We start from the raw sequence: 55,605 nt of genomic DNA, 5'->3' as shown, positions 1-55,605 counted from the left end.
GTGGCCTGGAGCGGGCCGGGGCCCGCGGAGCTGAACAGCAGGGCGAAGGCGCTCAGGTAGGCCAGCGGGGCGAAGAAGGTGAAGAAGAGCAGGACGCGGTGGCGGAGCAGGTCGCGGGCGGCGGCCAGCACGAGCGGGCCGAGGACGGCGGGGGCAGGGTGGCGGGCGGCGGTCACGGGGCGACCTCCCGAGCGCCGGAGCGGGCGGTGGTCATGGGGCGATCTCCCGAGCGCCGGAGCGGGCGGTGGTCATGGCGCAGCCTCCCCAGTGCGGGCAGTCGGCGGTCATGGGATTGCCTCCCGGCCGCCCAGGTGGCGGAGCACGTCGGCGAGGGTGGCCGGGGTCGCCGTGGGGTCCAGCAGGCGGCGTTCGGCGTCCAGGGCCGCCATCAGGTCCGCCGGGCGGTCCACGGTGAGCAGGCGGCCGTGCCCGAGCAGCGCGACCCGGTCGGCGCGGGCGGCCTCGGCCGGGTCGTCGGTGGTGAACAGCACGGTCTGCGGCAGGGTCGCCAGCACCGGCCACAGCTCGCCGGGACCGGCGTCCAGCACCAGCGCGGCGGGTTCGGCGACCAGGGCGCAGGCCAGGCCGAGGCGGCGTCGGCGCTCGGGGCTGAGCCGGTCCTCGCGGTGGTCGACGAAGGCCGCCAGGCCGACCGCGGCCAGCAGCTCCGGCGGCGGATTACGGCGGTGCAGGGCGGCGAAGGCGGCGAGCTGTTCCCGGCAGGTCAGGCGGTCGAACAGGGCCGGTTCGGCTGCGGCCAAGGCGATTCCACCGTCCACGTGGACCATGCCCCGGTCGGGGCGGCGGAGTCCGGCCAGCAGCTCGGCCAGCGGATCACCCGCGCCGTGGACCGCGAACCGTTCCCCTGGGTTGACCTGCCAGGAGACGCCGAGCAGGACCTGGCCCACGGCAAGGTCCTCGATCACGATCTCGGCGGCCACCCCGGAGAAGCTAGCCGAACGTGGCGTCCGCCGGGGCGGGATGCGACATTGACCCCGTGCGGTTCGGCGTGCTCGGGTCGGTGGAGGCATGGCGGGACGGGACGGCGCTGCCGCCCGGTCCGCCCCGCCGCCGCGCGCTGCTCGGCCTGCTGCTGGTCGACGCCGGGCGGGTGGTGCCGGTGGATCGGCTGGTCAAGGCGCTGTGGGACTCATCGCCGCCGGCCTCGGCGCGCAACGCGGTGCACGGGCTGATCGCCGCGCTGCGCAAGGTGCTGGCCGAGGAGTCCGGCGTCGAGCTGCTCACCCGGCCGCCCGGGTACCAGTTGGTGGTGGATCCACAGCTGGTGGACCTGCACCGGTTCCGCGCGCTGGTCGCCGAGGCCGGGCGGGCGGGCCAGACCGACGAGCAGGCCGCCGCGCTGCTGCACCACGCGCTGGCGCTCTGGCGCGGCGCGCCACTGGCCGACCTGCGCTTCGACTGGGTGCGGCAGGAGCTCGCGCCGCGGCTGGAGCGGGAGCTGCTGGACACCCTGGAGCGCCGGATCGAGCTGGACCTGCGGCTGGGCGCGCACCACGAGCTGGTCGGCGAGCTGACCTCGCTGACCAAGGATCATCCGACCAGGCCCCGGTTCTGGTACCAGCTGATGCTCGCGCTGTACCGGGCCGGACGGCAGGCGGAGGCGCTGGAGACCTACCGGCTCGCGCACGGGTTGTTCCGCACCGGCCTGGACGCCGAGCTGCGCGCGCTGCACCAGTCCATCCTCAGCGGCGCGCCCTCCAGCCAGGACCGGGCCATCGACACACCCCGCCCGGCCGGGGTCTGCCAGCTGCCGCCGGGCGCCAACGGTTTTGTCGGCCGCGCCGAGCTGCTGGACCGGCTGGACGCGCTGCTCGTGCCGGGCCCGGCCGCGGTGGTGGCGGCGCTGGCCGGTCCGCCTGGGGTGGGCAAGACGACGGTGGCGGTGCAATGGGCGCACGGCGCGCGCGGACGGTTCCCGGACGGGCAGCTCTACGTGAACCTGCGCGGCTACGCCACCAGCCCGCCGATGCCGCCGACCGAGGCGCTGGCCCGGCTGCTGCGCGCGCTGGGCGTGCGCCCCGACCACGTGCCCGCGGCGCTGGACGAGCAGATCGCGTTGTACCGCAAGGCGTTGTCCGGCAAGCGGGTGCTGGTGGTGCTGGACAACACCGCGGGCGCGGCGGAGGTCCGGCCGCTGCTGCCGGACACCCCCGGCAGCGCGGCGCTGGTCACCAGCAGGGACAGCCTGCGCGCACTGGGCGCGCCGACGCTGACGGTGGACGTGCTGCCCTCGGCGGAGGCGGTGGCCCTGCTCGGCGACGTGCTCGGCGCGGACCTGGTGCACCGCGAACCGGGCGCGGCGCTGGAGCTGGCCGCGCTGTGCGCCCGGCTGCCGCTGGCGCTGCGCATCGCCGGGGCCAACTTCGCCGGACGCCCGCACCGCGACCTGGCCCGCTACGTCACCGACCTGCGCGCGGGCAACCGCCTGGACGCGCTGTCGGTGGACGGCGACAGCGAGGCCGCCGTGCACGCCGCCTTCGACCTCTCCTACCAGACCCTGGACCCGTTGGCGCAGCGGCTGTTCCGCCTGCTCGGCCTGCTGCCCGGCCCGGACTTCGGCCTGCACCTGGCCGCCGCCGTGGCCAAGCACTCGCTGGCGGAGACCGCCCTGTTGCTGGACCAGCTCACCGCGGCGAACCTGGTGCAGCCCGGCACCCCCGGCCGGTTCCAGTGCCACGACCTGCTGCGCGAGTACGCCCTGGACCGCGCCGAGCACAGCGAAGCGCCCGCGGAGCTGCACGCGGCCCGGTGCCGGGTCTACGAGTTCCTCATCCACGCCGCCACCGAGGATCAGTCCATTGTGGACAGTGAACGGCCGACCATGGTGGCGGCCGCGACCAGTGCGGCCGAACGCGGCCTGCCGGAGTACGCCTGGCGGATCGCGGACGCGCTGCGCGGCTACTTCGGCGCCCGCGGCTGCGGCGGCGAGGCGGTGGCCACCGCCGAGGCCGGGCTGGCCGCGGCCACCGCGGCGCACGACCGCCAGGCGCAGGCCGGCATGCACGCGCTGCTCGGCCAGTTCCAGACCAGGCTGGGCGGCTTCCGCGCCGCCGCCGAGCACCAGCGGAAAGCCCTGGAGCTGTACCGGTCCCTGCGCGATCCGCGCGGTCAGGCGGCCGCGCTGGACGGCCTCGGCCTGGCCCACCACCGCCTCGGCCAGGCCCAGACCGCGGCCGAACAACTGGCCAGGTCCCTTGTCCTGTACCGGGAAGCCGGCGACCAGGCAGGCGAGGCCAGCGCACTGAACAACCTGGGTGCGGTGCACCAGCAGCTGGGCCGCTTCGCTGAGGCGATCCAACTGCACGAGCAGGCCGTGGCCCTGGGCAACGCCGACGCCCGCCTGTTCCTCGGCGTGGCACTGTCTTCGGTAGGCCGCCCCGCGGAAGCGCTGGCCCAGCAGAACCTCGCGCTGACCGGCTACCGCGAACGCCAGAACCGGGTCGGCGAGGCCGCCACCCTGAGCTGCGTCGCCGCGGTGCACCGCGACCGCGACGAGCTCACCGAGGCCGAACACCTGGCCGCCTCGGCGGTGGCGCTGGCCAGGGAGCTGGGCGACCGCCGGATCGAGGCCAACGGCCTGAACATCCTGGCCTCGCTGCACCGCAAGCGCGGCAACACCTCGGTGGCCACCGGCTACTACCAGCTCGCGATCCGGATCGCCGAGGAGATGGGCTTCCGCGCCGGCCGGGTGCACGCGATGTCCAACCTGGCCACCATCGCCCGCGAGGACGGCAGACCCACCGAAGCACTGGCCATGGCCGAGGAAGCCCTCACCGAGGCCCGTGCCGGACAACTCCGCTTCATGGAGTCCCCCATCCTCACCGAACTAGCCCACACCAAGCTCGCCCAAGGCGACACAAGCGCCGCGACCGGACTGGCCGCCGCGAGTGTCGAACTGGCCAGGGAAACCGGCCAGCGCCTGTTCCTCGGCCAGGCCCTCACCGTGCACGGCTTGGCCGTGCCGGACCCCCACACTGCCCGCGCCAGCTGGCAAGAGGCCATTGAGGTGCTGCGCTCCTGCGAGGCGGCCGCCGAGGCCAGACGGGTCGCGGCAATGCTCGCGGGCTAGGCCGTGCGCCCGCGGGCAGGCACCACACGGAGACCGGATGGTCGCTTGTTCCCGGCCGCACCTGCTAGCAGAGTGAACACGTCCGAACGCAGAGCGTCACCGCGGTCCGGCGCGGTCACCCACCGAACCCAAAGGATCTCATGCGCTTCTCCTTGCCCGCCAAGGCCATCGGCTGCACCTTCGCGCTAGCCGCGATCCTCACCCCAGCCGCCCAGGCCGCCCCCGCCGCAGGCCCGGACATCAAGATCGGCCTGTCCACCAACCCCATCCTGGGCGTCGTGATCCCCGCCATCGAGTACACGGTCAAGGCCACCAACTTGGGCCCCGGCACCGCCTCTGGCGTAGTGGTCAAGGCCCAACTCCCCGCGGGCCTCACCGCCAGCCAGGCCGACCCCGGCTGCACCATCGCAGGCCAGACAGTCACCTGCGGCGGCGGCAGCCTGGCCGCCGGAGCATCGGACGAGGTGACCTTCAGAGTCCCCCTGAGCCTGCTCACCATCGGCGTGGCAAAAAAGGTCACAGTGACACTCACATCGTCGAGCCCCACGGACCCCAACCCCGCCAACAACACCGCCTCGAAGAGCTGCACCGTGGTAACCCCACTCTTGGTGCTGTGCAGCTAGAGAACCGTTGGCACAACTAGAGAACTAGCGACAACTTCTTGCGAAAGAGGCGTGGCGCGCCAGCGACACGCCGGGCTCTTGACACCGCGGTGGGTTTGATTTTTCGCGTCGCCTTGTCGTGTGCCCGACGCATCCGAAGCTTGCTTCGCGTGCGGCGGGTGCACGACGAGGCGACTGAAGAGCGAAAAATCCTGCGTGCGGAGCACGCCAATGTGACAGGTGCGGGCTGGGCCGATCCCGCCGCCATAGTTGACCGGCCCAGCCCGCAGTCTGTGGCTGCTACGGGCGTCTATGCCCTCTGGGCCGGCGCCGCAGCAGGTACAGGAAAGAAACTAGTCAACAGATTCATGTCTTGTTAGGGCTCTTCGTAGGTTGACATCGGGGGACCGAGCGCGCTCAGTCCCCCGGCGCCCGCTACCCCGCTGTCACGGTGAAAACGTGCAGCAACCCGCCCTGCGCCGAGTTCGGCAGGGTGACGCTGACCAGCTGTTTCCCTGCTGCCAGCGGGATCGGCGCTGTCGCGAACAAGTGCACGGTCAACTGTTGCGGCCCGTCGTTCTTGTTGCGGTAGGGCATGGTGGCCGCGATCCGGTTGCCGAACTCGATCGCGGAGGCGTTGACCGCCCAGTCGTTGAACGCGATATCGGCCCGCTCGACGCTGCCGTCGGCGTAGTTCAGCGACAGCGTGCCGGTCGACTTCCCATTGGTAGCACTACCCAACAAAGCCAGCTTGGTAGCGCCGGCCGGCGCGTTGACCTTCACCGTCTGCCCGGCCATGGTCGCGTTGTCGGCCTCTCCCTTGGGGATGTCCGGCCACTGGTGCGCCAGACCGTCCACAGTGACCGTCCCACCAGGACGAACCCCCGCCCCGGCCAGCGCGTTCCGCGAGTAGCTCCACCCGCCCCCGTCGTAGTTGGCCGAGGCCGGATCATCATCCGGCGACACACCCGCGTTGTTGTAGGCGGCCCGCAAACTGTTCGGCTCAGCCACCAGCACCTGCAACGCCCCCGGCGACATGTTCGCGCCACCAGGCCCGGTGAAGGTGACCGGAATCCGTTGCGCCCCTTCAGGTGTCCCCGCCGCAACGGCCACCGTCACGGTCGCCCCGGCCTTCCCACCGGGCGGCACGGTCAGCTCCCCACTGGCCGGCGTGACACTCAGCCCGGCCGGGGCCTGCGTGGCCCAGCGAACCTTGGTCCCCTTGCCGGAGAAGTCCTGCGCTCCGATCACCGCGGCCGCCGACCCACCGGCGGGCAGCACCAGCCGCCCAGGCTCCACCGAGCCACGCGCCCCGGTCTCCCCTTCGCGGAAGGACGGCGGCGCGTTCTCCGGTTTCCTGCCCCAGCTGGTGTTCGGCGTGTTCTGCAAGGCGAACTCCACCGTGCCGCCACGCTCCACAAAGGACTCCGGCAGCCAGGTGTTGTGCACCGCCCGCCCGTTCACCTTGACCCCGCTCACGTACTGGTTCTTCGCCGCCGCGCCGGGAGCCTTGATGGTCCAGGTGCTGCCACCCGGCCGCTGCACCGTGATCTCCGGGAACAACGGGCTGTTCAGCACCAGCTCGGCCCGGCCGGGGATCACCGGGTACATGCCCATCGCCGCCCACACGTACCAGGACGACATCTGGCCGAGGTCGTCGTTGCCCATCAGCCCGTTCGGACCAGGCCCGAACAGGTCGTTGACCGCGCGCCGGGTGACCTCCTGGGTCTTGTGCGGGGCGCCGGCGAAGTTGTACAGCCAGGGTGCGTGCATGATCGGCTCGTTGCCCAGGAACGCGTACGGCTCGTTGGGCCCGGCGTTGAGCTTGGTGAAGAAGTGGTCCAGCCGCTTCACCGCGTTCTCGTTGCCGCCCATCGCGGTGAACAGGCCCTGCGCGTTGTGCGGCACCATCCAGGTGTACTGGGCCGCGTTGCCCTCCACCCAGTTGTTGGAGTCGCCGGGGTTGAACGGTTCGGTGTAGGAGCCGTCCCGGTTGCGGGCCTGGATGTAGCCGGTGGCCGGGTTGAACAGGTTCTGCCAGTACTGCGACCGCTTGCTGAAGGTGCTCCAGGTCGCCCCGTCGCCGAGCCGCCGGGCGAGGTCCGCGATGGCGAAGTCGGCGCTGGTGTACTCCAGGGTGGTGGCGGGCGGTCCCCAGGCGTTCGGCGCGCCCAGCGGCACGTAGCCGATCTTCAGGTAGTCCTCCAGCCCCGGCCGCTCCTCATAGCCCTGGGTCTTCTGGGTGGCTCCGCGCAGCATCAGCAGCAGCGCCTTGCGCGCGTCGAAGTCCTTGGCGCCAAAGGCGTACGAGCTGGCCACCATGATGTGGTACGGGTCGCCGACCATCACCCCGGTGTAGCTGTTGGCCACCGTCCACCGGTCCCAGGACCCGCCCTGCTCGGCGAAGGCGATCATCGACCGGGAGATGTCGGAGGCCTCCGCGGGCGCGATCACCGAGAGCAGCTGGATCTCCGAGCGGTAGATGTCCCAGCCGGAGAGGTTGGTGTAGATCGCGTGCCCGGGTTCGGCGGAGTGCAGGCGTCCGTCGAAGCCGATGTAGCGGCCGTCGGCGTCGGAGAACACGTTGGGCTGCACCAGGGAGTGGTAGAGCGCGGTGTAGAAGGTGGTGCGCTGGGCGTCGGTGCCGCCGCTGACCCGGATGGTGTTCAGCCGTTCGTTCCAGGCCGCGCGGGTCTCCGCGGCGATGTTCTCGAAGGACTTGCCGGTGTTCTCCGCCAGCAGGTTGTTCCTGGCCCCGTCCATCGAGACGAAGGACAGGCCCACCCGCAGCTGCACGGTGTCGCCGTCGAAGGGGTCGAAGGTGACGAACCCGCCGCTGCCCGGCCCGGAGACCACGGTGTCCTGCGGCGACATCGCCTGAGGCGCGGAGCGCTTGCCCTTGTTCGCGGTGGCCTTAGGCGCGTCCACCGCGGCCAGGTCCACCTTGGGCTGCGAGCCGCCGCGCTCGCGGGTCTGGCCGGTGTTGACCGAGCCGTTCTTCCAGGTCCCGACCGAGGCGAACGGCCGGTCGAACTGGACGTGGTAGTAGACCCGGTACTTGTTCTGCTGCTGCCCGCAGAACCGGCCGCTGCTGGCCCAGCCGCTCACCGAGTCCTTGCCGATGATCGTCTCGGCGTCGTCGGCCCCGGCGATGGAGCCGGCGGAGTTGACCAGGATGGTCGAGGGGCGGCCCTCGGGGAAGGTGACCCGGCCAAGGCCGGTGCGCTGGGTGGCGGTCAGCTCGACCTTGGGGCCGGCGTCCAGCTGCACCGAGTACGCACCGGGGCTGGCCTTCTCCAGGTCGTGGGAGAAGGTCGAGACGTAGCGGCCGGGGTCGGTGGCCGGTGAGGTGGTGACCTCCCCGGCGAAGGGCATGATCGGGATGTCCTGGTAGGTGGAGCAGCCCGCGCCGGAGAGGTGGGTCAGGCTGAAGCCCTTGATCCGGTTGTCGTCGTAGTAGTAGCCGCCGTGCTGGTGGGTGACCGTGTCCGGACTCCACTGCATCATGCCGAAGGGCGCCACCGCGCCGGGGAAGTTGTTGCCCGCGCCGCCCCCGGTGCCGTGGTCGGGGCCGCCGGGTTTGGTGCCGACGAACGGGTTCACCCACTGCGCGAGGTCCTCGGCTGCGCGCTTGGCCGGTGCGGCGGCGGCCGGTAGGCCCGCCACCGTCACCAGCACGCCGAGCAGGGCCGCGCAGGCCGTGCGCAGGCGCACTCTTCGAGCGGTCATCTTGTCGATCGCCTCCCGAGGGTCCGGCCACGTCGCCAGGCCCACCTGACAACCTTGTCGGATGGCTCGGCCCTGATCGACACCCTGGTGATGGTGTGAGATCGACGTCAAGCGCCGATGGGTGGTCAATCCTTGTCCTCACGGTGAACGGAACCGATTGAGATCCCATTCGGCGTAACGAGTCGCCCCGGAACCGTTGACAACCCCCAGCGCGACCCTGTCCAATCCGGCGTCAAATGACAACGTTGTCCGAAGGAGCCCGCCGAGTGCGCCGCGCCACCATGAGCGATGTGGCGCGGTTGGCCGGCGTGAGCATCAAGACGGTGTCCCGGGTCGTCAACGACGAGCCGGGAGTGCATCCGGCGACCGCTGAGCGCGTGCTCGCCGCGATCGATCAACTCGGTTTCCGGCGCAACCTGTCCGCGCGCAACCTGCGCCGCGGCTCGTCCACCGGCACCCTCGGGCTGATCTTGGAAGACGTCGCCAACCCGTTCTACTCCCAGCTCACCAGGGCGGTGGAGGAGGTCGCGCGGGCGCACGGCCGCCAGGTGCTGACCGGCTCCTCCGACGAGGACCCCGGCCGGGAGCGCGAGCTGGCGCTGGAGTTCTGCGCCCGCCGGGTGGACGGCCTGCTGGTGGTGCCGGCCGGCATGCAGCACGGCTACCTGGTGCCGGAGATGCGCGCGGGCATGCCGGTGGTCTTCCTGGACCGGCCGGCGGGCGATGTCGTGGCGGACACGGTGCTGGTGGACAACATCGGCGGCTCCGCAGAGGCCGTGCGGCACCTGGCCGAGCAGGGCCACCGCCGGATCGCCTTCCTCGGCGACGCACCGGACATCTTCACCGCGGCCGAGCGGCTGCGCGGGTTCCGCGAGGGCTGCGCCAGGGCCGGGTTGCAGTACCCGGAGGACCTGGTGGTGATGGGCCCGCACGACGAGCACAGCGTGGCCGGCGCGCTGCGCAGGCTGCTGGACGGCCGCAACCCGGCCACCGCGATCGTCTCCGGCAACAACCGGATCACCGTGCTGCTGCTGCGCAACTTCGCCCAGCGCCCGCAGCGCCCGGCGCTGGTGGGCTTCGACGACTTCGAGCTGGCCGACCTGCTCTCCCCGCCGGTCTCGGTGGTGGCGCACGACGTCGCGCTGCTCGGGCGGGCCGCGGCGGAACTGCTGTTCGCCCGGCTCGACGGTGACAACTCACCTCCCCGCCGGGTGGTTCTCCCGGCGCGGCTAGTCGCACGTGGATCAGGAGAGGTCAGGCGCCAACTGTGAAGCCCGTCCTGCTGGATGCCAACCAGCCCGAACGGTTCTACCGCGGCGGCGCGGCCATCGCCGAGCTGCGCGGGGCCGGCAACGCCGAGGAGTGGGGGCCGGAGGACTGGGTCGGCTCCACCACCACGCTGTTCGGCCAGCACACCGCGGGGCTGTCCGCGCTGCCCGGCGGCGAGCTGCTGCGGACCGCGGTCGAGGCCGCGCCCGAGGCTTGGCTGGGCGCGGCGCACGTGGCCGAGTACGGCGCGAACCCGGCGCTGCTGGTGAAGCTGCTCGACGCCGGGCAGCGGCTGCCGGTGCACTGCCACCCCTCCGACGCCTTCGCCGCCAGCCACCTGGACTGCCGCTTCGGCAAGACCGAGGCCTGGGTGGTTGTCGGCACCAGCGGGGCGAACCCGGTGGTGTACGTGGGTTTCCGGGAGGACGTGCCCGCGGAGGTGGTGGCCGCCTGGGTCGCGGGCCAGGAGACCTCGACCATGCTGGGCGCGCTGAACGAGGTGCCGGTCAAGCCGGGTGACACCGTGTTCGTGCCGGCCGGGCTGCCGCACGCGATCGGCGCGGGCGTGTTCATCGTGGAGCTGCAACAGCCCACCGACTTCTCGGTCCTGATGGAGTGGACCGGTTTCGCCGAGGAGGGCGACGCCTCGGTGCACCTGGGCCTCGGTTTCGAGGCCGCCCTCGGCTGTGTGGACCGCTCCGGCTGGGGGCCCGGCCGCCTGGAGCCGCTGATCCGGCACACCGCGGACCGGCGCGGCCCCGCGGTGGACCTGCTCGGCGAGCAGTCGCTGACGTTCTTCCGCGCGGACCGGGTGCACACCGAGTCGCCGGTGGAGCTCGACCCCGGTTTCGCCGTGCTGGTCGCGCTGGACGGCAGCGGGCGGCTGTCCACCAGCGACGGCGGTTCGCTGGAGCTGGTCAGGGGCAACACCGTGCTGGTCCCGCACGCCGCCGGATCGTCCCGAGTGGACGGTGACCTGGTGCTGGTGCGCTGCCGTCCGCCGATCGTTGGAGGTACTCAGTCATGACCGCGCTGCTGGAAGCGCGCGACCTGGTCAAGCACTACGGCTCGGTGGAGGCGCTGCGCGGCGCGTCCTTCGAGCTGCGGGAAGGCGAGGTCGTCTCACTCATCGGCGACAACGGCGCAGGCAAGTCGACCCTGGTCAAGTGCCTCTCCGGCGCGGAACAGCCGGACTCCGGGCAGATCCTGCTGGACGGCAAGGAGGTCCAGCTGGACCGGCCGACCGCGGCGCGGGAGCTGGGCATCGAGACCGTCTACCAGGACCTGGCGGTCGCGCCGGACCTGGACCCGGCGGCCAACCTGTTCCTGGGCCGGGAGCTGCGCCGCAAGGGACTGCTCGGCGCGCTCGGCATGCTGGACAAGAAGGAGATGCGCCGCCAGGCGGCCACCCACTTCACCCAGCTCGGGGTGTCCCTGCAGAGCCTGGACGTGCCGATCGGCTCGCTCTCCGGCGGACAGCGGCAGAGCGTCGCGGTGGCCCGCTCGGTGGCCTGGGCCAGCAAGCTGGTGTTCATGGACGAGCCCACCGCCGCGCTCGGCGTGGTGCAGCGGGAACGCGTGCTCGACGTGATCCGCCGGGTCAGGGACAACGGCATCGCGGTGGTGCTGATCAGCCACAACATGCCAGAGGTGCTCAAGGTCTCGGACCGGATCGAGGTGCTGCGGCTGGGTCGCCGGGTGGCCCGGTTCACCGCGGCGCAGACCACGCTGGAGGAACTGGTCGGCGCGATGACCGGCGCGCTGACCCAGGAGGACGCGGCATGAGCGACGGCCAGTTCATCAACACCGAGACCCGTCCGCTGGTCAAGCGGCTGGCCAGTGCGAACACGCTGTGGATCGCGCTGGTGCTGCTCGCGCTGCTGGTGGTCTTCAGCGCGCTGCGGCCGGACAGCTTCCTCACCCTGTTCAACTTCCAGCAGCTGTTCATCGAGGCCTCGGTGCTGCTGGTGCTCGCGGTGGGCATGACCTACGTGATCATCACCGCCGGGATCGACCTGTCCGTCGGCTCGGTGCTGGTCTTCGCCGGGGTGGTCGGCGCGCAGGTGATGGAGGCGATGAGCCCCGGTGGCGACGCCACCAACGCGGGCACCGAGGTCATCCTGGTCGGTTTCCTGGTCACCATCGCCGGCGGCGCGGCCTGGGGCCTGCTCAACGGGCTGCTGATCGCCAAGGCCAAGATCCCGCCGCTGATCGTCACCCTCGGCTCCTTCGGCGCGGCGCTGGGCGCGGCCCAGCTGCTCACCGATGGGGTGGACGTGCGCACCGTGCCCGCTCAGCTGCGCGACTGGCTGGGCTTCGGCGCGACCTGGATCGTGCCGAACATCGTGATCGTCGCGGTGCTGGTCACCGCGGTCGGCGCCTGGCTGCTGGCCACCACCCGGTTCGGCCGGTACACCCTGGCGATCGGCTCCAGCCCGGAGGCGGCCCGCCGCTCCGGGATCAAGGTGGACCGGCACCTGGTGCTGATCTACACCTACGTGGGCGCGCTGGCGGGGCTCGCGGGCTTCATGTCGCTGGCCTACTACGGCACGACCACCATCAGCGGGCACACCACGGAGAACCTCAACGCGATCGCGGCGGTGGTGCTGGGCGGCACCAGCCTGTTCGGCGGGGTCGGTTCGGTGATCGGCACGGTGATCGGGGTGTTCATCCCGACCGTGCTGAAGAAGGGCTTCCTGATCATCGACGTCCCGCAGTTCTGGCAGCCGGTGGCGATCGGCGCGGTGCTCGTCGCGGCGGTCTGGTTCGACCAGGTCCGCCGACGGGCGCGAAACAGCAGATGACGAGAGTCTCGGAGCACAACGAAGTGTGAAGGTGGACAAGATGAACGCACCACGGACCGCGCTGAAGATGGGTGCCGCGCTGGCTGCCGTGCTCGCGCTCGCGGCCTGCGGCGGAGGCAAGATCGGGGAGACCCCCGGCGGCCAGCAGCAGGCCAACAACAAGAAGCTCGCGCTGCTGCCCGGGGTGAAGGGCGAGCCGTTCTACATCTCGATGGAGTGCGGCGCCAAGGAGGAGGCGGGCAAGCTCGGCTACGAGCTGAGTGTGCAGGCGCCGGAGAAGTTCGAGGCCGCGCTGCAGGTGCCGATCGTGAACAGCGTGCTGGCCGCCAAGCCCTCCGGCGTGCTCATCGCGCCGACCGACGACACCGCGCTGGGCACCCCGATGAAGCAGCTGACCAGCGCCGGGATCAAGGTCGTCGAGGTGGACACCAAGCTGAAGGACCGCTCCATCGCGGCCTCGGCGATCTCCTCCAACAACAAGCAGGGCGGCCAGCTCGCCGCGCAGACCCTGGCCAAGCTGGTCGGCGAGAAGGGCTCGGTGCTGGTGATCAACACCAAGGCCGGCACCTCCACCACGGACGCCCGCGCCGCCGGCTTCGAGGAGGAGATCAAGAAGTACCCGAACATCAAGTACGTCGGCCAGAAGTACAGCGACAACGAGCCCTCGCAGGCGGCCAACATCGTCTCCGCCCAGCTGGCCGCCACCCCGGACCTGGCCGGGGTCTTCGCCACCAACCTCAACTCCGGCGAGGGCGCCGCGGCAGGCCTGCGCAACGCGAACAAGCGCGGCGAGGTCAAGCTGGTCGGCTTCGACGCCAGCCCGAAGCAGGTCGACGGCCTGCGCAACGGCGACGTGCAGGCCCTGATCGCCCAGGACCCGGCAGGCATCGGCCGCCAGGGCGTCCAGCAGGTGGTCAACGCGATCGAGGGCAAGTCCACGACCGAGGAGATCGAGACCAACCTGGTCGCCCTGACCAAGGACGACATGGACGGCAAGCAGCAGTACTTCTACCGGACCAGCTGCTGAGTGCGGGACGGCTCGCGAGAAGGCGGGGCGCGCTGTCACATTGGCGTGCTCCGCACGCGGGAACCGCGGTACGCCTTCCCGCCGAGCCGGCACTGGTTGGCTCGCTAGACCGAGACCGGCGATGACCGCGCTGACCGCAGCCGCAGGGCGACAAGACCGGACGCGACGATCGGGCCAGCCCCCCAGGCGACCGGGGCGACCATGCCCATCAGGTCGGTCGAGTTGAGATAGAGCCCGATTGCGGCGGCTGGACTCAGGGTGCCGATGACCGCGAACGTCCCGGCGATCCAGTGCGCCAGCTTTCCCGTGCGGAAGACGGGAACCAGGAACAGGCAGGCGAGACTGAAGAAGACTCCCCAGCCAAGGTTCTCGAACGCGAACATGAGCGAGGGCCAAGCGTAGGGCTGGAACCATTCGAGTCCGTCGCCACGGCCAAGACCCGGACTCTGGCGAACCAGGGTCAGCGCCACGAACCGGTTGATGGCCACCGGCAGGACCAGCATCGCGAGGAAGACCAGCGACGTCAGCGTGAAGATCCGTTTGGCGGGCGGCGTGGCGAGGTGGATACCACACCACAGCGGCACCATGACGAGCACGGTGAGCAGGAGCAGCACGTGGAACACGGTCGCGTAGGGCTCCGGCGGCGGGAACGGAATGCCGGCCAGCATCATCCCGGTCAGGACCACGAGGTAGACGGCTCCGAGCAGGGCGACGCCGATGCCCGCCCACTGTCCAACGAACCCGGTCGCCGTTCTGCTTGACATACCACTCCCCAGTGAGCGCCACACGCCATCATGGCAAATAAGAGTTGCGTTAATGGCGAACAACGTACGCCCGGCTAGAGTGGTGCGTCAACTCGCGACGGGAGGCAACGGCGATGGCCAAGGCAGACAGATCGCCTATGCCGCGAGGTGTTGAACTGGCCTGGAGCAGGTCACACGGCAACAAACCGGGTCCCCGCCCTGGTCTCAGCCTCAAGCAGATCATCAACGCCGCGATCGAGATCGCGGACGAGGCCGGGCTCGCGGCCGTCTCCCTTGCCCGCGTCGCCGTCAACCTCGGTTGTGCCACTACATCCCTGTACCGGCACATCCGGTCGAAGGATGACCTGGTCGTACTGATGTGCGACGCCGCAGCCGCCCCACCACCGGATCTACCGGCACCGGACCCTCAGCAATGGCAGAAGTCACTGTGCGACCTCGCCTGGCAGATGTTCGACCTCTACCGCGCCCACCCCTGGTCGCTGGAAGCCCCACCAAGCGGTCCGCCGACCACGCCGAACCAGCTCCTGTGGGGCGAACACATGCTGCGTGCGATGTCGCACACCACCCTGACCTACCCCGAGCAGCTTCGCGCCATCACGCTGGTCGCCGGATACGCCCGTGAACAAGCCCGTCTGGCCACGGATCCGGTCATCACCAACGACGTAGCACCCCCGACCGGGCCGCAAAGCTACTTCCAGCTCCTCAGCACGGTGATGACCCCGGACCGGTACCCGATGTTCTGCCGGATCTTCGCCGACGACAACATCACCGCGTCCATCAGCTACACCCACGAAGACTTCCAGTTCGGCCTGGACCGGATCATGGCCGGACTGACAGAACTCCACGAACGGCGAACAACAGAACGGTGAGCCTCTCAGTGGCGCTTGAGTCGCCCCGTCCTGTGCCCGCCGGACGCGTGCGAGCCCGGGTGGGGGCGCTCAGCCCCGTTCGGGCTCGCGCTCATCCAGGCGTTGTCTCAAAGTCTCGGCGTCCAGTTTGGGGATCGGGAAGGTGCCGGTCGGGTAGTACGGCAGGGCGTCGACATCCTCCCGCTCGCGCAGTTCCTCCACTGAAACCTGGCCGGGACCGGTGCGGTCGGCCGGCCAGAGGCGCAGCACCACTACGGCCAGTGCCAGGCCCACCGGCAAGGCCAGCAGCACCCACCACACAGCGCTCATCGTCGTCTTGCTCCCGCTCCGGTCTGCTCTGGACTTCGAACCTTCAACATACCTCGGTCCAGGCCGGTGCCGGAGCCGCTATCCACAGGGTCTGACCTGCGTAATCGGCTGATCGCGCAGGGTCAGCGGACGCCGCGGTACAGGGTCGGGCAGTAGCGGCGCAGGGCCAGCTCGACCGGGGGCAGCACCTGGACCGAGTCGCCGAGCTGGATGCGGTAGCCGTTCTCGATGCCGTAGGCGCCCCAGAGGTGTTCCATCTCCGGGTGGCGCTGACGGAAGGCGGAGTCGCCCGGGTACAGGTCGAGGGTCAGCTTGCGGCGCTCGCCGCGGGTCAGCTCGACCGCGCCCAGCTCGGCCCAGCGCAGGCTGAACGGCGAGCCGTGGTCCTCGTCCCAGCGCAGGCCGTGCGGGGAGACGCGCAGCCGCCGCTCGCGGGAGATCACCCGCCAGCACATGACCGCGATCAGGGACAGGCCGAGGAACCCGGCGCCGAGCGCGCCGGTGGTCACCCGGAGCACGCCGCCCTCGCCGATCACGCCGAAGATCGCCAGCAGCATGGTGAGCAGGCCGGCCACCCCGGCGATCACCGCGCCGGCGAAGACCTTGCGCCGGGAGCCGGAGCTGAGGTCGAGCAGCACGCCGGTGGACGCGGTGGGCACGCGCGGGCCGAGCGGGTTGCCGGAGGGGATGTGCACGGGCGCGCGGCCACCGAAGTTCGTTGTGGGATAAGGAGATCGGGGCCGTGCCTTGGGAAGTCTGACCGTCACGTTGTCCGCCTGCGATACCCGCTGTTGCCCACTCACCCTTCCAGCATAGGCCCGTCCGAGGGGTGCTCGCGCGTGATGCTCGTGGCTTTCCGCCCCGACTTTCGTCGGTCGTCCAGCGTTGTGTCCACAGAGGACAATCGCCGGAAACTGCCGCAGAATCACCACATGCGAACCTGGTACCGGCCGATGGCCGCCCGCGACGCGCACGAGCCACACCGCGCGGCCACGCCGCTGGAGCTGTTGTTCGACCTGTGTTTTGTGGTCGCGGTGGCCGCCGCCGCGGCTGGTCTGCACCACGGCCTGAGCGAGAACCACATCGGCTCCGCCGTGCTCGCCTACGCCCTGGTGTTCTTCGCGATCTGGTGGGCCTGGATCAACTTCACCTGGTTCGCCTCCAGCTACGACCCTGAGCGCCCGGTCGCCCCTGGCAAGCAGGGCTCCGCAGACGTGCCCTACCGGCTGACCACCCTGGTGCAGATCGCCGGTGGCCTGATCATGGCCGCCGGGGTGCCGCAGGCCTTCGAGCAGAACTTCACCGTGATCACCATCGGCTACCTGGTGATGCGGGTGGCGATGGTGGTCCAGTGGCTGCGCGCGGCCAGGTCCGACCCGCCGCGCCGGGCCTGCGCGCACCGGTTCGCGCTGGGCATCGCACTGGTGCAGCTGGGCTGGATCGGCAGGTTGTTCCTGCCCGAGTCCCTGTTCCTGCCAGGCTTCCTGCTGCTCGCGGCGCTGGAGCTGCTGGTCCCGGTCTGGGCCGAGCGGCGCGGCCCGACCAGCTGGCACCCGCACCACGTGGCCGAGCGCTACGGCCTGTTTACGCTGATCATGCTGGGCGAGTCGGTGCTGGCCGCGACCACCGCGATCCGGGCGGGCCTGGCCGCCCAGGAGCACATCCCGATCCTGATCTCGGTGGCCATCGCCGGCCTGGTGATCCTGTTCTCGCTGTGGTGGCTCTACTTCGACCAGCCCGCCCCAGCTGGTCTGGACCGCCTCGGCAAGGCCCTGAGCTGGGGCTACGGCCACTACCTGATCTTCGCCTCAGCCGCGGCGGTCGGCGCCGGCCTGTCCGTGGCGGTGGACTACGACCTGCACCGCGCGCACCTGCCCACGGTGGCCGCCGGCCTGGCCACCACGGTGCCGGTGGCGGTGTTCCTGCTCAGCGTCTGGCTGCTGCACATCGGTCCGCGCAGCCAGGGCGTGGCCGCGGTCGGGTACCCGGTGACGGCGGCGCTGGTGCTGGGGTCGACATTCTCCGGTGCGCCGATCCACGTGACCGCGGTGCTGGTGGCGGGGCTGGTCGGGGTGACGGTGGTCAGCCGCGCACGAACCGCGCGTCGCGACCACGCAGGTCAGCCCGTGGACCGGCCGCCCGCAGGATGACCTCCAGTGCGCGGTCCGGGTCGGACTGGTAGGGCTCGGTGAACCAGGCCAGGTTCGCCTCCACCACGGCCGGCCGACGCCGCGGGTCCGCCGGTGGGCCGGTCAGGCCGATGTCCAGCACCACGGCGCTGGGCAGGGTGTCGGCGTGCTCGGCCAGCAGCGCCTTGGCGAAGTCCAGCACGCGCGGGGTCTCCGGGTCCCCGGCCAGCGGGGCGGGGTCCAGGTTGCCCCAGGTCAGGTAGCGGGAGCCGGTGTGGATCTCGCCGTCGAGCAGGTAGAGGCGGTACTCGGCGGCGAAGGCGGTGACCTCGCTGAGCAGCAGCGGGGTCTCCGGCGGCAACCCGGCGGCGGCCGCGGTCAGGTCGGCCTGGTCGCGGTATACGCGGGGTGGCAGGTGCTTGGCGCTCGGCGGTTTCACGAAGGCCGGGGCGGTGAGGCTGGTCGCGCCCAGGGTGGTGGCGGTGATCCGGCGGGCGGTGAGCTGCTCGGGCAAGCTGGGCAGCCAGCTGTCCGGGGGTTCGAGCAGGGCCAGGTCCAGGGCGAGGGAGTCGGCGACGCCGGGGCCGCCGTAGTAGTGGCAGTGGCCGGGGACGGCCTGGTCCGGGGTGGTCACCGGCAGGCCTCTGGCCTCGGCGGCGGTGACCAGGGGCTGGCTGGTGGCGCGCACGCGGGGTGGCATCACCAGCGCGCGCCTGCTCACCCGCGCAGTCCGGCGAGCAGCTCGTCCGCGGCGGTGTAGGGATCGAGCTCGGCCGCGGCGACCCGCTTGCCCAGGTCGGTCAGCGCGGTGCCGCCGCGGACGTCGCCCAGCCTGCTGCGCAGCTCGGCCAGGGCGATGGCCTCGATCTCGGCCTCGGCGCGGCGCCGGCGGCGGTGGTCGAGCTCGCCGTGCTCGGTCATCCAGGTGCGGTGCGCGAGCACGGCCTCGGCCACCTCGGCCACGCCCTCGGCGCGGCTGGCCACCGTCTTGACGATCGGCTGGCGCCACATCGCGCCGCGGATCTCCTTGCGGCCCAACGAGATCATGTACTTCAGGTCGCGGACGGTGGCCTCCGCGCCGTCGCGGTCGGCCTTGTTCACCACGAACACGTCGGCGACCTCCAGGATGCCCGCCTTGGCCGCCTGGATGCCGTCGCCCATGCCGGGGGCCAGCAGCACCACCGTGGTGTCGGCCAGCGCGACCACCTCGACCTCGGACTGGCCGACGCCGACGGTCTCGATCAGCACCACGTCGCAGCCCGCCGCGTCCAGCACCCGCAGCGCCTGCGGGGTCGCCCAGGACAGGCCGCCCAGGTGGCCGCGGGTGGCCATGGAGCGGATGAACACGCCGGGGTCGGTGGCGTGCTCCTGCATCCGGATCCGGTCGCCGAGCAGCGCGCCGCCGGAGAACGGCGAGGAGGGGTCGACGGCGAGCACGCCGACCCGCTTGCCCGCCTTGCGGAAGGCGGTGACCAGCGCGGAGGTGGAGGTCGACTTGCCGACGCCGGGCGAGCCGGTGAGGCCGATGACCTGCGCCCGGCCGGTGTGCGGGGCCAGCGCCGCGGCCACCTCACGCAGCTGCGGGCTGGCGTCCTCGACCAGGGAGATCAGCCGCGCCACCGCGCGCGGCTGACCGTCCCGTGCTCGTGCGACGAGGTCGGCGACGTCCACCATCAGGCAGACGGTACCCGGATCACCAGTGCGTCGCCCTGACCGCCGCCGCCGCACAGCGCGGCCGCGCCGACGCCGCCACCACGCCGCTGGAGCTCCAGCGCCAGGTGCAGCACCACGCGGGCGCCGGACATGCCGATCGGGTGGCCGAGTGCGATCGCGCCGCCGTTGACGTTGACCTTGGCGTCTGCGGCGGCCTCGTCCAGGCCGAGCTGGCGGGCGGAGACCACGCCGACCGCTGCGAAGGCCTCGTTGATCTCGATCAGGTCCAGCGCCGAGGGGTCGATGCCCTCCTTGGCGCAGGCCGCCTTGATCGCGTTCGAGGGCTGTTCGTGCAGGCTGGCGTCGGGACCGGCGACCACGCCGTGCGCGCCGATCTCGGCCAGCCAGGTCAGGCCCAGCTCTTGCGCCTTGGCCTTGCTCATCACCACGACCGCGGCCGCGCCGTCGGAGATCTGCGAGGCCGAGCCCGCGGTGATGGTGCCGTCGGAGGCGAACGCGGGGCGCAGCTTGCCGAGGGTGTCCACGGTGGTGTCCGCGCGCACGCCCTCGTCCGTGCTGAACAGCACCGGGTCGCCCTTGCGCTGCGGGATGGCCACCGGCGCGATCTCCTGCTCGAAGATCCCGTTGGTCGCGGCCGCGGCGGCGCGCTGGTGCGAGCGGGCGGCGAAGGCGTCCTGCTCGGCGCGGGTCAGGCCGTAGCGGGCGTTGTACTTCTCCGTGGAGGCGCCCATGGCGACCTGGTCGAAGGCGCAGAACAGGCCGTCGTGCGCCATGTGGTCGGTCAGCGTCACATCGCCGTACTTGAAGCCGGAGCGGGACTTCGGCAGCAGGTGCGGGGCCTGGGTCATCGACTCCTGGCCACCGGCCACCACGATGTCGAACTCACCGGCGCGGATCAGCTGGTCGGCCAGCGCGATCGCGTCCAGGCCGGAGAGGCAGACCTTGTTGATGGTCAGTGAGGGCACGCTCATCGGGATGCCCGCGGCCACCGCGGCCTGCCGCGCGGGCATCTGCCCCGCGCCCGCGGTGAGCACCTGGCCCATGATCACGTACTGCACGGCCTCCGGCGCGACCCCGGCCCGCTCCAGCGCGGCCTTGATGGCCACGCCGCCGAGCTGGGCGCCGGAGAAGTCCTTGAGCGAGCCGAGCAGCCGTCCCATGGGGGTACGGGCTCCGGCGACGATGACCGAACCAGACACGGCTGCCTCCAGCGACACTGCGGGTGGGAATTGGTCTGTTGGGATTTTCTTGGACCATACCGGGGGTATGCGGTAACCGGCCTTGTGAGGACGCACACAGAAAGTGCCCGTTTCCCGGTCGCTCCGTTACTAGTGTGCCTCTATGCAGGAAGAACTCCAGAGCTTCGTCACCGCCATCGACCACGTCGGCATCGCGGTGCCCGACCTGGACGAGGCCATCGCCTTCCACCGGGAGACCTTCGGCCTGGAGGTCGCGCACGAGGAGACCAATGACGAGCAGGGGGTGCGCGAGGCCATGCTGCGCGCGCCTGGCGACGTCTCCGGCGCGACCCAGATCCAGCTGCTCGCGCCGTCCCGGCCGGACTCGACCATCGCCAAGTTCATCGGCCGCAGCGGCCCCGGCCTGCAGCAGCTGGCCTACCGGGTGAGCGATATCGACGCGGCCTGCGCGGCGATCAAGGCCAAGGGCCTGCGGGTGCTGTTCGAGGAACCCAAGCGGGGCACCTCGAACAGCAGGGTCAACTTCATCCACCCCAAGGACGCCGGCGGCGTGCTGGTCGAGCTGGTGCAACCGGCCGAGCACGGCCACTGACCTGGGCGTGGCGTTCCCGGCAGGCACCGGGAACGCCACGATCACTCAGGAGGACTTCGGCACCAGGATCAGGTACCGCTCGGCGTTCCGCTCCACCGCGGCCTTGCTGTAGACCAGCGGGAAGTACTCGCCCTTCCGCCAGGTCTCGGCCAGGTCCTTGTAGTGCGGGTCAGCCGGGTTGCCGGACTGGCCAGGCGCGTTGACCGCCTTCGAGCCGTCCCAGTTGCCCACGTCGATGACGACTCGCAGCGAGGCGCCGCCGATGTGCCGGAAGTCGGCCGACTCGTACTCGGAGTTGTTCACCGTGTCCGAGGCCCCGCCGCGCGGGAACGGGCCGACGTTGAGCCGCTTGCGGGTGGCCTCGTCGACCAGCGGCGAGACCGGGTTCTCGAACTTGGTGTGCTGCAGCTTGCCCCACTGCCAGGCCGCCTGGTCCGCGCCGAGCAGCCGCTCGACCTCGGCCCGTGCGCTGACCAGCGTGTCGATCAGCAGCTTGTCCCGCTTGGCCTTGCCGTCCGCGCCGAAGTAGTTCTCCGGGTGCTCCAGCGCGTCGATCAGCACCTGGGTGTCCGGCCGCTGGATGAAGTCCACGCCCGGCAGCACCGCCTGGATGAACTTCGGGCCGAGGTGCTTGGTGAACCACGGCTCGTACAGCGCGGCCGCGGCCGACTCCGGACCGGCCACGTGGTTCCAGCCGGTCAGCAGCGCCAGCGAGGCCTTGACCTTCGGGTCCTCGCTGCTCAGCGACTTCAGCACCCCGGTGATCTTGCGTGCCGGGATGGACAGGAAGTCGTTCTGCAGCTTCAGCGAGTCCTCGAAGGACAGCTTGGACTTGCTGTTGAGCACCTCCGCGATCCGCTGGTAGCGGTACGGATCCGACCAGGAGTCGTAGCCCAGCCCCAGGTTCTGGTGCGAGGCAGGCACGTTCATCTCGTTGCCCGTGGCCACCCAGCCGCTAGCTGGGTTGATCGTGCGCGGCAGGTCGTCGCCGGAGTAGAAGCCGTTCCACTCGTAGCGCCCGTCACCGGGCACCGGCAGCAGACCGTCGTGCTTGGGCCGCTTGGGCACCAGCGCGCCGGGCAGCCAGCCGATCTGGCCCGCCGTGTTGGCGTAGACGTGGTTCGCGCCGGGCGCGCGCCACTTCTTCAGCGCCTCGCCGAACTGCTCCGCCGTCTTCGCGTTCTGGTAGCCCAGGGCGGCGAAGTACGGCGAGGTGCCCGGCTCCAGCCACACGCTGCGCAGCCCGTAGGCCAGGTGGCGCTGCGCGTCGACGAACAGGATCGGCCCGTGCCTGCTGAAGGAGGTCGTGAGGTCACGGGGCTGCTCGCCCTTGACCGCCAGCTTCTCCGTCACCGTGCGGAAGGGCTCGTACCCGTTGCCGTACTTGTACCGGCTGTGGTCGGCCGGGTCGAGCTGGTAGACGTAGAGGTCCTCCTGGTCGGCCGGGAACATGGTCAGCCCGAAGGCCGAGGTCCCGTTGTGACCGAGGGAGAGCCCCGGGATCATCGGCTCACCAGCGCCGATGATGTCCAGCCCCGGCGCGGACAGGTGCGCCAGGTACCGCGAGGCGGGCAGGCTCATCAGCCGGTGCGGGTCATCGGCGAGCACCGGTCGCCCGGTGGCCGACTTCGCCGCGGAGATGGCCCAGTTGTTGCTGCCCTGGGCCGGCGGCTTCTGGGTGGTGCTGATCTTGCCGGTGCCCGCGTCGAAGGTCACCGGCAGCACCGCGTTGCCGTAGGCGGTCAGCAGCGGTTCGACCACCTGGGCCAGCGCGCAGGTGTCCAGGCCCTGGGGGACCGTGACGGCGTGCTTGGGCTCCAGGTTCTGCCGGATCGCGTCCGCTTCCGGACCGGCCGCGCAGGTGGTCAGCGCCCGCAGTGCCTCGTAGTAGGCGTTGGTCACCAGCGCGTGGTGCCGGATGCGCACCACGTCCTCCGGCTGCCACCGCGCGGGGCGGTGGCCGAGCACCTTGAACTCCTCGGGCAGCGACTCCGGGTGGCGCTCCAGCCACTCGATGTAGCCGTTGACGCCCGCGACGAACTTGGTGGCCACCTCCTTCGCCTGCGGCGGGTAGGCGGCCCACTCCTTGGCCAGGTCACCCCGGTAGAGCACCGCGCGGGCGCCCTTGTCCAGGTCGGCGTAGACTCCGCCGAGCGCCTCGGCGAGCGTGCCCAGCCCGCGGCGGCGCCACAGGTCGAGCTGGAAGAGGCGGTCCCTGGCGGCGTTGAAGCCCTGCCCCAGGTACACGTCGGCGGTGTTGGTGGCGTAGATGTGCGGCACGCCCCACTTGTCCAGCACCGTGCGCACCGGCGCGGTCAGCCCGGCGATCTGGAACGTGGTGGTGTTCCGCGCCACCGCTGGTTCGGCGAGGGCGCTCGGTCCGATCACACCGGCCGCCAGCACGCCTGCCAGCAACAACGCCCCCTTTCTCTTACCTCGCAAGAAGAATCGTGTTGTGCGTGTCATGCAGAACTCAGCCCCAGTTCGTGTCCGTATTCACCTGATCGGATGACGGAAGGACACGACTCCATTGATAGCCGTACGCAAAGGGACGGGCCAGGCGGTTTTGGGGTTGTTAAGTCCTACTTGACAAGTGGATCAAAGGTGTTGATCGCGCGGGCGATCAGCTCGACCTCCGCGGCCAGCCGGTCTGCCTGGGCGGCTGGCCAGTCCGGGTGGTGCCGGGCCACCGAGTGCCGGTAGCCCACGGCCAGCGCGACCAGGGTGGCCGCCGCCTCCGCCGCCTCGGCGGGGCAGTCCGGCCGGGCCGCGGTGATCACCGCCCTGGCCTGGCCCTCGGTGCGCCCGAACCGGGCGTGCAGGGCATCACGCACCGCGGGGTGGGTGTCGGCCTCCCGCCACAGCAGGTGGCTCAGCAGGGTGGAGTCGTCGTGGTGGGCGTCCAGCTCGGCCACCAGCGCGCGCAGGCTGGCGGCCACATCTCCCGACGTGACAACGGTTTCCAGGTCAACCGGATGCTCGGGCAGGCGCTCGACCAGCGCGGCCAGCAGGTCCGGCTTGCGGCGGAAGTAGTAGTGCACCAGCGCCTTGGGCACGCCGGCCGCCGCAGCGATCTTGGACGTGGGCGTGGCGTCGAAGCCGGACTCGGCGAACAGGGTCTCCGCGGCGGCCAGGATCCGGTCTTTGGCGGACAGCGCTCTGCCCTTTCTCGTTGTGGCACAAGGCAAGGGCCGCCTCGCCACCGGAGCGAGACGGCCCCATGCCCGACAGACGTCAGTGGGAACCGGCGAACCCGTGCGCGGTGTTCGCCGCGGGCAGCGCGGCCGCGCCCGCCAGGATCGCCAGCACGCCGACGATCCACGAGGTCCAGGCCGCGCCCATCATGTCGGCGCTGTAGCCCATCACCCACGGCGCCAGGAACAGCAGCGCGCCGAGGCCGATGTGCACGTACTCGCTGGCCACCGATCCGGGCTGGGCGAGCGACCACAGCGCCGAGATCCCCAGCAGCGCGCCCAGCAGGATCATCGTCCACATCGAGCGTTCCGAGGTGTCCACCCACATCGGGCTGAGCACCACGACCACGCCCATCACCACGACGGCCCAGTCCTGCCAGCGGCTCCACGGCTTCTCCATCACGACCACCTCCATTGACGGCCGAAAAGGGCTTTCCCCAAGCCCCAGAGTCCTCCTTGATTGGCCGCCCGGTCAAGAATCTCGCGCGTTCCCCAGGTCACGATCGGACGAACCTGCCCGTGCAGTGGCTCACAACTGGGTCTCTGGATCGTTTACTGGTGAGTAACCTCCCCCGAACTGCGCCGATGGCACACAAAACACCCACGGAGGTCCCCCGTGCAGAAGATCCTCGACGCGATCCTGGCCGGCGAGTACGAGGCGCTCGCCGGACTCCCGGTGCCGGAGTCGTACCGGGGCGTGACCGTGCGTGCCGACGAGGCCGACATGTTCGAGGGCGTGCCGCATAAGGAGAAGGACCCGCGCCGCTCGCTGCACCTGGACGAGGTGGCCACCCCCGAGCTCGGGCCCGGTGAGGCGCTGGTCGCGGTGATGGCCAGCGCGATCAACTACAACACCGTGTGGACCTCGATCTTCGAGCCGGTGTCCACCTTCGGCTTCCTCAAGCGCTACGGCCGCACCTCACCGCTGGCCTCCCGGCACGACCTGCCCTACCACGTGGTCGGCTCCGACCTGGCCGGTGTCGTGCTGCGCACCGGAGCCGGGGTGAACAACTGGAAGCCGGGCGACGAGGTGGTCGCGCACTGTCTCAGTGTCGAGCTGGAGAGCCCGGACGGGCACAACGACACGATGATGGACCCGGAGCAGCGGATCTGGGGCTTCGAGACCAACTTCGGCGGCCTGGCCGAGCTGGCCCTGGTCAAGACCAACCAGCTGATGCCCAAGCCCAAGCACCTGAGCTGGGAGGAGGCGGCCAGCCCCGGGCTGGTCAACTCCACCGCGTACCGGCAGCTGGTCTCCGGCAACGGCGCCGGCATGAAGCAGGGCGACACCGTGCTGATCTGGGGCGCCTCCGGCGGCCTCGGCTCCTACGCCACCCAGTTCGCGCTCAACGGCGGCGCGACCCCGGTGTGCGTGGTCTCCAGCCCGGAGAAGGCGGAGATCTGCCGCAAGATGGGCGCGGAGCTGATCATCGACCGCTCGGCCGAGGGCTACAAGTTCTGGAAGGACGAGCACGAGCAGGACCCCAGGGAGTGGAAGCGCTTCGGCGCCAAGATCCGCGAGCTGACCGGTGGCGACGACCCGGACATCGTGTTCGAGCACCCGGGCAAGGAGACCTTCGGCGCCAGCGTCTACGTGGCGCGCAAGGGCGGCACCATCGTCACCTGCGCGTCCACCAGCGGGTTCATGCACAGCTACGACAACCGCTACCTGTGGATGAACCTCAAGCGGATCGTCGGCTCCCACTTCGCCAACTACCGGGAGGCCTGGGAGGCCAACCGGTTGATCGCCAAGGGCAAGATCCACCCGACACTGTCCAATGTGTACTCGCTGGCAGAGACGGGTCAGGCGGCCTGGGACGTGCACCAGAACGCACACCAGGGAAAGGTTGGTGTGTTGTGTCTCGCACCGGAGCCGGGCCTGGGTGTGCACGACGCCGAATTCCGTGCGGCACATGAGGATGCGATCAACCGATTCCGGGGCGTGTGACCGAAATTTCGCGTTTTCCCACGGATGGCCTACTGCGTAGCGGGTGGCACGGCGACCACCCGCCACGCGGTGCGGGTAGCGTGAGGCCATGGGTCTTGGCAACGGTGAGCTTGTGCCACTCGGTTCCGGCTTCGACACGGTGCGCCGCGGATACGACCGCGGACAGGTGGAGGAACACCTGGAGCGGCTGGATGCCGATCTCCGCATCCTGGCGGCTGATCGGGACGCCGCGGTCTCCCAGGCCGCGGACTTGGCGCGGCAGCTCGAGGCCAAGCGCATGGAGGTCGAGGACCTCAAGGGTTCGGTCGACCGGCTGTCCAAGCCGCCGACCACCCTGGAGGGCCTGAGCGAGCGCCTCCAGCGGATGCTCAAGCTGGCCCAGGACGAGGCGCACGAGACCCGCGCCCGCGCCGAGGAGGAGGCGGCCAAGACCCAGGCCGACGCCGAGAAGGCCGCCGCCGGGCTCCGCCGCAGGTACGAGCAGCTGATCGCCGAGCTGGACGCGCGCCGGGTGCAGATGGAGGCCGAGCACCAGAAGGTGCTGGCCGACGCGCGCGCCGAGGCCGAGCGGATGGTCGCCGAGGCCGAGGCCAAGATCGCCAAGCTGGACGCCGACTCGCTCGCGGTGCGCACCAAGGTGGAGGAGGACTTCGAGATCGCGATGTCCTCCCGTCGCACCGAGTCGATGCGCGGGCTGGCCGAGCAGGAGGCCAAGAGCAAGGCCGAGGCCGAGCGCCGGGTGCGGGAGGCCACCGAGGAGGCCACCAAGCGGCTCACCGAGGCGACCGCGGAGGCCAACCGCCGGTTGTTCGAGGCCACCGAGGAAGCCACCAAGCGCCGCAACGACGCGATCAACGAGTCGACCACCATGGTCCGCGAGGCCACCGCCGAGGCGGAGAAGCGCAGGGCGGACGCGCTGGAGCAGTCCACCACGATGGTCCGCGAGGCCACCGAGGAAGCCGCCAAGCGCAGGGCCGACGCCAAGGCCGAGTCCGAGCGGATGGTCCGCGAGGCCACCGAAGAGGCGAACAAGCGGGTCGCCGAGGCCACGGCCGAGGCCGAGAAGCGCCGCGCCGACGCCCTCGAGCAGTCCACCACCATGGTCCGCGAAGCCACCGAGGAGGCGGCCAAGCGGCGCGCCGAGGCCAAGGCCGAGGCGGAGAAGCTGGTCAAGGACGCCACGGACGAGGCGGAGAAGCGCCGCGCCGATGCCCTCGAGCAGTCCACCACGATGGTCCGCGAGGCCACCGAGGAAGCCGCCAAGCGCAGGGCGGACGCCCTTGAGGAGTCCACCACCATGGTCCGCGAGGCCACGGAGAAGGCTGAGCGCCTGCTCCGCGAGGCCACCGAGGAGGCCGAGGAGCGCCTGACCACGGCGACCAGGGAGTCGACCAAGCGGGTCGAGTACGCGACCAAGCGGGTCGAGCTGCTGCGCGCGCTGCGCGGCCGGGTGACCGGGCAGCTGACCACGATGCAGGCCGAGCTGAAGGCCATGCACTCGGAGATGGAGGCCATCCACGGCCTGTTCGTGGACGCCACCCCGCTGCTGGCCGAGGGCGACGACGAGAACCTGATCCTGGATCAGCCGGTGCTTCCCGAGTCGGAGCCCAAGCCGAAGGCCGAGGCCAAGCCCGAGCCGAAGGCGGAGGCGGAGAGCAAGCCCGAGACCCCGGAGCCGCAGGCCCAGCCCGCCGCGGCCGCGGCGAACCAGGCCGCCACGGGCAACGCCGCACCGGGCGGCCAGTCCGCCCCGGCCAAGCAGGCAGCAGCCCCGGCAAGCCAGCCCGCCGCCCCGGCGAACCAGCCCGCGCCCGGCAACCAGCCCACCACCGCGGTCAGGCAGCCGGTCGCGCAGGGCGGCCAGCCCGCCCAGGGCAACCAGTCCGCCGCCCAGAGCAAGCAGCCCGTCGGGCAGGGCAACCAGCCCGCCGGGCCGCAGGGCCAGCCGCCGGTCTCCCCCGCCGGAGTCGCGCCGGGCGCCCGCCCGCAGCACGCGCCCGCCCAGGGCCAGCGCCAGCCCGCGCCGCAGAACGCGAGCCAGGGCCGCCAGCACAACCCGGCCCAGAACGGTCCGGCGCAGGGCGGCCAGCCCGGCTCGCCGCAGGCTCCCGCCGACCCGGCCCGCACCACCGCGATCCAGCCGCCCAAGGGCAACCCGGCCAAGCGCACCCCGAACGTCCAGGCGCAGAACCCCGCCTCCCAGCCGCAGCAGCCGCCCGCGCGGCGGGGCCCGCAGGCGCCGCATCCGCAGCGGCAGCCCGCGGGTCAGCGGCCGAACCTCGATCCGCCGACCACCGCCCTGAAGAAGCCCCCGGCCCAGCCCCAGTCCGATCTGGACGGTCCGACCAAGCAGCTGCGCAAGCCCTCCGGCCCGCAGAACCCGCCCCGCCGCTAGGAGAGGTCGTGTTTCCGATGTCACGCCCGCGACATCGGAAACACGACCTCAGGCGCAGCCGTGCGGGTTGTCGATCACGTATCGCCACCACCCGTCCGGCCCGCGCCGGGCGACATCGGTGGCCGTGCCGCTGATACCGGCCCCGGGGATCTCCCAGTCGACGATCAGCAGTGCCAGGTCGTCGACGACGTAGGTGTGCCGGGGCCGGACCTCGATGGGATGGCCGAGGGCCTGGAGCCGGGCATTCGCCGCCAGGCGGTCCTGGCCGGTGACCGGGTTGCCGGGCTGGGGAGCGAGCAGGCCGCCGGGCTCGTAGACCTGTTCCACGGCGGCCGGGTCGCCGGTGTTGAAGGCGGCGGCGAAGACGTGCGGGTGCTGGCCGGGATCGGTGGTCAGCCGCACACTGGTGTTGTGGTCCATGCCGACACCCAAGAGCCCCGCGCCGTGGGTCACCAAACGGAAACCCCCGGCTGGGACGCCGAACTGGTCCCTGACGAGCGGGGTCGCACCGACCGGCCGGAGCCGGACTGCCCGGTCGAGGTGGCGCTGGCCGCGATCGCCGGGCGGTGGACGACGCTGGTGCTGCGCGAGCTGATGCACGGTCCGCGCGGCTTCTCCGAGCTGCGGGCCGCGCTGCCCACGCTCAGCGCCAAGATCCTCACCGAGCGGCTGCACGAGCTGACCGCCCGCGGCCTGGCGCACCGCGAGCAGGTCAACGCCTTCCCGCCCAGGGTCAGCTACCGGCTCACCGAGGCCGGGCTGGCGCTGCGGCCGCTGCTGATCTCCCTCTACGACACCGGGTCCGCGCTCATCCGCTCGCGCGCAGGAACTCCAGCACCGCCGCGCTGAACTCCTCGGGCACCTCCAGTGGCGGCAGGTGCCCGCTGCCGGGCAGTTGCACCAGGTGGGCGGAGGGCACCAGTCCGGCCATGGCCGCGGCCAGTGCCGGCGGGATCAGCGCGTCCTCCCGGCCGGTGATGACCAGGGTCGGCACGGTCACCGCGGCCAGCGTGGCGGTGGAGTCCGGCCGGGCCGCCATCGCCCGCTGCGCCCAGCTGATCCCCTCGGCGGACTGGGCCGCGACCAGCTCGCGCACCGCGGCGACCACCTTCGGCCGTTCGGCGTGCGTGTACTGGCCGAGCAGGCCCTCGACCACGGTGCCCGGCAGCCAGTCCACGCCCTCGGCCTCGATCCGGGCGACCATGGCCAGCCGGTTGGCCCGCTGTTCCGGGGTGTCCGCGATCGCCTTGGTGTCGGCCAGCACCAGCCCGGACACCCGCTCCGGCGCCAGCCGCAGCAGCGCCATGGCCACGTAGCCGCCCATCGAGCAGCCGCCCAGCACGACCCGGTCCAGGCCCAGCTCGTCCAGCAGCGCGAGCACGTCCCCGGCGACCACGTCCAGATCCGGTGGCTCCGCGCCGAGCGGGGTGCGGCCGAGGCCGCGCTGGTCCGGGGTGATCACCCTGGCGTGTTCGGCCAATGCGCGGCGCACCGGGTCCCACATGCGCGAGTCCAGCGGAAACGCGTGCAGCAGCACCAGTGGGCGGCCAAATCCAGTGTCGTTGACGGGCACGGGTTCCTATCCTGCCTGCTGTGACCACGCCGCGCCTGATCGTGCTGACCGGGATCTCCGCCGCCGGGAAGACCACCGTGGGCAGGCTGCTGGCCGAGTCCTTCCCGCGCGGCGCGTTCGTCGAGGGCGACCGGGTGCGCGAGATGGTGCGCACCGGGCGGGCAGACATGAGCCCCGACCCCGGTCCGGACGCGCTGGACCAGCTGCGGCTGCGCTACCGGCAGGCCGCGGCGCTGGCCGACTCCTTCGTCGCCGCCGGGTTCACCGCGGTGGTCGAGGACGTGATCATCGGGGCGGAGCTGCGCACCTTCCTGGCCGCGGTGCGCTCCCCGCTGGTGCACCTGGTGGTGCTCGCGCCGGCGACCACCGCGGTCGGCGCGCGGGAGACCGGGCGGGACAAGACCGGCTACGGCGGCGAGTGGACCGTGGAGGTGCTGGACCGGATCTTCCGCGAGCAGACGCCCCGGCTCGGGCTGTGGCTGGACTCCTCCGGCCAGACCCCGGCGGAGACGGTCCGGGAGATCCTGGACCGGCTGCCGGAGAGCCTGCTCAGCGATCCGCCGGAGCTGCTGCGCACCGAGCGGCTGCTGCTGCGCCGGGTCCGGGACGCGGACCTGCCCTCGGTGCTGGAGATCCAGTGCGACCCGGCCGCCAACGAGCACAACACCACACCGCCGAGCACGGCGAAGGCCACGGCTCAGCTGGCGGACTGGCAGCGGGTCTGGGCCGAGCGGGGCATCGGCTACTGGGCGATCGTGCTCGCCGAGACCGGCGAGACCATCGGCTTCGGCGGCATCGCGCCCCGCCGGATCAGCGGGACCGACTCGTACAACCTGTACTACCGGTTCCGGCCGTCGGCCTGGGGCAAGGGCTACGCGACCGAGATGGCCACGGCCGCGGTCGACTGGGCCGCCGAGGCGAGCCCCGACCGCCCGGTCATGGTGGCCACCATGCCGGACAACACCGCGGCCAAGCGGGTCGCGGCCAAGCTGGGCATGGTGCGGGTCGGCATCACCGAGGACTACGCCGACGAGGGCGATCCGGCGCTGGACCTGTTCCGCAGGCCGCTGCCCGCGCCCGAGGAGCTGCACACCGAACGGCTCTGGCTGCGCCGGCTCAGGGCGACCGACCTGGGCGACTGCACTGCGATCGGCGGCGCGGACGCGACCGGGACGCACGCCCAGGCGATGGCCGACTGGGCCGAGCGTGGCCTTGGTTACTGGGCGATCTGCTCGCCGGAGACCGGTGAGCTGCTCGGCTACGGCGGCCTGCGGCACGCCACGATCGACGGCACGCCCGCGCTGGACCTGGCCTACCGTTTCCGGGCCTCGGCACGCGGCCAGGGCTTGGCAGCCGAGCTGTCCCGCGCGGCGCACAACTGGGCCGAGCGCGCGAACCCGGAGCTCCCGGTGGTGCCCCGGCCCGCGACGGACGATCTTGTCGGTGGGTCCGTCTAACGTGCCGGACATGACCGAAGCGCCTGACCAGCTGCGCACCGAGCGACTGCTGCTCCGCCGGCTGCGCGAGGAGGACTTCGCGGAGTTCGCCGCGGTGCAAGGGGATCCGGCGTCCAACCGGTTCAACCGCAAGCCGCAGACCCCGGAGCGGGTGGCCGAGCTGTACCGGATGTTCCTGGACAACTGGGCGCGCGAGGGCATCGGCTACTGGGCGGTGCGCCTGGCCGAGACCGGTGAGCTGCTCGGCTACGGCGGGGTGCGCAAGGCCGAGATCGACGGACGCCCGTCGCTCAACCTGGCCTACCGCTTCCGGCCCTCGGCCTGGGGCAAGGGCTACGCGCCGGAGATGGCCAGGGCCGCGGTGGACTGGGCGGCGCGGGCATACCCGGAGCTGCCGGTCAGCGTGGTCACCCACTTCGACAACCTGCCCTCGATCCGGGTCGCGGAGAAGCTCGGCTTCGTGCTCGCCGGGACCACCGAGTACGGCGGCCAGGGACCCTCGGCGCTCTACCGCGACCCGGCCCACTGCCGGGGCAGCGGGGTCGGGACCTCCGGCGCGACCACGCCGACCAGCTGATCCAGCACCACGTCCGCCTGCCCGACCAGCAGGTGCTTCGCCCCGGGCAGCTCCACCACCCTGGCCTGGGCCAGCGGCGCGAACCGGACCCGTGCCTGCGCCGGTCGCAGGTGGTCGTCCAGCTCCGGCACCAGGCAGGTCACCGGCAGCCCGGACGCCGTCCACCGGGCCAGCGCCGCCGGGGTGCTCCAGCGCAGCGGCGGCGCAACCAGCACCGCGCCGCGCACCGCCGGGTGCACGCCGTGCAGCAGGGCCAGGTCGGTGCCGAAGGACCAGCCGAACAGCCACACCTCGGGCAGACCGCGAGCCTGGGTGAACGCCAGCGCGGCGGCCAGGTCGTGCCCTTCGCCCACGGCCGCCTCGAACTCGCCCTCACTGCGCCCGGCCGCGCTGGCGGTGCCCCTGGTGTTGAACCGGAGCACCGCGAACCCGGCCAGCGCGGGCAGCCGCCAGGCGGCCTTGCGCAGCAGGTGGGAGTCCATCATGCCGCCGTGCGTGGGCAGCGGGTGCAGGCAGACCAGGGTGGCCCTCGGTGGCCGGTCCACCGGCAGCGCCAGCTCGCCGACCAGGGTCAGGCCGTCCTCGGTGCGCAGCGACACGGGTTCGCGGACGGCCGGCAGCACGGTGTTCGGGCCGATCGGGGTGCTCACGACCACCGCCGGGTCGGGCCGCGCCGGGACCGCGCGCCCCAGCAGCCGCTGTGCCAGTGCCGCCGGTCCGAAGCCGAGCCCAGCTCATCCGCGGGCCAGGCCACCACGTGCGGCACACCCGGCCGGATCTCGTGGTCGCAGCCGGGGCAGCGGTAGTACTTGGTGGTCTGGGAACCGGGCACCGAGCGGACGATCCAGTCGCCGTCCGGGCCGGACTCGGTGCGGTTGTCCCCCAGGCCGCCGCCCAGCGGCCGGTGGCCACCACGATCGGCGCCCTGGGATCGGTCACGGCGGGGCACGAGGAAAAACGGTAACCCGGGCGGATCAGCGGAGCGCGATCAGACCTCGGTGGCGATCCGCGGCCAGAGCCCGCCGGGGTGCTCGGCCAGGGGCAGCCACAGGCTGGGCTGGCGCTGGCGGCAGGTGTCCCCCGCTTCCGGGTGCCATGGCCAGTGGCCGTGCCGGTCCGGCCAGACCACCTGGAGGAACGGCGGGGTCCGGTGCCGGTAGAAGCCGACCGCGATGCCGAAGAGGCCGTCGTGCCAGCTGTCGTCGGCCGCGCGCAGCCGCACCGGATGGCCCTCCAGCACGTCGGTCAGCTCCGCGCCGTCGGTCAGCCTGCCGCCGCCGGGCACCCGGTCGGCGAGCTCGTTCACCCAGGTCAGCATGTCCTGCCCGTGGAGCCCGAACATGGCCAGCTCCGGCTGCCGGAAGGAGTGCCACAGGCCGTAGCTGAACGCCCAGCCGGGCTCCCGCGCGCCGTCCAGGATGCCCACCACGCCCCAGCCGTGCCTGCGCACGGTGCCGATCTCGCGCTCCCACTCCGCGCCGCCGCGGGCATCCGGCGGCTCGCAGATCAGGCAGGCGCACTCCGTTGTGGTCGGCACAGCCGAACGGTAACCCCGGATGCCGCACAATGGCGGCATGCCGCGTTATGAGTTCCGCTGCCGCGAGTGCGCCGGCACCTTCGAGCTGTCCCGCCCGATGAGCGCGTCCAGTGACCCGGCCACCTGCCCGGACGGCCACACCGACACGGTGAAACTGCTGACCACGCTCGGGATGACCGGTCGCGGTGGCGCCGCGCCCGCGCCCGCCGGCGGCGGCGGGGGCTGCTGCGGTGGCGGCTGCTGCGGCTGATCCGCCCTTGACCTCCAGTTAGCTGGAGCAGCCAGCCTGGCGGCATGTCGTCCGCGAAGAAGCTCACCCTCGGCGTGATCCTGCCGCCGATCCCCGCCACCGGCCCGGCGCTGACCGTGCCCGCCGCCGCCCGCTTCGCCGAGGAGCTCGGCCTGGACGGGGTGTGGCAGGGCGACCACCTGGCCATCGGCAGGCCCACCCTCGACCTCGGCGTCGGCCTGGCCGCGGCCGCCGCGGCGACCACCAGGGTGCGCATCGGGGCCAGCGTGTTCGTGCCCGCGATCCGGCCGCTGGCCTGGGCGGCGAAGCTGGCCGCCAGCCTGCAGGAGGTCTCCGGCGGCAGGCTGGTGCTGGGCATCGGCTCCGGCGGGGGCGAGGCCCAGTGGGCCGCGGCCGGTATCCCCTACGCCGAACGCGGCCCGCGCACCGACCGCGCGCTGACCCTGCTGCCCAGACTGCTCTCCGGCGAGCCGGTGCTGCTGCCCGACGAGCCGGGCAAGCCCGAGCTGGACCTCACCGTGCGAGTGCCGGTGCCGCCGTTCTGGGTCGGCAACGACTCCCCGCCCGCGCTGCGCCGGGCCGCCCGGCTGGGCCAGGGCTGGTTCCCCTCGCTGGTGTCCCCGGAGCGGGTGCGCGCGGGCCGGGCACAGCTGGCTGAGCTGGCCGGGGACCGCCCGCTGCCCACCATCGCGGTCGGCGCGGTGTCCGCCCTCGGCGACGAACCGGGCCTGGCCGACCGCCACGGCATCGCCGAGCAGATCAGCCGCGCCTACCAGCGGTCCGTGGCGGAGGTGCTCTCCGTGCCGCTGACCGGCAGCCCGGCCCAGGCCGCCGAGCAGCTCGCCGCCTACCGGGAGGCCGGGGCCGAGCACATCGTGTGCGGTTTCGCCGGTGGCGCCTGGCGGCGGCAGGCCGAGCTGCTGGCCGAGGCGGGCAGGCTGCTGGGCTGACCTGACCGGGTGGCGCCGCCCACCCGAACCGGCGACCGGGGCTGTCCCGGGCCGCCGCGACCGGCTAACCAGGGAGGCAACCCGGCCAGTCGGAGGAAACCATGCGCAAGCCAGTGGCAACGGTCATCATCGCGGCGGTCCTGGGCGCGGCCCTGGCCAGTCCGGCGGCCGCCGTGCCCGCCGACGCCGAGGAGTGCGTGGCCTACGCGGTGTCCGAGGCGGACGCGGGCTTCCTGCTCGCTGACCTGGCCTGCTCCGCGGCCACCCTGATGGAGTGCTACCAGCTCTTCCGCGCCGAGTACGGGCCACAGCTGTGGGCGCTGACGGCCTGCGCGATGCGCTAGGGCAAGTCCGCGCAGCAGGGTTCCTCCGGCTGGTCCGCGCAGCGGGACTCCTCCGGCTGGTCCGCGCAGCAGGGCTCCTCCGGCTGGCCCGCGCAGCGGAACTCCTCCGGCTGGGCCGCGCAGTAGGGCTCGTCCGGCTGGTCCGCGCGGCCCGGCACCTTCCGCTCGCCCGCACACCCTGACTCCTCCGGCTGGCCCTTGCGTTCCCCTCGCGCGACTCCTAGCGTTGCAAACGCTTACATTCTGTGCCGACTGAAAACCGCCGCCTCTTCGCAGCAGTCCCCGCTCCGCCACGCGGGCCAGTGGAACCGCATCGAGGAGACCCGCTCATGAACCGAACCTGGCCCTCCCGCCTGCTCGTCCTGGGCATCGCGGCCGCCACCACGCTGGCCGTGGCCACCCCAGCGCCGGCCGCACCCGGCGCCACCTTCAACATCCGCGACCACGGCGCCAAGGGCGACGGCAAGGCCATCGACTCGCCCGCCATCGACAAGGCGATCAGCGCGGCCAGCGCCGCGGGCGGTGGTGTGGTCGAGGTGCCGGCCGGGACCTACCTGTCCCGGTCCATCCACCTCAAGAGCAACGTCACCATCAACCTGGCCGCCGGGTCGAAGATCATCGCCGCCGGCCGCGGCATGGACAAGCCGGAGCCCAACGAGTTCGACGACTACCAGGACTTCGGGCACAGCCACTTCCGCAACGCCCTGATCTGGGGCGAGCACGTGTCCAACATCCACTTCACCGGCACCGGCAGCATCGACGGCGACAACAAGCTGGAGACCAGCAACACCCCGGCCGCCGGCGTCGCGGACAAGGCGATCTCGCTGAAGTTCTGCCGGAACGTCACCTTCACCGGCATCACCATGCGCCAGGGCGGGCACTTCGCGGTGCTGGCCAACGGCTGCGACGGGATGCGGTTCAGCCGGGTCAAGATCCTCACCTCCGAGGACCGGGACGGGATCAACATCATCAACAGCTCGAACGTGGAGGTCGCCGACTCCCTGGTGGAGGCCAGCGACGACGCGGTGGTGTTCAAGAGCGACTACGCGCTCGGCAAGACCTTTGTCAGCCGGCACAACGTGGTGCGCGACTCCACCATCAAGTCCACCGAGAACAACGCGCTCCAGTTCGGCTCGGAGACCTGCGGCGACTTCCGCGACCACCGGTTCAGCAACCTCAAGATCACCGGCGCGGGCAAGGCAGGACTGGGCATCGTGTCCATGGACGGCTCGGTGATCGAGGACATCCACTACGACAACATCACCCTGACCCGCACCGCCGCGCCGATCTTCCTGCACGTGGGCAAGCGCTCGCGCTGTCCTGGCAAGCCACCGGCCGGGAAGATCCGCGACATCACCTTCACCGACATCTCCGGCACGAACCTGATCTCGCCGGCCACCGTGCCCGGCGGCCCCGAGCACACCAGCACCATCACCGGCCGCACCGACTCGGCGATCGAGAACGTCAGCTTCACCAACGTCCGGCTGACCGTGCCCGGCAACCACCCCGCCTCGGACGCGAACCGGGTGCCGCCGGAGAACAGCACCGAGTACCCGCCGCGGATCTTCGGCGTGCGGCCCTCCTTCGGCTTCTGGATCCGGCACGCCAAGGACATCAGGTTCGCCGGCAGCACGTTCGAGTTCGACCAGAACGACGGGCGGCCCGCGTTCCTGGCCAACGACACCAGCGGCGTGGTGATCAACGGCGTCCGGGTGGAGCGCAGCACCGGGCCCTACGACGTCACCTTCCAGAAGAGCAGCGGCCAGTCGGTGACCGGCAGCTCCACCACCACGGGCGCGGAACTGCGCACCCGCACGCAGAACTAGTCGGCGCCGGTCGCGGCCAGCACGGCCACCGCGCCGTCCGGCCGCACCGCCAGCAGGCCCAGCGAGCCCGGCTCGCGGTAGAACCACGGGCCGTCCACCGCGAACTGCCACCACCGGCAGCGCGCCTCGCCCGGCCGCGCGACATCGGCGAGCCGGGCGAGCGCCTGCCTGGTGTGCAACCGGGCGTAGGCGCCGCTGCCCTCCTGGGCGGTGGTCGCGAACACCGCGGCGAAGGCCCCGGCCAGGTCCAGCTCGCGCAGCCGCACGCTCTCCGCCCCGGCCAGGCACTCCAGCGGCAGGCTGGTCAGCAGGTCCGGCTGCCAGGGCGCGCTCAGCCGGAACAGCCCGCTCTCCACCCGGCCACCGGCCCCGGCCAGGCGGTGCCGGGTGCCGGGGGCCACCTCGTCCAGCGCCCAGGGCAGCCGCTCGACCGTCGCGGTCGGCTCCGCGCCGCCCTGGTCCGGCCACAGCGGCAGCGTCCGGTAGGGCTCGGTGGCGGCGCGGACCTGCTCGAACTCGGCCAGCCGCAGCGGCAGCTCACCCAGCGGGTGCGTGCCGTGCAGCGCCTCGGCGTAGGCCACCGCCTCCGGCACCGCGGACAGGTCGCCGTGCCGCAGCACCGTCTCCTGCAGCAGGCAGGCCAGCACCTCGTCCTTCGGCCCGGCGTCGGCGAAGAAGGCGTCCAGGTTCTCCAGCGGCTGCCCCGCGGCCAGCAGCGCGGCGGCCCTGCGCTGGTCCGGCACCGGGATCCGCTCGTCCCCGGCCAGTTGCAGGGCGGCCACCACGCTGAACGCGCCCGGCCGGGCGGCCAGCGCGGTGATCACGCCCCAGCGCACCACCGCCGCGGCCGCGGAATCCGCTTCCAACAGCGCTTCGCCGAGGTGCAACAGCTCGTCGATGCGCCCGGCGTCCGCCCAGCCCTGGACGAGGGTCAGCTCCTCGTCGCAGGACTCGGCGGTGCGCAGCCTGCTGACCATCTCGTCGATCGTGGCCTCCACGATCCCTGAGGCTACCGAGCCCGCTCAGGCGGTGTAGTCGCGGAATCCCTTGCCAGTCTTGCGACCCAGCCGACCTGCGGTAACCAGGTGTTCCAGCAGCGGAGCCGGTGCGAACCCGGCCTCGCGGAACTCCAGGTACAGCTCGCGCTGGATGGCCAGGGCCACGTCCAGGCCGACCACGTCCAGCAGCGCGAACGGGCCCATCGGCAGGCCACAGCCGACCTTCATCGCGTTGTCGATGTCATCGGCGGAGGCGTAGTGCGCCTCCAGCATCTTCACCGCGTCGTTGAGGTAGGGGAACAGCAGCGCGTTGACGATGAACCCGGCGCGGTCGCCGCAGGTCACCGGGTGCTTGCCGAGCTTGCGGCAGACCGCCTGCGCGGTGGCCACCACCTCGGGCGCGGTGGAGATGGTGTGCACCACCTCGACCAGCTTCATCACCGGCGCGGGGTTGAAGAAGTGCAGGCCGACCACGTCGGCGGGGCGGCTGGTGACCGCGGCCAGCTCGATCACCGGCAGCGAGGAGGTGGTGGTGGCCAGCACCGCGCCCGGCTTGCACACCTCGTCCAGGGTGGCGAAGACGGCCTTCTTCACCGAGAGCTCCTCGGCGACGGCCTCGACCACCAGGTCGGCGTCGGCCAGGTCGCCGAGGTCGGTGGTCACCTGCACCCGGCCCAGCGCGGCGTCCCGGTCTTCCTCGGACAGCTTGCCGCGCAGCACGGCCTTCTCCAGCGAGCGGCGCAACGCGTCCAGCGCGGACTTGGCCTTGCCCTCGCTGCGGGCCCGCACGATCACGTCGTGACCGGCCTTGGCGAAGACCTCCACGATGCCGGTGGCCATGGTCCCGGTGCCGACCACGCCGACCCGCTGCACCTCGCGGACCTGCTCGTGCTCGCCGCCCTCGGCGCTGACCGCGTCCACCACGGTGGGCGAGTCGGGCGCGTCGTAGGTGTAGAAGCCGCGCCCGGTCTTCCGGCCGAGCAGCCCCGCGGTGATCATCTGCTTGAGCAGCGGCGCGGGCGCGTGCAACCGGTTGCGGGACTGGTGGTACATCGTGTCGAGGATCTCGTAGGCGGTGTCCAGCCCGATCAGGTCGAGCAGCGCCAGCGGGCCCATCGGGTAGCCGCAGCCCAGCTTCATGGCCGCGTCCAGGTCCTCGCGGGTGGCGTAGCGGCCCTCGAACATGCGCACGGCGTGGTTGAGGTAGCCGAACAGCAGCGCGTTGGCGATGAAGCCCGCGCGGTCGCCGATGACCACCGGCACCTTGCCCAGGCGCTCGGCCAGCGCGGTCACGTCGTCGACCACGTCCGGCTCGGTGACCACGGTGCGGACCACCTCGACCAGCTTGAGCACCGGCGCCGGGTTGAAGAAGTGCATCCCGACCACCTTGCCCGGCCGGGAGGTGTGCACGGAGAGCTCGGTGACCGACAGCGAGGAGGTGTTGGAGGCCAGGATGGTCTCCGGCGGGCAGATCCGGTCCAGCTCGGCGAAGACCTGCGCCTTGAGCTCCATCCGCTCCGGCACCGCCTCGATCACCAGGTCCGCCTCGGCCAGCGCCTGCAGCGAGGTGGTGAACTCGATCTGCGCGAACAGCGCGTCCTTGCCCGCCTCGTCCAGCTTGCCCCTGCGCAGCGCCCGGTCGGTGGAGTGCTCCACGTGGCCACGGCCGCGGGCCAGCGCGTCCTCGGTCACCTCAACCGCGATCACCTTGAGCCCGGTGCGCGCGAACACCTCCGCGATACCAGCGCCCATGGTGCCCAGACCGACGACTCCCACGGTGGTGAAATCACGCGTCACGACTCTGCCTCCCACGACTTCGGGGGACCCGCTGACGGGTGCTACGGGCCAGTAACTTGTGGTGATAGTGCCACGCTGCGTGTTGTTTTCCCCGGTGAGGTTCGCCACGGGGGTAAGCCTAGAGAGCGGGCAGCTTCGGCCAGACCTCGGTGGCCACCTCGCGAGCGAGAGGACAGTTCTCCTCCGCAGGCAGTGCGCTGTACACCGCGACCCGCGCGTTCTCCAGGTAGTTCTGGCCGAACCGGATGTGCCTGGTGTCCACCCGGCAGGAGGGCGGCAGGCCGCCACCCGCGGGCTGCGCGCGGACCAGCGAGTCCCGCCCGCCGATCCGCTCCTCGGCCGCCGGGGTGGCCGGGTCGGGGTCCACCACGCTGAAGGTGACCAGCAGCGAAGGCGAGTCGGGGTGGCGGCCGCCCCACTGGCAGACGTGCCGGTTGCCGTCGCCGTTGGGCTGCGGGGTGTCGATGCCGGGGACCTTGGCGGCCAGTCCGGCAGGCACCAGCGGGCAGGGGTCCACGCCGGCGAGGGAGTTGGGCGGGTAGGCGCGGGTGCGGACGCCGCCGGCGCGCAGCACCGTGCGCACCGACTCGGCCGCGGCCTCGGCCACCTCGCAGAGCTGGGCGTCCGCGCCGCTGACGTCCACCGTCACGTAGCGCAGGTCGGGCAGCAGCACCACCGAGCCGCAGGAGTCGGCCACCGCCTTGGCCCGGCCCACCCGCACCCCGTCCCGCTCCACCAGCTCGAAGCCGAGCTGGTCGGCGGCGTTCGCCGAGGCCAGGCGGCCGCCGGAGGCCAGCGTCACGGTCAGCTCGGCGACCCCGTTGCGCAGCGCGAAGCGGCAGTCGTCGAAGTTGAGCTCAGGCCCGGGCACCTGGGTGCCGAAGCGGCTGAGTGCCTCCGGCGCGACCAGGCTGCACGGGTCAAGGCGAGGCCAGTCCGGCGCGGGGGCGCCCGCGCCCGGACCGGCCTCCGGCGTGCCGCAGCCGACCAGCACGGTCGCCAGGACCGCGCAGACCAGAACGCCGCTGGCACCCATGATCCGCAGGGTAGGCGCGGATCAGCTGGCTCACTCGTCGAAACCGCGTTCCGCCAGCGCTGCCACCCGAGCGAGTGCCTCCTGAGCGTCCGGGCCGACCGCGCGCAGCGTGATCCGGTCGCCGCCGCGCGCGCCCAGACCCATCAGCGCGAGCACGCTGGCCGCGCTGACCTCCTGGTCGCCGAAGCGCACCGAGGCCTCCACGTCCAGCTCGGCCACGGTCCTGGCCAGCAGCGCGGCCGGCCTGGCGTGCAGGCCGACCTCGTTGCGCAGTTCGATCTCCAGCTCGACCAGCCCGCTGGAGCTGGGTTCGGCGTGGCCGTGGCCGTGCCCGTGGTCGTGCCCGTTGGCGCCCAGGAACAGCTCGTCCACGGTCTCGCCGATGGCGAAGGCGGTCGCGGTCGCGGCGGCGTCGGCCACCTCGTCCAAAGTGGACCCACCCTGCGCGGAGACCGCGGCGGCCACCGCGCCCTCGGCCAGCGGCGCGTCCACCACCACCGCGCGGCCGGGGTCGCCCAGCACCTCCACGGCCAGCTCGGCGATCATCTGCGCGCTGCCCAGGTCGTAGAGCAGCACCACGCCCTCGCCGTCGTCGGCGCGTTCCAGCGCGGCCGAGACGGTGTCCAGGTCGGTGCCGAGGCCGCCGTCCTCCGGCAGGCCGCCCGCGGCCAGGATGCGCACCTCCGGCGCCATCTGCTGGGCCAGCTCCACCACGCCCTCGGCCAGCTTCGCGCTGTGCGAGACGATCACCAGTCCCACCCGGCGGCTCATCGCGCGCCGCCGGCGTGCCGCGCCAGCGCGGTCAGCAGCAGGGAGGTCGAGCGCGCACCCGGGTCGATGTGCCCCGCGCTGCGCTCGCCAAGGTAGGAGGCGCGGCCCTTGCGGGCGACGAGGGGCTCGGTCGCCGCCGCGCCGTCCGCCGCCGCGGCGGCGGCCGCGGACAGGGTCGCAGGCACATCGGCGCCCTCGGCCGCGGCGGACTCCGCGGCGAGCACCGCGGGGGTCAGCGCGTCCACCATCGTCTTGTCCCCCGGTTCGGCCTTGCCCCTGGCCACCACGCCGTCCAGCGCCGCCCGCAGCGCCGTGGCCACGGCGGTCGCGTCCAGCTCGGCGAGCCCGTCCACCGCGGCTCCCGCGCGCAGGAACGCGGTGCCGTACAACGGCCCCGCCGCCCCGCCCACCGTGGAGATCAGCGTCTTCGCCGCCGCCTTGAGCACCGATGCCGGCCCCGACCATCCTCCTCCGTCCATTGTGGACACCACGGCGGTGAAGCCCCTGCGCAGGTTCTCCCCGTGGTCGGCGTCACCGATCCGGCGGTCCAGCTCGACCAGCTCGTCCCGGTGCTCGATCACCACCGCGGCCGCCGCGGCCAGCGCGGCGACAAGATCCTCTGTCGAACAGCCCATCACATCCCCCACCGCAGAGCCGCGGTCCGCACCGGCGCGTCCCAAAGATCAACCAGTTCGTCATCCAGCTTGAGCAAGGTCAGGCTCATCCCCTGCATCTCCAGACTGGTCACATAGGACCCGACCAGTCGCCGTCGCACCGTGATACCGCGTTCGGACAGCAGTTTTTCCGCGATTCCGTGCGCGAGGTAGAGCTCGATCTGCGGGGTGCCGCCCATGCCGTTGGTCAGCAGCAGCACCTCATCGCCCTCGGCGTAGGGCAGGTCCTCGACCACCGCGTCCACCAGCCTGCGCACCAGCGCGTCGGCCGGCTCCACCGGCAGCCGGGCCCGGCCTGGCTCGCCGTGGATGCCGATGCCCAGCTCCATCTCGTCCTCGGCCAGGGTGAAGCTGGGCTGCCCGGCGTGCGGCACGGTGCACGCGCTCAGCGCCATGCCCAGGCTGCGGGTGCGCTCGACCACCTTGCGCGCCAGGCTCTCGCACGCGTCCAGGTCGTCCCCGCGCTGCGCGGCCGCGCCGACGATCTTCTCCACCAGCACGGTGCCGGCCACGCCCCGGCGGCCCGCGGTGTAGAGCGAGTCCTTGACCGCCACGTCGTCGTCGACCACCACGGTGCGTACCTCGGTGCCCTCGACCGCGGCGAACTCGGCCGCGGTCTCGAAGTTGAGCACGTCCCCGGTGTAGTTCTTCACGATCAGCAGCACCCCGGCCCCGCCGTGCGCCGCCTCGATCGCGGCCTGCACGCCGTCCGGGGTGGGCGAGGTGAACACCGGGCCGGGCACCGCGGCGTCGAGCATGCCGGGCCCGACGAACCCGCCGTGCAGCGGCTCGTGCCCTGACCCCCCGCCGGATATCAGCGCGACCTTGCCCTCGACCGGCGCGTCCGCCCGGTGGATGACGGCCGGATCGGTGCGCACGGTGAGCAGGTCGGCATGGGCCAGTGCCATCCCGCGCAGCGCCTCGGACACCACGTCGGCCGGATCATTGATGATCTTCTTCACGCCGGTCTCCTCGCGGTTGGGGGACTGATCGTCTTTACTACACCGCCTTCGCCCCAGTGCCAAAGGGCACATCCGCGATGGCCTGACGAGCGCTTTCCCGGAGTTATGGTGAGCCTAACCTCAGGAAAGTCAGGAGAACCGGTGACAAACAGGACCAGGCGGCTGGCGGCGACGGCCATGGGTGGGCTGCTCGTCCTGCTCGCGGGCTGCGGCGGCGCGAAGCCGGCGGACGTGCCGGCGGTGGCCGCGGGCGGCGCGGACTTCGGCAAGGCGGGCGAGCAGTCCGCGCAGTTCGGCACCACCGCGGCGCCGGGGGTCTTCCCCAGGGTGGTCAAGCACGGCATGGGCGAGACCACGCTGCCCAAGCGCCCGGAGCGGGTGCTCGTGCTGGACACCGGCGAGCTGGACAACGTGGTCGCCCTCGGCGTCAAGCCGGTCGGCGTCGCCTACACCGAGGGCAGCCCGGCCATGCCCGCCTACCTGGCTGATCGCGCCGGGGCCCCGGAGAACGTGGGCACCGCCAACGCGCTGAAGCTGGAAGCGATCAAGAAGCTGCAGCCGGACCTGATCCTGGGCTCCAAGCTCCGCGCCGAGGCCCAGTACAAGATCCTCTCCGACATCGCCCCGACCGTCTTCAGCCTCCGCCCGGGTTACACCTGGAAGGAGAACTTCCGCCTCAACGCCGCCGCCCTGGACCGCACGGCCGACGCGGAGAAGATGATCAAGGACTACGAGGCGCACGCGCTGGCCGCGGGCAACCGGATCGAGGCCAAGCAGGGCAAGCGCCCCACGGTGTCCATGGTCCGGTTCATGCCCGGCCGGATCAGGCTGTACGCGAACAAGTCCCTGATCGGCACCGTGCTCGCCGACGCCAAGCTGCCCCGCCCGCAGTCCCAGCAGGTCGACGACCTCGCGGTGGAGGTCAGCTCGGAGAACCTGGCCAAGGCCGACGGCGACGTGATCTTCATCGGCACCTATGGCGACCCGGCCAAGACCGCGCAGAAGGACGTGCTGGCCTCCCCGATCTGGCAGCAGCTCAGCGCGGTCAAGGCGGGCAAGTCCCACTCCGTCAACGACGAGACCTGGTACCTGGGCCTGGGCGTGCTCGCCGCGGACTCGGTCATCTCGGACCTGGAGCGCCTGCTCGGCTGACCCGCGAGGGGCGGCCCAGCGCCGCCCCTTGCCAGCTCAGTGTTCCGGCCAGCTCAGTGTTCCGGCCAGCTCAGCGCCGGTGCACCAGTCGCAGGATGCGCAGCAGCCGCCGCACGGTCCGCGAGCCGCGCGCGAAGGACATCGGCTGCAACGGCGCCTTGAACTTCTGCCGCGTCACCGCCTGCGTCCTGGCGAACTCGCGCAGCCCGTCCGCGCCGTGGATCCGCCCGAACCCGGAGTCCCCGATCCCGCCGAAGGGCAGCGCGGGCACCGCGGCGAAGGAGACCACCGAGTTGACCGAGACCATCCCGGCGCGCAGCCTGCGGGCCAGCTCCATCCCACGCGAGCGGGAGAAGACCGTGCCGCCGAGCCCGTAGCGCACCGCGTTGGCCAGCCGGACCGCCTCGTCCACATCGGCCACCCGGTTGATGGTCAGGGTCGGCCCGAAGGTCTCCTCGGTGATGGCCAGCGAGTCCTCCGGCACGTCCAGCAGCACCACCGGCTCGACGTAGGGCGCCCGCACCGACTCCTTGCCGCCAACCACCGCCATCGCGCCCTTGCTCAGCGCGTCCTCGATGTGCGACTGGATGATCGGCACCTGGCCCGGCATGGTGATCGGCCCGAGGTCGGCGGTCGACTCGGCCCCCGGCTTGAGCCGCCCGGCGATCCTGGTGACCCGCTCGGTGAACTCCTGGGCCACCGAGTCGACCACGTACACCCGCTCCACACCTACGCAGGTCTGCCCGGCGTTGGCCATCGCGCCCCACACCGCGGCCTGGGCCGCGGCTTCCAGGTCGGCGTCGGCGTCCACGATCAGCGCGTCCTTGCCGCCGCACTCCACCAGCACCGGGGTCAGCGTCTCCGCGCAGGCGGCCATCACCCGCTTGCCGGTGGCGGTCGACCCGGTGAAGGCGAGCTTGTCCACCCCGGCCTTGCACAGCGCGGCCCCGGTCGCGCCGAACCCGGTGACCAGCGAGAACACCGGCCACTCCGGCACCACCTCGGCGAAGGTGTCCACCAGCCAGGCGCCGACCCCAGGGGTCAGCTCACTCGGCTTGAACACCACCGCGTTGCCCGCGGCCAGCGCGTAGGAGATGGAGCCCATCGGCGTGTGCGCCGGGTAGTTCCACGGCCCGATCACGCCGATGACACCCAGCGGCAGGTACTCCACCGTGGCCGCCTGGTTGGACATCAGCAGACCGGCGGAGACCTTGCGCCGCTTGAGCACCTTCTCCGCGTTCTTGGCCGCCCACTGCAGGTGGTCGACCACGAGCACCAGTTCCAGCCGGGCGTCGTCCAGCGGCTTGCCGGTCTCCGCGCAGATCACGCCTGCCAGCTCGTCCAGCCGCTTGAGCAGCAGGTGCCGCCAGGCGTCGAGCCGCTTCTTCCGCTCGGCGAACCCCAGCTCACCCCACCACTGCTGAGCCTCCCGCGCCCGCTCCACCGCGGCGCGCACCTGCAACGCCGAGTGCACCGGGTACTCGCCGACCACCTCGGCGGTCCGAGGGTCCAGCGAGGTGAAGGACTCGGCCTGTTCGCGTACCGCCCCGGTCATCGGCGCCTCCGACAGCTCAACGTCGCACGGACCCTTGTTACCGCACAGTAGTCGTCCGTGTGGGCTGCTGTCAGCCCGCCCTCGGGGGCAGCCCCGGGCATGGACCGCCCGGGTGACCGGCGGCTCAGGTCTTGGGGAACTTGCCCTTGAGCGCCTTGACCACGCCGATGGCCTTGCCGCAGGCGTCGTAGCCGGGCGTGTTGGGCACGTCGGTGACCTCGACCGAGACCACCTCGGCCTTGGTGCCCTCGGTCGTCCGGTAGGGCCAGCTGATCTCGCACCGGGGGTGGCTGGTGTTGGAGAACTTCTTGTAGACGGTCAGGCTGTCATCCACCTTCACCTCCTCCGGCTTGAGCGACTTGATTTCCTTGGGGTTGGTCGCCACCCCCAGCTCGATCTTGAGCGAGAGCCCGTCGCTGCGCCGCCAGCTGCACTGGTGCAGCCGCCACGGGAAGATCGGCGGCACATTGGTCAGCACCTCGGCCAGCGCGACCTGGTCCAGCACGGTGCAGGTGTCCACCTGGGCCAGCACCCCGGACTCGGGCGTCCGCTGCGGCGCGTTGCCCTTGATCCGGTTGATCACGGCCGCACCCGCCTTGTTGCTCAGGTCGCAGCGGTTCTCCACCTCGGAGCGCACCGAGACGCCGATCCCGAGCGAGTACGAGCCCTCCTGAACCAGGATCTTGTGGTCGCAGAAGCTCTGGTTCACGCTCTGGTCCGCTTTGAGCCCGCCCACCTCCTTGGTCAGCCGCTTGCTCTCCAACAGCATGTTGATACCCAGCTCGACCTTCACCGAGGCGGTCTTGCCGTCCTTGCGCAGGGTCACCGAGCACTCGTCGTACCCGGCCTGCACCGGCGACCCGGCCTCACCCAGCTCCGCCAGCGGCTCCGCGTCGATCACGCCACACGGATCCACCTTGCGCAGCCGCTCCGGCGCGAACGCGGGATCCACCGGCCGCCCTTCGGGCACCCCGCCGTTGCTCCCGGTCGGCTCGGCGGCCGGGATGGTCGACCGCGAGTGGTTCACCTTGGCCAGGTTGGCGTCGGTGCCACAGGAGGCCACTCCCGCCAGCAGGGCGAACGCGGCGAGCAGTGAGGGCAGAGACTTCACGCGGAACACGAGGTGCACGGTAGCGAGCCCACGCCCACGCCGTGCGCCGAACCCGCCGATCCAGGCCGCCACATCCGCAGACCGCCGGGGTGAAGGTCCCGGGGACACTCGAGGCGGAGGCCCGGGGGACGGCCGGAGGCGGAGGCCCCGAAGCTGCCACAGCCATCGCCACCACCGCGCCACCGCCGCGCCGCCATCGGGCCGCCATCGGGCCGCGACGCGCGGTGCTCGCCGGGCCGCGACGCCGCGAGACCAGGGCTGCCACGGGTCGGGACCGGGACTGCCGCAGCTCAAGACCGGGGCTGCCACGGGTCGGGACCGGGACTGCCGCAGGTCGGGAACGAGGCTGCCGCGGGTCGAGACCAAGGCCGCCGCAGGTCGAGAACGAGGCCGCCGCAGGTCGGGAACGGGCATCGTGGCCGGCACCGGAGCTGTCCCTGCCGACAGCCGGGGCCGTGCTCGACGACCGATCACCTCCTGGCCGCTCTCCTATCTGAGTCGCATCTGGTCCTCCTCCGCTCGCTGGGCTGGTCGCCGGGGCACGGGAACGACGCTGCCAGACCAGCCGAGGCCGGGAAAGCCAGCTCGGCACCGCCTGTGGACAACTCGGCACTTGTGGATAACTCGCCGGATTCGCCGTCGGGCGGGGTGGGAGGGTCGCCGGGATGCGGTAGGCAGGTTCCATGCGACGACGAGCGAGGACGCGGTCCGGTTACCGCAAGTCAACAGACGCGTTAAAGCGCCAGGTGAATAGCCGTGTGCCGGATCACGGACGGTTTCGGGAACGATACAGAAGCCTGGAGCGATGTACTAGGTGAGCGGATTGACCGCTCAGGAAACGAACCACGAAGGAGCAAGATGAGCGACCGCAACACCAGGAACGCCGGGACCCGCACTCGTCCGGTGCGCGCCAGGCTGGGCCGGGCGGTGCGGTGGGTGGACGCCTGGACGCTGGAGGCGTTCAACCCGGTCTACCCGCACCGCCGGACCAACCGTTGAGCTAGCGGCTACTGCCCGCCGGCGCCAGTGGCGTCGTCGGCGGCTTCCGCCTCCGTCGGCATCCGCAGCGGGCGCGCGACGGTCCAGATGACGAAGAACGCGGTGACCGCGAGCATCGCGATACCGGTCCACAGGTTGATGTTGATCCCGCCGGTCTTGAACAGGTCTGCCTCAGTGGTGTCGAACAGGCCCACGAAGGTGAGGACCACCCCGTAGATCCCGAACAACAGCGCGATGATCAGGCGCAGGTCGAACAGGCTCGCCATCCCACTGGACGGCTTCGCCCCGGTCGCTTGTTCAGCCATGGTCCCTCCCTCAGCCGACGAAGATGTTGAGCAGGATGGTCAGCACCAGCACGCCGCCGCCCAGCAGCGCGGGCGAGCGGTACCAGCCGGCGTCGTCGCCGGTCTTGGAGTGGGTGCGGGTCTCCTTCGGCGTCAGGCTGTAGACCAGGCCGACCAGCTCGGAGTCCGGCTTGGGCTTGGTCGCCAGCGAGACCGCGACGCTGACCAGGATGTCCACCACGAACGCCGCGCCGGCGCCGATGAAGCTCGCGCCCTGGCCGGGCAGGTCCAGCACCTGGATGCCCAGCTTCGGCTCGGAGAGCAGCCACACGGTGACCGCGGCCAGGGTGCCCGCGACCAGGCCGGTCCAGCCCGCGGTCGGGGTCATCCGCTTCCAGAACATGCCCAGGATGAACGTGGCGAACAGCGGCGCGTTGAAGAAGGAGAACAGCGCCTGGATGTAGTCCATGATGTTGGACCCGCCCAGGTTCGCCGCGATGAACGCGGTGCCGATCGCGATCACGCACGCGCCGACGGTGGCCAGCCTGCCGATCCGCAGGTAGTACTCGTCCGGCCGGTCCTTGCGGACGTAGTCCTGCCACAGGTCGTAGGTGAAGACCGTGTTGAACGAGCTGACGTTGGCCGCCACACCGGCCATGAACGAGGCCAGCAGACCGGCGATGGCCACACCGAGCACGCCGTTGGGCAGCAGGTCGCGCATCAGGTACAGCAGGACCTGGTTGTACTCCGCGCCGGAGCTGTGGTCACCGGCCTTGATCGCGGCGATGTCCGGCACCAGGACCGCGCCGATGATGCCGGGGATGATGATGATCGCCGGGATCAGCGCCTTGGGGTAGGCGCCGATGATCGGGGTGCGCCGGGCGGCCGACATGCTCTTGGCCGACATCGCGCGCTGGACCTCGGCGAAGTTCGTGGTCCAGTAGCCGAAGGACAGCACGAAGCCGAGGCCGAAGACCAGGCCGATGACGCTGAGCGTGCCGTCGGCGATGCCGGTCAGGTTGCTGGCCGGCCAGGTGGACAGGTTCTGGGTGCCGCCGGTGCTGGCGGTGACCTTGGCGACCAGGCCCTCCCAGCCGCCGATCTTGTGCAGCGCGATGATCGTGATCGGCGCCAGCGCGGCCACGATGACGAAGAACTGCAGCACCTCGTTGTAGATGGCCGCGGACAGCCCGCCCATCGTGGTGTAGGCGAGCACGACCACCGCGGCGATCACGATGGACAGCCAGATCGGCCAGCCGAGCAGCACGTTGATGATCACCGAGAGGGCGAACAGGTTGATGCCGGCGATGAGTACCTGCGCCACCGCGAAGCTCAGCGCGTTGACCAGGTGCGCGGGGCGGCCGAACCGCCGTCGCATGAACTCGGGGACGCTGCGGACCTTGGATCCGTAGTAGAACGGCATCATGACCAGGCCGAGGAAGACCATGGCCGGGATCGCGCCGATCCAGTAGTAGTGCACCGTGGCCAAGCCGTACTGGGCACCGTTGGCCGTCATGCCCATCAGCTCGAGAGCGCCGAGGTTGGCCGAGATGAAGGCCAGCCCGGTCACCCACGCCGGCAGCGAACGGCCGGAGAGCAGGAAGTCGAGACTGGTGGACACCGAGCGTCGGGCCATGTAGCCGATGCCCAGCACCAGTACGAAATACACCGCGAGCAACGCGTAGTCGAGCAGGCTTGCGTCTAGACGCAGGCTCGAAGCGGCGAGCGCTTCCACCCGGGCTCCACCTCCAAGGTCAGCACGGTCGTCGTCCGACGTGACGGCGGTACCGTAATGCCTTCATCACAGGTCAGCTACACAGAGGTCAGGGGCTTCTCCATCGATGCAGGTGGGAGCGCTTACAAGTTTCCGGCCTGTGGATGTCGCCACCAATCGAGCCGGAAAGCTGCGTACTCTCGCATATGTGATTTGTCCGAAGTGCCAGAACGTGATGCAGACCGTGGACCGCGGCGGAGTGCACATCGAGCAGTGCCAGGGCTGTCGGGGGATCTTCCTCGACCGCGGCGAGCTCGAGCAGGTCGCCGGCGCCGAACGCAACTACTACGCGGCCGCGCCGCCCCCGCCGCCCATGGCGCCGGGGTACCGGCACGACTCGCCACCCCCCTACGGTGGCCACCGCAGCCACGGTGGCCACGGCCATCGGGACTCTCCGCCGCCCTACGGCGGGCACCGGCCGGGCCACCGCGACTCACCGCCCCCCTACGGCGGCCAGGGCTACGGCCACAAGCGGAAGAAGAGCTTCCTGGAAGGGCTGTTCGACTGATTCCCGGCCCGAACCCCGTGGACCTCAAGATCTGCGTCAACTGCGGCGACAAGGCCGAGGTCCCGGTGGTCCTGCCGGGCGATCCGGTCCTGCTCTGCGTGCGTTGCGGACATCGGCAGCCGTTCCTGCGGCTGCCGATGTTCGCGCTCACCGGGCCCAGTGGCACCGGGAAGTCCACCGTGGGCAAGATGCTGACCGCTGAGCTGGGCGACGCGGTCGTGGTCATGGAGCAGGACGTGCTGTGGTCGGCCGGGTTGCAGGACCCGGCCGACGACTACCGCGTCTTCCGCGCCACCTGGCTGCGGATGGTCGCGATGGTCAACCAGAGCGGCCGTCCGGTGGTGCTGTGCGGCACCGTGGTGCCGATCCAGTTCGAGCGGCTACCCGAACGCGCCTTCCTCGGCGACATCCACTACCTGGCGCTGACCTGCGCGCCGGACCTGCTGGCCACCCGGCTGCGCGCGCGGCCTGCCTGGCGGGAGTGGGACGACGAGGACCGGATCACCGAGATGCTGGAGTTCAACGAGTGGGTCCGGGCCAACGCGGCCACCATGGAGCCACCGATGGAGCTGCTGGACACCACCGGCATCAGCCTGGCCGAGTCGGTGCGGGTGGTGACCGACTGGGTGCGCAGGGGGCTGGCTCAGGAGAAAGGCAGCCGGTCCACCGGGTAGCTGGTCCCCGGCTGCGGTAGCCGGACCGTGCGCAGGTAGTCCTCGATCGCGCCGATCAGCGCGGCACTGTGCGGGATGTGCCCCGCGCCGTCCGCGATGACCAGCCGCGCGTTGCCCAGCAGCCGTTCGGCCCGCCGCGCCCCGTCCAGCGGCGTGGTGGGGTCGATCCGGTTGTTGGTCAGCAGGATCGGCGCGGTGCGGCGGTGGAACGGGCCGGTGTAGCGCTCGGCGGGTTCCGGCCAGTGCGCGCAGGCGTCGACCAGGTGCAGCCACATCCGGCCGAACAGCTCGCCGCGGCGGTCGGACTCAGCGGCCAGTTCCGGCCAGCGGGCGGGTTGCGCGGGTAGGCGGAGTCGGTGCACTGCACGGCGCGGAACTGGTCGAGTCCGGCCGCGGGCGAGGGTTCGGCGGTGGGCGAGGGCGTCCCGGGAAGCGAAGACGCGGCGGGAGTGGCGGCGAGGTTGGCCAGAGTGGCGGCCAGATCCGTCCAGCGGTCGGTGTCGTACAGCGCCATGGTGATGCCCGCGACCAGGTTGGCGTAGTCGCCCGGCGAGACCCGCACCTTGGTCAGCGCCGCCTCCGCCGCGCGGCGCACGGCGGCTGGATCAGCGCCTTGTGCGGTCAGCGCACACCGGGGTCCGGCCGCGGCACAGGTCGTCAGGAAGTGGTCCCAGGTGGCGGCGGTGGCGGCCGGGTTGCGGCCCAGTGCCCAGTGCTGCCACTGCTTCGGGTCGACCACCGCGCTCAGCGCCATCGCCCTGACCCGGTGCGGGAACAGGTTGGCGTAGACCATGCCGAGGTAGGTGGCGTAGGACGCGCCCCAGTAGCTCAGCCGGGACTCGCCCAGCGCGCGGCGGAGCAGGTCCAGGTCCCGCGCCACGTCCAGGGTCGAGACGTGCCGGAGCAGGTCGCCGTTGGCGGCCGCGCACCGGCGCGCGTACTCGGCCTTCTTCGCCGTGTTGGCCGGTTCCTGGGCCGGGGTGGCGGGGAAGGCGGGCTGGTCGGCCCAGAACGCGTTCTCCTGCTCGGCGGAGTCGAAGCAGCGCACGCCCTCGCTGCGGGCCACGCCGCGCGGGTCCATCGCGACCAGGTCGAACTCCGGGAAGCGGTCCGGCTGCCGGCGCAGCGCGTCGTGCGCTTCCTGGCCAGGGCCGCCAGGCTGGTTGACCAGCACGCCGAGCCGCCGGGCCGGGTCCAGCGCGGGACGGCGGATCACCTTGACCGTGATGGCGCGGCCGTGCGGCTGGCGGTAGTCCAGCGGAGCGCGCAGGTCCGCGCACTCGAACGGCGGGCCGCAGGGCTGCCAGCGCAACACCGGGGTGGCCACCCGGTCCACCGGGTCGGCGGCCGCTTCCGCCGGTGGCAGCGCGGTGGCCGCCAGCGTGATCGCGAGCAACGACAACCTCAGCCGCACCGGACCCCCCGAGCGAATCAGAACAGGCGGAACTCGTCCGACTCGATGCCGCGCAGCGCGTCGTAGTCCAGGGTGACGCAGCGGATGCCGCGGTCCTCGGCCAGCGTTCGGGCCTGTGGCTTGATGATCTGCGCCGCGAACACGCCCTTGACCGGGGAGAGCAGCGGGTCCCGGTTGAGCAGCTCCAGGTACCTGGTCAGCTGTTCCACGCCGTCGATCTCGCCGCGGCGCTTGATCTCCACGGCCACCGCGGCGCCCGCGGCGTCCCTGGCCATGATGTCCACCGGGCCGATCGCGGTGGGGTACTCGCGACGGACCAGGGTGTAGCCCTCGCCGAGGGTGACGATGTGCTCGGCGAGCAGTTCCTGGAGGTGGGCTTCGACGCCGTCCTTGACCAGGCCGGGCTCGGGGCCCAGCTCGTGCGCGGAGTCGTGCATGACCTCCTCGAGGGTGATCACCAGCTTCTCCCCCGCCTTGTTCTGCACGGTCCAGACCCCCGGGTCCTGGATCAGCCAGCAGGGCGGGCTCATCCAGTTCAGCGGCTTGTAGGCGCGGTCGTCGGAGTGGATCGACACCGAACCGTCGGCCTTGATCAGCAGCAGCCGATTGGCCATGGGCAGGTGGGCGGTCAAACGTCCGACGTAGTTGACCTGGCAGCGGGCGATGACGAGGCGCACCGCGACAGGTTAGTGACTGCCTGGCACAGCCGTTTCACCGGCGCTCCGGTGAGGCGGCCCCCACCGCGCGAGCGCTGGTCTGCCGCATGGTTCGCCGAACCCCTGGTGACCAGGCTGAGCTGCCATGAAGCAACGTATGAGCAGGCGGGCCAAGCGATGGTGGGACATCGTGCACCTGGGCAGCGGAGTGGGCTGGTTCGGCGTGGCGCTGTGCCAGCTGGTGCTCAACTTGACCAGCCGGGTGACCGCGGACGCCGGGCTGCGGCAGGCCGCGCACAAGATCGGGCACACCCTGGACATCTGGCTGCTGATCCCGCTGGTGCTGCTCGCCCTGGTCTCCGGGGTGGTGCTGGCCTGGCGGTCGAACTGGGGCGTGTTCCGGCACTGGTGGATCGTGGTGAAGCTGGTGGCCACCATCGCGCTGATGACCTTCAGCGCGATCTGGCTCGGCGGCTGGATCGGCACGGCCGTCGAGCTGGCGCTGACCACACCGCCGGACTACTTCGAGGTGCGCAACAAGCTGCTCGCCGGGTCGATCTTCAACAACGTGTCCATCCTGCTCATGGTGGTGATCTCGGTGTTCAAGCCGTGGGGTCGTATTCGACAAGTCACACCGGGCTAGAGGCCGAACTGGATCGGCCGGTAGGTTCGCCCCTCGTGCCGCCGAACAGCCAGCGCAGCCTGCTGCGCACCAAGCCAGTGGAACAGCTCACCAGCGAGGGCGAGCACAGTGGCCTGCGCCGGAGCATGGGCCTGATCTCCCTGGTCTCGCTCTCCGTCGGCGCGACCCTGGGCACCGGGATCTTCGTGGTGCTCGGCGAGGCCGCGCCCAAGGCCGGGCCCGCGGTGGTGGTCTCCTTCGCGCTGGCGGCGCTGGCCGCGCTGTTCTCCGCGCTGTCCTACGCCGAACTGGCCGGCGCGGTGCCGGTGTCCGGCTCGGCCTACTCCTACACCTACGCGACGCTGGGCGAGCTGGTCGCCTGGGTGTGCGGCTGGTGCCTGCTGCTGGAGTACGGCGTGTCGGTGGCCGCGGTCGCGGTCGGCTGGGGCGGCTACCTCAACGTGTTTCTGGAAGCCACCATCGGGGTGCGCATCCCGGAGGAACTGGCCGCGCCGCCGGGCGCCGGTGGCGTGGTGAACATCCCGGCCGCGGTGGTGGTGTTGCTGGCCACCGCGGTGCTGCTGGCCGGGGTCAGGGAGAGCGCGCGGGCCACCACGGTGACCACGATGATCAAGGTCGGCGTGCTGGTGTTCTTCGTCGCGGTGGCGGCCACCGCGTTCAACACCGGCAACATGACCCCGTTCGCGCCGGAGGGCCTGGTCGGCATCGCCGGTGGCGCCTCCGCGGTGTTCTTCTCCTTCATCGGTTTCGACGCCGCCTCCACCGCCGGTGAGGAGGCGCGCAACCCGCAGCGCGACCTGCCGAGGGCGATCATGATCTCGCTCGGCATCGTGACCTTCGTCTACGTGGCGGTCGCGCTCACCGCGATCGGCGCGATCGGGGTGGACAAGCTGAGTGCGAAGGGCGCCTCGCTGTCCACGGTGATGGCCGAGGTGACCGGGTCCGGCTGGGCCTCCACCGTGCTCGCGGCAGGCGCGGTGATCGCGATCGCCTCGGTGGTGCTGACCGTGCTCTACGGCCAGACCCGGGTGCTGGTCTCGATGTCGCGGGACGGCCTGATGCCACCGGTGTTGGCCAAGGTCGGTTCCCGGGCGGTGCCCACCACCAACATCCTGGTGGTCGGTGTGCTGGTGGCGATCCTGGCCGCGCTGGTGCCGCTGGGCGAGCTGACCAACGCCACCAGCATCGGCACCCTGGTGGCCTTCGGACTGGTCAACGTGGGTGTGCTGGTGCTGCGCCGGACCAAGCCGGACCTGCCGCGCTCCTTCCGCACCCCGCTGATGCCGCTGGTCCCGCTGCTCGGCGTGGCGCTGTGCGTGATCCTCATCGTCGGCCTCGGCGCCACCACCTGGATCGCGTTCCTGATCTGGACCGCGGTCGGCCTGGTGCTCTACTTCGCCTACGGCAGGCGGCGCTCGCGGCTCAACAACGACGCCTAGGGTGGGGAATGTGGACAAGGTCGACACCCGCGAGGTCTACGCGAACGCCT

56 protein-coding genes (1 of these 56 cut by a window edge) are annotated in these 55,605 nt (G+C 71.5%); 25 read left to right on the top strand and 31 right to left on the bottom strand.

The window, feature by feature from the left end:
* Both ACWDY5_RS03315 and ACWDY5_RS03310 read right to left on the bottom strand, forming a co-directional pair.
* Window positions 1-176, bottom strand: partial view of an ABC transporter permease gene (locus ACWDY5_RS03315; protein ID WP_449720743.1) — the start only. Its footprint begins 556 nt before the window's first position; the window shows 176 of its 732 coding nt (coding positions 1-176); its start codon is at window positions 174-176; its stop codon lies beyond the left edge, outside the window.
* Window positions 177-284: 108 nt separating this feature from the next.
* Complete coding sequence (locus tag ACWDY5_RS03310) at window positions 285-941, bottom strand: ATP-binding cassette domain-containing protein (protein WP_449720742.1); 657 nt, start codon at window positions 939-941, stop codon at window positions 285-287.
* 56 nt (window positions 942-997) lie between these two features.
* Here ACWDY5_RS03310 and ACWDY5_RS03305 point away from each other — a divergent pair, with 56 nt between their 5' ends.
* Entirely contained in the window at window positions 998-4,090 is a 3,093-nt protein-coding gene (locus tag ACWDY5_RS03305) for a BTAD domain-containing putative transcriptional regulator (protein ID WP_449720741.1), read from the top strand.
* A gap of 140 nt (window positions 4,091-4,230) precedes the next feature.
* The gene (locus tag ACWDY5_RS03300) at window positions 4,231-4,713 is read left to right on the top strand and encodes a DUF11 domain-containing protein (RefSeq protein ID WP_449720740.1); all 483 of its coding nucleotides are present in this window, start codon (window positions 4,231-4,233) and stop codon (window positions 4,711-4,713) included.
* 414 nt (window positions 4,714-5,127) lie between these two features.
* On the opposite strand, the gene ACWDY5_RS03295 is transcribed toward ACWDY5_RS03300, so the two are convergent.
* Window positions 5,128-8,421, bottom strand: coding sequence for a GH92 family glycosyl hydrolase (locus ACWDY5_RS03295; RefSeq protein ID WP_449720739.1), 3,294 nt, complete (start codon window positions 8,419-8,421; stop codon window positions 5,128-5,130).
* 281 nt (window positions 8,422-8,702) lie between these two features.
* On the opposite strand from ACWDY5_RS03295, the gene ACWDY5_RS03290 reads away from it, so the two are divergent.
* Genes ACWDY5_RS03290 through ACWDY5_RS03270 form a run of 5 tightly spaced genes read left to right on the top strand, consistent with a single transcriptional unit; the run spans window position 8,703 to window position 13,521 of the window.
* The gene (locus ACWDY5_RS03290; RefSeq protein WP_449720852.1) at window positions 8,703-9,692 is read left to right on the top strand and encodes a LacI family DNA-binding transcriptional regulator; all 990 of its coding nucleotides are present in this window, start codon (window positions 8,703-8,705) and stop codon (window positions 9,690-9,692) included.
* Entirely contained in the window at window positions 9,689-10,717 is a 1,029-nt protein-coding gene (locus tag ACWDY5_RS03285; protein ID WP_449720738.1) for a class I mannose-6-phosphate isomerase, read from the top strand. The genes ACWDY5_RS03290 and ACWDY5_RS03285 overlap by 4 nt, the downstream gene beginning before the upstream one ends.
* Complete coding sequence (locus ACWDY5_RS03280; protein ID WP_449720737.1) at window positions 10,714-11,475, top strand: ATP-binding cassette domain-containing protein; 762 nt, start codon at window positions 10,714-10,716, stop codon at window positions 11,473-11,475. Before ACWDY5_RS03285 ends, ACWDY5_RS03280 begins: the two co-directional genes overlap by 4 nt.
* Window positions 11,472-12,494 (top strand): ABC transporter permease, encoded by a 1,023-nt coding sequence (locus ACWDY5_RS03275; RefSeq protein WP_449720736.1) that lies wholly within the window; start codon window positions 11,472-11,474, stop codon window positions 12,492-12,494. The genes ACWDY5_RS03280 and ACWDY5_RS03275 overlap by 4 nt, the downstream gene beginning before the upstream one ends.
* A 40-nt stretch (window positions 12,495-12,534) precedes the next feature.
* A complete protein-coding gene (locus ACWDY5_RS03270) occupies window positions 12,535-13,521 on the top strand; it encodes an ABC transporter substrate-binding protein (RefSeq protein ID WP_449720735.1) in 987 nt (328 codons plus the stop codon).
* A 104-nt stretch (window positions 13,522-13,625) separates the two neighbouring features.
* Here ACWDY5_RS03270 and ACWDY5_RS03265 read toward each other — a convergent pair whose 3' ends face one another.
* Window positions 13,626-14,285 carry a hypothetical protein gene (locus ACWDY5_RS03265; RefSeq protein WP_449720734.1) on the bottom strand — a complete coding sequence of 220 codons (660 nt, stop codon included), beginning with the start codon at window positions 14,283-14,285 and terminating at the stop codon, window positions 13,626-13,628.
* 113 nt (window positions 14,286-14,398) lie between these two features.
* On the opposite strand from ACWDY5_RS03265, the gene ACWDY5_RS03260 reads away from it, so the two are divergent.
* Window positions 14,399-15,154, top strand: coding sequence for a TetR/AcrR family transcriptional regulator (locus ACWDY5_RS03260; protein WP_449720733.1), 756 nt, complete (start codon window positions 14,399-14,401; stop codon window positions 15,152-15,154).
* A gap of 69 nt (window positions 15,155-15,223) precedes the next feature.
* Here ACWDY5_RS03260 and ACWDY5_RS03255 read toward each other — a convergent pair whose 3' ends face one another.
* Entirely contained in the window at window positions 15,224-15,463 is a 240-nt protein-coding gene (locus ACWDY5_RS03255; RefSeq protein WP_449720732.1) for a hypothetical protein, read from the bottom strand.
* 122 nt (window positions 15,464-15,585) lie between these two features.
* On the bottom strand, window positions 15,586-16,158 hold the full coding sequence (locus ACWDY5_RS03250) for a hypothetical protein (RefSeq protein WP_449720731.1): 573 nt from the start codon (window positions 16,156-16,158) through the stop codon (window positions 15,586-15,588).
* A 237-nt stretch (window positions 16,159-16,395) separates the two neighbouring features.
* Here ACWDY5_RS03250 and ACWDY5_RS03245 point away from each other — a divergent pair, with 237 nt between their 5' ends.
* On the top strand, window positions 16,396-17,613 hold the full coding sequence (locus tag ACWDY5_RS03245; protein WP_449720730.1) for a low temperature requirement protein A: 1,218 nt from the start codon (window positions 16,396-16,398) through the stop codon (window positions 17,611-17,613).
* Here the strand turns inward: ACWDY5_RS03245 and ACWDY5_RS03240 are convergent.
* The 3 genes from ACWDY5_RS03240 to ACWDY5_RS03230 are packed head-to-tail and all read right to left on the bottom strand — an operon-like array spanning window position 17,546 to window position 20,465.
* Entirely contained in the window at window positions 17,546-18,313 is a 768-nt protein-coding gene (locus tag ACWDY5_RS03240) for an ATP-grasp domain-containing protein (protein ID WP_449720729.1), read from the bottom strand. The two genes, ACWDY5_RS03245 and ACWDY5_RS03240, sit on opposite strands and share 68 nt — an antisense overlap.
* Window positions 18,310-19,266, bottom strand: coding sequence for a methylmalonyl Co-A mutase-associated GTPase MeaB (meaB, locus tag ACWDY5_RS03235; protein ID WP_449720728.1), 957 nt, complete (start codon window positions 19,264-19,266; stop codon window positions 18,310-18,312). The genes ACWDY5_RS03240 and meaB overlap by 4 nt, the downstream gene beginning before the upstream one ends.
* Complete coding sequence (locus tag ACWDY5_RS03230) at window positions 19,266-20,465, bottom strand: acetyl-CoA C-acetyltransferase (RefSeq protein WP_449720727.1); 1,200 nt, start codon at window positions 20,463-20,465, stop codon at window positions 19,266-19,268. Before ACWDY5_RS03230 ends, meaB begins: the two co-directional genes overlap by 1 nt.
* A 142-nt stretch (window positions 20,466-20,607) precedes the next feature.
* On the opposite strand from ACWDY5_RS03230, the gene mce reads away from it, so the two are divergent.
* Window positions 20,608-21,057, top strand: coding sequence for a methylmalonyl-CoA epimerase (gene mce, locus ACWDY5_RS03225; RefSeq protein WP_252484032.1), 450 nt, complete (start codon window positions 20,608-20,610; stop codon window positions 21,055-21,057).
* A gap of 45 nt (window positions 21,058-21,102) precedes the next feature.
* On the opposite strand, the gene ACWDY5_RS03220 is transcribed toward mce, so the two are convergent.
* The 3 genes from ACWDY5_RS03220 to ACWDY5_RS03210 all read right to left on the bottom strand — a co-directional run bounded on the left by ACWDY5_RS03220 (window position 21,103) and on the right by ACWDY5_RS03210 (window position 24,651).
* A complete protein-coding gene (locus tag ACWDY5_RS03220; RefSeq protein ID WP_449720726.1) occupies window positions 21,103-23,499 on the bottom strand; it encodes a penicillin acylase family protein in 2,397 nt (798 codons plus the stop codon).
* 140 nt (window positions 23,500-23,639) lie between these two features.
* The gene (locus tag ACWDY5_RS03215; protein ID WP_449720725.1) at window positions 23,640-24,245 is read right to left on the bottom strand and encodes a TetR/AcrR family transcriptional regulator; all 606 of its coding nucleotides are present in this window, start codon (window positions 24,243-24,245) and stop codon (window positions 23,640-23,642) included.
* A gap of 46 nt (window positions 24,246-24,291) precedes the next feature.
* Window positions 24,292-24,651: an SPW repeat domain-containing protein gene (locus tag ACWDY5_RS03210; RefSeq protein ID WP_449720724.1), complete on the bottom strand. Its 360-nt coding sequence runs from the start codon at window positions 24,649-24,651 to the stop codon at window positions 24,292-24,294.
* Between the two features lie 216 nt (window positions 24,652-24,867).
* Between ACWDY5_RS03210 and ccrA the strand changes: the two genes are divergently transcribed.
* Both ccrA and ACWDY5_RS03200 read left to right on the top strand, forming a co-directional pair.
* A complete protein-coding gene (gene ccrA, locus ACWDY5_RS03205; RefSeq protein WP_449720723.1) occupies window positions 24,868-26,199 on the top strand; it encodes a crotonyl-CoA carboxylase/reductase in 1,332 nt (443 codons plus the stop codon).
* A gap of 88 nt (window positions 26,200-26,287) precedes the next feature.
* Window positions 26,288-28,594, top strand: a complete 2,307-nt coding sequence (locus ACWDY5_RS03200) for a M protein (RefSeq protein WP_449720722.1) — start codon at window positions 26,288-26,290, stop codon at window positions 28,592-28,594.
* 48 nt (window positions 28,595-28,642) lie between these two features.
* Here ACWDY5_RS03200 and ACWDY5_RS03195 read toward each other — a convergent pair whose 3' ends face one another.
* Window positions 28,643-29,014: a YybH family protein gene (locus ACWDY5_RS03195; protein WP_449720721.1), complete on the bottom strand. Its 372-nt coding sequence runs from the start codon at window positions 29,012-29,014 to the stop codon at window positions 28,643-28,645.
* A gap of 24 nt (window positions 29,015-29,038) precedes the next feature.
* On the opposite strand from ACWDY5_RS03195, the gene ACWDY5_RS03190 reads away from it, so the two are divergent.
* A complete protein-coding gene (locus ACWDY5_RS03190; protein ID WP_449720720.1) occupies window positions 29,039-29,443 on the top strand; it encodes a winged helix-turn-helix transcriptional regulator in 405 nt (134 codons plus the stop codon).
* Here ACWDY5_RS03190 and ACWDY5_RS03185 read toward each other — a convergent pair.
* Window positions 29,403-30,167 (bottom strand): alpha/beta fold hydrolase, encoded by a 765-nt coding sequence (locus tag ACWDY5_RS03185; protein ID WP_449720719.1) that lies wholly within the window; start codon window positions 30,165-30,167, stop codon window positions 29,403-29,405. The genes ACWDY5_RS03190 and ACWDY5_RS03185 overlap by 41 nt on opposite strands.
* Before the next feature lie 20 nt (window positions 30,168-30,187).
* Here ACWDY5_RS03185 and ACWDY5_RS03180 point away from each other — a divergent pair, with 20 nt between their 5' ends.
* Window positions 30,188-31,624, top strand: a complete 1,437-nt coding sequence (locus tag ACWDY5_RS03180) for a GNAT family N-acetyltransferase (protein WP_449720718.1) — start codon at window positions 30,188-30,190, stop codon at window positions 31,622-31,624.
* Between the two features lie 10 nt (window positions 31,625-31,634).
* On the top strand, window positions 31,635-32,201 hold the full coding sequence (locus tag ACWDY5_RS03175) for a GNAT family N-acetyltransferase (protein WP_449720717.1): 567 nt from the start codon (window positions 31,635-31,637) through the stop codon (window positions 32,199-32,201).
* Here the strand turns inward: ACWDY5_RS03175 and ACWDY5_RS03170 are convergent.
* From ACWDY5_RS03170 to ACWDY5_RS03160, 3 genes are read right to left on the bottom strand one after another with little or no spacing between them, the layout of a single operon-like run.
* The gene (locus ACWDY5_RS03170) at window positions 32,132-32,851 is read right to left on the bottom strand and encodes an alpha/beta hydrolase (protein ID WP_449720716.1); all 720 of its coding nucleotides are present in this window, start codon (window positions 32,849-32,851) and stop codon (window positions 32,132-32,134) included. The two genes, ACWDY5_RS03175 and ACWDY5_RS03170, sit on opposite strands and share 70 nt — an antisense overlap.
* Complete coding sequence (locus ACWDY5_RS03165) at window positions 32,848-33,150, bottom strand: hypothetical protein (protein ID WP_449720715.1); 303 nt, start codon at window positions 33,148-33,150, stop codon at window positions 32,848-32,850. The genes ACWDY5_RS03170 and ACWDY5_RS03165 overlap by 4 nt, the downstream gene beginning before the upstream one ends.
* Before the next feature lie 39 nt (window positions 33,151-33,189).
* Entirely contained in the window at window positions 33,190-33,738 is a 549-nt protein-coding gene (locus ACWDY5_RS03160) for a DUF4262 domain-containing protein (RefSeq protein ID WP_449720714.1), read from the bottom strand.
* 37 nt (window positions 33,739-33,775) lie between these two features.
* Between ACWDY5_RS03160 and ACWDY5_RS03155 the strand changes: the two genes are divergently transcribed.
* The 3 genes from ACWDY5_RS03155 (at window position 33,776) to ACWDY5_RS03145 (ending at window position 35,282) form a co-directional block, all read left to right on the top strand.
* Complete coding sequence (locus tag ACWDY5_RS03155; RefSeq protein WP_283661227.1) at window positions 33,776-33,988, top strand: FmdB family zinc ribbon protein; 213 nt, start codon at window positions 33,776-33,778, stop codon at window positions 33,986-33,988.
* A 44-nt stretch (window positions 33,989-34,032) separates the two neighbouring features.
* Window positions 34,033-34,938, top strand: a complete 906-nt coding sequence (locus ACWDY5_RS03150) for an LLM class flavin-dependent oxidoreductase (RefSeq protein ID WP_449720713.1) — start codon at window positions 34,033-34,035, stop codon at window positions 34,936-34,938.
* A 101-nt stretch (window positions 34,939-35,039) separates the two neighbouring features.
* Entirely contained in the window at window positions 35,040-35,282 is a 243-nt protein-coding gene (locus ACWDY5_RS03145; RefSeq protein WP_449720712.1) for a hypothetical protein, read from the top strand.
* Here the strand turns inward: ACWDY5_RS03145 and ACWDY5_RS03140 are convergent.
* Window positions 35,279-35,440, bottom strand: a complete 162-nt coding sequence (locus ACWDY5_RS03140; protein WP_449720711.1) for a hypothetical protein — start codon at window positions 35,438-35,440, stop codon at window positions 35,279-35,281. The two genes, ACWDY5_RS03145 and ACWDY5_RS03140, sit on opposite strands and share 4 nt — an antisense overlap.
* Before the next feature lie 171 nt (window positions 35,441-35,611).
* Between ACWDY5_RS03140 and ACWDY5_RS03135 the strand changes: the two genes are divergently transcribed.
* A complete protein-coding gene (locus ACWDY5_RS03135; protein WP_449720710.1) occupies window positions 35,612-37,108 on the top strand; it encodes a glycoside hydrolase family 28 protein in 1,497 nt (498 codons plus the stop codon).
* Here the strand turns inward: ACWDY5_RS03135 and ACWDY5_RS03130 are convergent.
* The 6 genes from ACWDY5_RS03130 to dhaK all read right to left on the bottom strand — a co-directional run bounded on the left by ACWDY5_RS03130 (window position 37,105) and on the right by dhaK (window position 43,346).
* The gene (locus tag ACWDY5_RS03130) at window positions 37,105-38,106 is read right to left on the bottom strand and encodes a DUF6183 family protein (RefSeq protein WP_449720709.1); all 1,002 of its coding nucleotides are present in this window, start codon (window positions 38,104-38,106) and stop codon (window positions 37,105-37,107) included. The genes ACWDY5_RS03135 and ACWDY5_RS03130 overlap by 4 nt on opposite strands.
* Window positions 38,107-38,130: 24 nt before the next feature.
* Complete coding sequence (locus tag ACWDY5_RS03125) at window positions 38,131-39,903, bottom strand: 3-hydroxyacyl-CoA dehydrogenase family protein (protein WP_449720708.1); 1,773 nt, start codon at window positions 39,901-39,903, stop codon at window positions 38,131-38,133.
* 118 nt (window positions 39,904-40,021) lie between these two features.
* Window positions 40,022-40,939, bottom strand: coding sequence for a hypothetical protein (locus ACWDY5_RS03120; RefSeq protein ID WP_449720707.1), 918 nt, complete (start codon window positions 40,937-40,939; stop codon window positions 40,022-40,024).
* Between the two features lie 30 nt (window positions 40,940-40,969).
* On the bottom strand, window positions 40,970-41,710 hold the full coding sequence (gene dhaM / locus ACWDY5_RS03115; protein WP_449720706.1) for a dihydroxyacetone kinase phosphoryl donor subunit DhaM: 741 nt from the start codon (window positions 41,708-41,710) through the stop codon (window positions 40,970-40,972).
* On the bottom strand, window positions 41,707-42,345 hold the full coding sequence (dhaL, locus tag ACWDY5_RS03110; protein WP_449720705.1) for a dihydroxyacetone kinase subunit DhaL: 639 nt from the start codon (window positions 42,343-42,345) through the stop codon (window positions 41,707-41,709). Before dhaL ends, dhaM begins: the two co-directional genes overlap by 4 nt.
* The gene (gene dhaK, locus ACWDY5_RS03105; protein WP_449720704.1) at window positions 42,345-43,346 is read right to left on the bottom strand and encodes a dihydroxyacetone kinase subunit DhaK; all 1,002 of its coding nucleotides are present in this window, start codon (window positions 43,344-43,346) and stop codon (window positions 42,345-42,347) included. The genes dhaL and dhaK overlap by 1 nt, the downstream gene beginning before the upstream one ends.
* A gap of 141 nt (window positions 43,347-43,487) precedes the next feature.
* On the opposite strand from dhaK, the gene ACWDY5_RS03100 reads away from it, so the two are divergent.
* Entirely contained in the window at window positions 43,488-44,498 is a 1,011-nt protein-coding gene (locus ACWDY5_RS03100; RefSeq protein ID WP_449720703.1) for an ABC transporter substrate-binding protein, read from the top strand.
* Between the two features lie 70 nt (window positions 44,499-44,568).
* Here the strand turns inward: ACWDY5_RS03100 and ACWDY5_RS03095 are convergent, their stop codons facing one another.
* Both ACWDY5_RS03095 and ACWDY5_RS03090 read right to left on the bottom strand, forming a co-directional pair.
* Window positions 44,569-46,053, bottom strand: coding sequence for an aldehyde dehydrogenase family protein (locus ACWDY5_RS03095; RefSeq protein WP_449720702.1), 1,485 nt, complete (start codon window positions 46,051-46,053; stop codon window positions 44,569-44,571).
* A 124-nt stretch (window positions 46,054-46,177) separates the two neighbouring features.
* Complete coding sequence (locus ACWDY5_RS03090; protein WP_449720701.1) at window positions 46,178-47,173, bottom strand: hypothetical protein; 996 nt, start codon at window positions 47,171-47,173, stop codon at window positions 46,178-46,180.
* Window positions 47,174-48,022: 849 nt separating this feature from the next.
* Between ACWDY5_RS03090 and ACWDY5_RS03085 the strand changes: the two genes are divergently transcribed.
* On the top strand, window positions 48,023-48,163 hold the full coding sequence (locus tag ACWDY5_RS03085; RefSeq protein WP_252484057.1) for a hypothetical protein: 141 nt from the start codon (window positions 48,023-48,025) through the stop codon (window positions 48,161-48,163).
* Between the two features lie 8 nt (window positions 48,164-48,171).
* On the opposite strand, the gene ACWDY5_RS03080 is transcribed toward ACWDY5_RS03085, so the two are convergent.
* Entirely contained in the window at window positions 48,172-48,468 is a 297-nt protein-coding gene (locus tag ACWDY5_RS03080) for a hypothetical protein (protein ID WP_449720700.1), read from the bottom strand.
* A 10-nt stretch (window positions 48,469-48,478) separates the two neighbouring features.
* The gene (locus ACWDY5_RS03075) at window positions 48,479-50,182 is read right to left on the bottom strand and encodes a sodium:solute symporter family protein (RefSeq protein WP_449720699.1); all 1,704 of its coding nucleotides are present in this window, start codon (window positions 50,180-50,182) and stop codon (window positions 48,479-48,481) included.
* Window positions 50,183-50,369: 187 nt separating this feature from the next.
* Here ACWDY5_RS03075 and ACWDY5_RS03070 point away from each other — a divergent pair, with 187 nt between their 5' ends.
* Both ACWDY5_RS03070 and ACWDY5_RS03065 read left to right on the top strand, forming a co-directional pair.
* Window positions 50,370-50,729: a TFIIB-type zinc ribbon-containing protein gene (locus tag ACWDY5_RS03070; protein ID WP_449720698.1), complete on the top strand. Its 360-nt coding sequence runs from the start codon at window positions 50,370-50,372 to the stop codon at window positions 50,727-50,729.
* Between the two features lie 17 nt (window positions 50,730-50,746).
* Complete coding sequence (locus ACWDY5_RS03065) at window positions 50,747-51,403, top strand: AAA family ATPase (protein WP_449720697.1); 657 nt, start codon at window positions 50,747-50,749, stop codon at window positions 51,401-51,403.
* On the opposite strand, the gene ACWDY5_RS03060 is transcribed toward ACWDY5_RS03065, so the two are convergent.
* Genes ACWDY5_RS03060 through nucS form a run of 3 tightly spaced genes read right to left on the bottom strand, consistent with a single transcriptional unit; the run spans window position 51,373 to window position 53,494 of the window.
* Complete coding sequence (locus ACWDY5_RS03060; RefSeq protein ID WP_449720696.1) at window positions 51,373-51,678, bottom strand: alpha/beta hydrolase; 306 nt, start codon at window positions 51,676-51,678, stop codon at window positions 51,373-51,375. The genes ACWDY5_RS03065 and ACWDY5_RS03060 overlap by 31 nt on opposite strands.
* Window positions 51,582-52,817: an alpha/beta fold hydrolase gene (locus ACWDY5_RS03055; RefSeq protein ID WP_449720695.1), complete on the bottom strand. Its 1,236-nt coding sequence runs from the start codon at window positions 52,815-52,817 to the stop codon at window positions 51,582-51,584. Before ACWDY5_RS03055 ends, ACWDY5_RS03060 begins: the two co-directional genes overlap by 97 nt.
* Window positions 52,818-52,834: 17 nt before the next feature.
* Window positions 52,835-53,494 carry an endonuclease NucS gene (gene nucS, locus ACWDY5_RS03050; RefSeq protein ID WP_449720694.1) on the bottom strand — a complete coding sequence of 220 codons (660 nt, stop codon included), beginning with the start codon at window positions 53,492-53,494 and terminating at the stop codon, window positions 52,835-52,837.
* Between the two features lie 124 nt (window positions 53,495-53,618).
* Here nucS and ACWDY5_RS03045 point away from each other — a divergent pair, with 124 nt between their 5' ends.
* Window positions 53,619-54,116: a hypothetical protein gene (locus ACWDY5_RS03045; protein ID WP_449720693.1), complete on the top strand. Its 498-nt coding sequence runs from the start codon at window positions 53,619-53,621 to the stop codon at window positions 54,114-54,116.
* A 35-nt stretch (window positions 54,117-54,151) separates the two neighbouring features.
* Window positions 54,152-55,555, top strand: coding sequence for an amino acid permease (locus tag ACWDY5_RS03040; protein ID WP_449720692.1), 1,404 nt, complete (start codon window positions 54,152-54,154; stop codon window positions 55,553-55,555).
* Window positions 55,556-55,605 lie beyond the last annotated feature (50 nt).

It is taken from the genome of Crossiella sp. NPDC003009 (genome assembly GCF_053591555.1).
This window is presented reverse-complemented; position numbering and strand designations above follow the sequence as displayed.

What these genes read in the sequence shown, in the direction of transcription:
- ACWDY5_RS03145 (WP_449720712.1), top strand. Translation starts at nt 35,040, where the DNA reads ATGCGCAAGCCAGTGGCAACGGTCATCATCGCGGCGGTCCTGGGCGCG.
- ACWDY5_RS03300 (WP_449720740.1), top strand. Translation starts at nt 4,231, where the DNA reads ATGCGCTTCTCCTTGCCCGCCAAGGCCATCGGCTGCACCTTCGCGCTA.
- ACWDY5_RS03255 (WP_449720732.1), bottom strand. Translation starts at nt 15,463, where the DNA reads ATGAGCGCTGTGTGGTGGGTGCTGCTGGCCTTGCCGGTGGGCCTGGCA.
- ACWDY5_RS03045 (WP_449720693.1), top strand. Translation starts at nt 53,619, where the DNA reads ATGAAGCAACGTATGAGCAGGCGGGCCAAGCGATGGTGGGACATCGTG.
- ACWDY5_RS03270 (WP_449720735.1), top strand. Translation starts at nt 12,535, where the DNA reads ATGAACGCACCACGGACCGCGCTGAAGATGGGTGCCGCGCTGGCTGCC.
- ACWDY5_RS03150 (WP_449720713.1), top strand. Translation starts at nt 34,033, where the DNA reads ATGTCGTCCGCGAAGAAGCTCACCCTCGGCGTGATCCTGCCGCCGATC.
- ACWDY5_RS03155 (WP_283661227.1), top strand. Translation starts at nt 33,776, where the DNA reads ATGCCGCGTTATGAGTTCCGCTGCCGCGAGTGCGCCGGCACCTTCGAG.
- ACWDY5_RS03195 (WP_449720721.1), bottom strand. Translation starts at nt 29,014, where the DNA reads ATGGACCACAACACCAGTGTGCGGCTGACCACCGATCCCGGCCAGCAC.
- ACWDY5_RS03085 (WP_252484057.1), top strand. Translation starts at nt 48,023, where the DNA reads ATGAGCGACCGCAACACCAGGAACGCCGGGACCCGCACTCGTCCGGTG.
- ACWDY5_RS03060 (WP_449720696.1), bottom strand. Translation starts at nt 51,678, where the DNA reads ATGTGGCTGCACCTGGTCGACGCCTGCGCGCACTGGCCGGAACCCGCC.
- ACWDY5_RS03295 (WP_449720739.1), bottom strand. Translation starts at nt 8,421, where the DNA reads ATGACCGCTCGAAGAGTGCGCCTGCGCACGGCCTGCGCGGCCCTGCTC.
- mce (WP_252484032.1), top strand. Translation starts at nt 20,608, where the DNA reads ATGCAGGAAGAACTCCAGAGCTTCGTCACCGCCATCGACCACGTCGGC.
- dhaM (WP_449720706.1), bottom strand. Translation starts at nt 41,710, where the DNA reads ATGAGCCGCCGGGTGGGACTGGTGATCGTCTCGCACAGCGCGAAGCTG.
- ACWDY5_RS03135 (WP_449720710.1), top strand. Translation starts at nt 35,612, where the DNA reads ATGAACCGAACCTGGCCCTCCCGCCTGCTCGTCCTGGGCATCGCGGCC.
- ACWDY5_RS03260 (WP_449720733.1), top strand. Translation starts at nt 14,399, where the DNA reads ATGGCCAAGGCAGACAGATCGCCTATGCCGCGAGGTGTTGAACTGGCC.
- ACWDY5_RS03120 (WP_449720707.1), bottom strand. Translation starts at nt 40,939, where the DNA reads ATGGGTGCCAGCGGCGTTCTGGTCTGCGCGGTCCTGGCGACCGTGCTG.
- ACWDY5_RS03245 (WP_449720730.1), top strand. Translation starts at nt 16,396, where the DNA reads ATGCGAACCTGGTACCGGCCGATGGCCGCCCGCGACGCGCACGAGCCA.
- ACWDY5_RS03210 (WP_449720724.1), bottom strand. Translation starts at nt 24,651, where the DNA reads ATGGAGAAGCCGTGGAGCCGCTGGCAGGACTGGGCCGTCGTGGTGATG.
- ACWDY5_RS03095 (WP_449720702.1), bottom strand. Translation starts at nt 46,053, where the DNA reads ATGACCGGGGCGGTACGCGAACAGGCCGAGTCCTTCACCTCGCTGGAC.
- ACWDY5_RS03175 (WP_449720717.1), top strand. Translation starts at nt 31,635, where the DNA reads ATGACCGAAGCGCCTGACCAGCTGCGCACCGAGCGACTGCTGCTCCGC.
- meaB (WP_449720728.1), bottom strand. Translation starts at nt 19,266, where the DNA reads ATGGTGGACGTCGCCGACCTCGTCGCACGAGCACGGGACGGTCAGCCG.
- ACWDY5_RS03080 (WP_449720700.1), bottom strand. Translation starts at nt 48,468, where the DNA reads ATGGCTGAACAAGCGACCGGGGCGAAGCCGTCCAGTGGGATGGCGAGC.
- ACWDY5_RS03265 (WP_449720734.1), bottom strand. Translation starts at nt 14,285, where the DNA reads ATGTCAAGCAGAACGGCGACCGGGTTCGTTGGACAGTGGGCGGGCATC.
- ACWDY5_RS03275 (WP_449720736.1), top strand. Translation starts at nt 11,472, where the DNA reads ATGAGCGACGGCCAGTTCATCAACACCGAGACCCGTCCGCTGGTCAAG.
- dhaL (WP_449720705.1), bottom strand. Translation starts at nt 42,345, where the DNA reads ATGGGCTGTTCGACAGAGGATCTTGTCGCCGCGCTGGCCGCGGCGGCC.
- ACWDY5_RS03280 (WP_449720737.1), top strand. Translation starts at nt 10,714, where the DNA reads ATGACCGCGCTGCTGGAAGCGCGCGACCTGGTCAAGCACTACGGCTCG.
- ACWDY5_RS03290 (WP_449720852.1), top strand. Translation starts at nt 8,703, where the DNA reads ATGAGCGATGTGGCGCGGTTGGCCGGCGTGAGCATCAAGACGGTGTCC.
- ACWDY5_RS03200 (WP_449720722.1), top strand. Translation starts at nt 26,288, where the DNA reads ATGGGTCTTGGCAACGGTGAGCTTGTGCCACTCGGTTCCGGCTTCGAC.